General features: G+C 71.1%; 50 protein-coding genes, 2 pseudogenes and 1 riboswitch (2 of these 53 cut by a window edge). Of the genes and pseudogenes, 26 read left to right on the forward strand and 26 right to left on the reverse strand.

What is annotated here, in order from left to right:
* Together serS and ACIQUT_RS17480 are read left to right on the forward strand one after the other, a co-directional pair.
* Positions 1 to 134, forward strand: partial view of a serine--tRNA ligase gene (gene serS, locus ACIQUT_RS17475; RefSeq protein ID WP_403563780.1) — the end only. Its footprint begins 1,144 nt before the window's first position; the window shows 134 of its 1,278 coding nt (coding positions 1,145-1,278); the start codon falls outside the window, past its left edge; the stop codon is at positions 132 to 134.
* A complete protein-coding gene (locus ACIQUT_RS17480; RefSeq protein WP_403563781.1) occupies positions 131 to 943 on the forward strand; it encodes an HAD family hydrolase in 813 nt (270 codons plus the stop codon). The genes serS and ACIQUT_RS17480 overlap by 4 nt, the downstream gene beginning before the upstream one ends.
* A gap of 373 nt (positions 944 to 1,316) precedes the next feature.
* Here the strand turns inward: ACIQUT_RS17480 and ACIQUT_RS17485 are convergent, their stop codons facing one another.
* Genes ACIQUT_RS17485 through ACIQUT_RS17500 form a run of 4 tightly spaced genes read right to left on the reverse strand, consistent with a single transcriptional unit; the run spans position 1,317 to position 4,807 of the window.
* Positions 1,317 to 2,036 carry an ABC transporter permease gene (locus ACIQUT_RS17485; RefSeq protein ID WP_403563782.1) on the reverse strand — a complete coding sequence of 240 codons (720 nt, stop codon included), beginning with the start codon at positions 2,034 to 2,036 and terminating at the stop codon, positions 1,317 to 1,319.
* A gap of 14 nt (positions 2,037 to 2,050) precedes the next feature.
* Positions 2,051 to 2,962, reverse strand: a complete 912-nt coding sequence (locus ACIQUT_RS17490) for an ABC transporter ATP-binding protein (RefSeq protein WP_403563783.1) — start codon at positions 2,960 to 2,962, stop codon at positions 2,051 to 2,053.
* On the reverse strand, positions 2,959 to 3,846 hold the full coding sequence (locus ACIQUT_RS17495; protein WP_403563784.1) for an ABC transporter permease subunit: 888 nt from the start codon (positions 3,844 to 3,846) through the stop codon (positions 2,959 to 2,961). Before ACIQUT_RS17495 ends, ACIQUT_RS17490 begins: the two co-directional genes overlap by 4 nt.
* Complete coding sequence (locus tag ACIQUT_RS17500; RefSeq protein ID WP_403563785.1) at positions 3,836 to 4,807, reverse strand: ABC transporter ATP-binding protein; 972 nt, start codon at positions 4,805 to 4,807, stop codon at positions 3,836 to 3,838. Before ACIQUT_RS17500 ends, ACIQUT_RS17495 begins: the two co-directional genes overlap by 11 nt.
* 212 nt (positions 4,808 to 5,019) lie before the next feature.
* On the opposite strand from ACIQUT_RS17500, the gene ACIQUT_RS17505 reads away from it, so the two are divergent.
* The 3 genes from ACIQUT_RS17505 (at position 5,020) to ACIQUT_RS17515 (ending at position 8,786) form a co-directional block, all read left to right on the forward strand.
* Entirely contained in the window at positions 5,020 to 5,889 is an 870-nt protein-coding gene (locus tag ACIQUT_RS17505) for a M24 family metallopeptidase (protein WP_403563786.1), read from the forward strand.
* A gap of 68 nt (positions 5,890 to 5,957) precedes the next feature.
* Positions 5,958 to 7,739, forward strand: coding sequence for an SDR family oxidoreductase (locus ACIQUT_RS17510; protein WP_403563973.1), 1,782 nt, complete (start codon positions 5,958 to 5,960; stop codon positions 7,737 to 7,739).
* Positions 7,740 to 7,847: 108 nt separating this feature from the next.
* Positions 7,848 to 8,786, forward strand: coding sequence for a MerR family transcriptional regulator (locus ACIQUT_RS17515; protein WP_403563787.1), 939 nt, complete (start codon positions 7,848 to 7,850; stop codon positions 8,784 to 8,786).
* A 90-nt stretch (positions 8,787 to 8,876) separates the two neighbouring features.
* Here ACIQUT_RS17515 and ACIQUT_RS17520 read toward each other — a convergent pair.
* Positions 8,877 to 9,409, reverse strand: a pseudogene (locus ACIQUT_RS17520) (hypothetical protein); the annotation flags it as partial.
* 72 nt (positions 9,410 to 9,481) lie between these two features.
* On the opposite strand from ACIQUT_RS17520, the gene ACIQUT_RS17525 reads away from it, so the two are divergent.
* The 3 genes from ACIQUT_RS17525 to ACIQUT_RS17535 all read left to right on the forward strand — a co-directional run bounded on the left by ACIQUT_RS17525 (position 9,482) and on the right by ACIQUT_RS17535 (position 15,069).
* On the forward strand, positions 9,482 to 10,021 hold the full coding sequence (locus ACIQUT_RS17525; protein WP_403563788.1) for an RNA 2'-phosphotransferase: 540 nt from the start codon (positions 9,482 to 9,484) through the stop codon (positions 10,019 to 10,021).
* 123 nt (positions 10,022 to 10,144) lie between these two features.
* Positions 10,145 to 12,028: an HSP90 family protein gene (locus ACIQUT_RS17530; RefSeq protein ID WP_403563789.1), complete on the forward strand. Its 1,884-nt coding sequence runs from the start codon at positions 10,145 to 10,147 to the stop codon at positions 12,026 to 12,028.
* Positions 12,025 to 15,069, forward strand: a complete 3,045-nt coding sequence (locus ACIQUT_RS17535; RefSeq protein WP_403563790.1) for a tetratricopeptide repeat protein — start codon at positions 12,025 to 12,027, stop codon at positions 15,067 to 15,069. Before ACIQUT_RS17530 ends, ACIQUT_RS17535 begins: the two co-directional genes overlap by 4 nt.
* A gap of 102 nt (positions 15,070 to 15,171) precedes the next feature.
* On the opposite strand, the gene ACIQUT_RS17540 is transcribed toward ACIQUT_RS17535, so the two are convergent.
* Positions 15,172 to 16,077 carry an LLM class flavin-dependent oxidoreductase gene (locus tag ACIQUT_RS17540; RefSeq protein WP_403563791.1) on the reverse strand — a complete coding sequence of 302 codons (906 nt, stop codon included), beginning with the start codon at positions 16,075 to 16,077 and terminating at the stop codon, positions 15,172 to 15,174.
* Positions 16,078 to 16,228: 151 nt separating this feature from the next.
* On the opposite strand from ACIQUT_RS17540, the gene ACIQUT_RS17545 reads away from it, so the two are divergent.
* The gene (locus tag ACIQUT_RS17545) at positions 16,229 to 17,119 is read left to right on the forward strand and encodes a Cof-type HAD-IIB family hydrolase (RefSeq protein WP_403563792.1); all 891 of its coding nucleotides are present in this window, start codon (positions 16,229 to 16,231) and stop codon (positions 17,117 to 17,119) included.
* Positions 17,120 to 17,142: 23 nt separating this feature from the next.
* Here the strand turns inward: ACIQUT_RS17545 and ACIQUT_RS17550 are convergent, their stop codons facing one another.
* From ACIQUT_RS17550 to ACIQUT_RS17565, 4 genes are read right to left on the reverse strand one after another with little or no spacing between them, the layout of a single operon-like run.
* Entirely contained in the window at positions 17,143 to 18,879 is a 1,737-nt protein-coding gene (locus ACIQUT_RS17550) for a GAF domain-containing sensor histidine kinase (protein WP_403563793.1), read from the reverse strand.
* Positions 18,880 to 18,903: 24 nt separating this feature from the next.
* On the reverse strand, positions 18,904 to 22,509 hold the full coding sequence (cydD, locus tag ACIQUT_RS17555; RefSeq protein WP_403563794.1) for a thiol reductant ABC exporter subunit CydD: 3,606 nt from the start codon (positions 22,507 to 22,509) through the stop codon (positions 18,904 to 18,906).
* Positions 22,510 to 22,554: 45 nt separating this feature from the next.
* Entirely contained in the window at positions 22,555 to 23,556 is a 1,002-nt protein-coding gene (cydB, locus tag ACIQUT_RS17560; RefSeq protein ID WP_403563795.1) for a cytochrome d ubiquinol oxidase subunit II, read from the reverse strand.
* Between the two features lie 18 nt (positions 23,557 to 23,574).
* The gene (locus ACIQUT_RS17565) at positions 23,575 to 25,077 is read right to left on the reverse strand and encodes a cytochrome ubiquinol oxidase subunit I (RefSeq protein WP_403563796.1); all 1,503 of its coding nucleotides are present in this window, start codon (positions 25,075 to 25,077) and stop codon (positions 23,575 to 23,577) included.
* A 189-nt stretch (positions 25,078 to 25,266) separates the two neighbouring features.
* On the opposite strand from ACIQUT_RS17565, the pseudogene ACIQUT_RS17570 reads away from it, so the two are divergent.
* A pseudogene (locus tag ACIQUT_RS17570) lies at positions 25,267 to 25,524 on the forward strand (cyclophilin-like family protein); the annotation flags it as partial.
* Positions 25,525 to 25,568: 44 nt separating this feature from the next.
* Here the strand turns inward: ACIQUT_RS17570 and hisC are convergent.
* Positions 25,569 to 26,651, reverse strand: coding sequence for a histidinol-phosphate transaminase (gene hisC, locus ACIQUT_RS17575; protein WP_403563797.1), 1,083 nt, complete (start codon positions 26,649 to 26,651; stop codon positions 25,569 to 25,571).
* A gap of 361 nt (positions 26,652 to 27,012) precedes the next feature.
* On the opposite strand from hisC, the gene ACIQUT_RS17580 reads away from it, so the two are divergent.
* The 3 genes from ACIQUT_RS17580 (at position 27,013) to ACIQUT_RS17590 (ending at position 30,560) form a co-directional block, all read left to right on the forward strand.
* Complete coding sequence (locus tag ACIQUT_RS17580) at positions 27,013 to 28,128, forward strand: LacI family DNA-binding transcriptional regulator (protein WP_403563798.1); 1,116 nt, start codon at positions 27,013 to 27,015, stop codon at positions 28,126 to 28,128.
* 216 nt (positions 28,129 to 28,344) lie between these two features.
* Positions 28,345 to 29,592 (forward strand): metallophosphoesterase, encoded by a 1,248-nt coding sequence (locus ACIQUT_RS17585; protein WP_403563975.1) that lies wholly within the window; start codon positions 28,345 to 28,347, stop codon positions 29,590 to 29,592.
* Between the two features lie 149 nt (positions 29,593 to 29,741).
* Positions 29,742 to 30,560 (forward strand): hypothetical protein, encoded by an 819-nt coding sequence (locus tag ACIQUT_RS17590; protein WP_403563799.1) that lies wholly within the window; start codon positions 29,742 to 29,744, stop codon positions 30,558 to 30,560.
* A 25-nt stretch (positions 30,561 to 30,585) separates the two neighbouring features.
* Here ACIQUT_RS17590 and ACIQUT_RS17595 read toward each other — a convergent pair whose 3' ends face one another.
* Complete coding sequence (locus ACIQUT_RS17595) at positions 30,586 to 31,446, reverse strand: hypothetical protein (RefSeq protein WP_403563800.1); 861 nt, start codon at positions 31,444 to 31,446, stop codon at positions 30,586 to 30,588.
* A 344-nt stretch (positions 31,447 to 31,790) separates the two neighbouring features.
* Here ACIQUT_RS17595 and ACIQUT_RS17600 point away from each other — a divergent pair, with 344 nt between their 5' ends.
* Entirely contained in the window at positions 31,791 to 32,897 is a 1,107-nt protein-coding gene (locus ACIQUT_RS17600) for a glycosyltransferase (RefSeq protein WP_403563801.1), read from the forward strand.
* A 41-nt stretch (positions 32,898 to 32,938) separates the two neighbouring features.
* Here the strand turns inward: ACIQUT_RS17600 and ACIQUT_RS17605 are convergent, their stop codons facing one another.
* Together ACIQUT_RS17605 and thiC are read right to left on the reverse strand one after the other, a co-directional pair.
* The gene (locus ACIQUT_RS17605) at positions 32,939 to 33,988 is read right to left on the reverse strand and encodes an aldo/keto reductase (protein ID WP_403563976.1); all 1,050 of its coding nucleotides are present in this window, start codon (positions 33,986 to 33,988) and stop codon (positions 32,939 to 32,941) included.
* Positions 33,989 to 34,130: 142 nt separating this feature from the next.
* Positions 34,131 to 35,918 (reverse strand): phosphomethylpyrimidine synthase ThiC, encoded by a 1,788-nt coding sequence (gene thiC / locus ACIQUT_RS17610; RefSeq protein ID WP_403563802.1) that lies wholly within the window; start codon positions 35,916 to 35,918, stop codon positions 34,131 to 34,133.
* Positions 35,913 to 36,058: riboswitch (TPP riboswitch) on the reverse strand. (Overlaps the previous gene by 6 nt.)
* Before the next feature lie 72 nt (positions 36,059 to 36,130).
* On the opposite strand from thiC, the gene ACIQUT_RS17615 reads away from it, so the two are divergent.
* A complete protein-coding gene (locus ACIQUT_RS17615) occupies positions 36,131 to 37,519 on the forward strand; it encodes a YibE/F family protein (RefSeq protein WP_403563803.1) in 1,389 nt (462 codons plus the stop codon).
* Positions 37,520 to 37,528: 9 nt separating this feature from the next.
* Here the strand turns inward: ACIQUT_RS17615 and ACIQUT_RS17620 are convergent, their stop codons facing one another.
* From ACIQUT_RS17620 to ACIQUT_RS17635, 4 genes are all read right to left on the reverse strand, one after another.
* Positions 37,529 to 37,978 (reverse strand): SsgA family sporulation/cell division regulator, encoded by a 450-nt coding sequence (locus tag ACIQUT_RS17620; RefSeq protein WP_403563804.1) that lies wholly within the window; start codon positions 37,976 to 37,978, stop codon positions 37,529 to 37,531.
* Positions 37,979 to 38,075: 97 nt separating this feature from the next.
* Complete coding sequence (locus ACIQUT_RS17625) at positions 38,076 to 38,822, reverse strand: IclR family transcriptional regulator (RefSeq protein WP_403563805.1); 747 nt, start codon at positions 38,820 to 38,822, stop codon at positions 38,076 to 38,078.
* 284 nt (positions 38,823 to 39,106) lie between these two features.
* Positions 39,107 to 39,334, reverse strand: coding sequence for a DUF5326 family protein (locus ACIQUT_RS17630; RefSeq protein WP_403563806.1), 228 nt, complete (start codon positions 39,332 to 39,334; stop codon positions 39,107 to 39,109).
* A 160-nt stretch (positions 39,335 to 39,494) separates the two neighbouring features.
* On the reverse strand, positions 39,495 to 39,812 hold the full coding sequence (locus ACIQUT_RS17635) for a cupin domain-containing protein (protein WP_403563807.1): 318 nt from the start codon (positions 39,810 to 39,812) through the stop codon (positions 39,495 to 39,497).
* Between the two features lie 87 nt (positions 39,813 to 39,899).
* Here ACIQUT_RS17635 and ACIQUT_RS17640 point away from each other — a divergent pair, with 87 nt between their 5' ends.
* The 5 genes from ACIQUT_RS17640 (at position 39,900) to ACIQUT_RS17660 (ending at position 43,624) form a co-directional block, all read left to right on the forward strand.
* The gene (locus ACIQUT_RS17640) at positions 39,900 to 40,280 is read left to right on the forward strand and encodes a phage holin family protein (RefSeq protein ID WP_403563808.1); all 381 of its coding nucleotides are present in this window, start codon (positions 39,900 to 39,902) and stop codon (positions 40,278 to 40,280) included.
* A gap of 11 nt (positions 40,281 to 40,291) precedes the next feature.
* Positions 40,292 to 40,786 carry a low molecular weight protein-tyrosine-phosphatase gene (locus ACIQUT_RS17645; protein WP_403563809.1) on the forward strand — a complete coding sequence of 165 codons (495 nt, stop codon included), beginning with the start codon at positions 40,292 to 40,294 and terminating at the stop codon, positions 40,784 to 40,786.
* Entirely contained in the window at positions 40,783 to 41,991 is a 1,209-nt protein-coding gene (locus ACIQUT_RS17650; RefSeq protein WP_403563810.1) for a cystathionine gamma-lyase, read from the forward strand. The genes ACIQUT_RS17645 and ACIQUT_RS17650 overlap by 4 nt, the downstream gene beginning before the upstream one ends.
* A 184-nt stretch (positions 41,992 to 42,175) precedes the next feature.
* Positions 42,176 to 43,084: a LysR family transcriptional regulator gene (locus ACIQUT_RS17655; protein ID WP_403563811.1), complete on the forward strand. Its 909-nt coding sequence runs from the start codon at positions 42,176 to 42,178 to the stop codon at positions 43,082 to 43,084.
* 60 nt (positions 43,085 to 43,144) lie between these two features.
* Positions 43,145 to 43,624 (forward strand): NUDIX domain-containing protein, encoded by a 480-nt coding sequence (locus ACIQUT_RS17660; RefSeq protein WP_385423234.1) that lies wholly within the window; start codon positions 43,145 to 43,147, stop codon positions 43,622 to 43,624.
* A 33-nt stretch (positions 43,625 to 43,657) separates the two neighbouring features.
* On the opposite strand, the gene ACIQUT_RS17665 is transcribed toward ACIQUT_RS17660, so the two are convergent.
* Positions 43,658 to 44,839: a globin domain-containing protein gene (locus tag ACIQUT_RS17665; protein ID WP_403563812.1), complete on the reverse strand. Its 1,182-nt coding sequence runs from the start codon at positions 44,837 to 44,839 to the stop codon at positions 43,658 to 43,660.
* 141 nt (positions 44,840 to 44,980) lie between these two features.
* Complete coding sequence (locus tag ACIQUT_RS17670; RefSeq protein ID WP_403563813.1) at positions 44,981 to 45,631, reverse strand: HAD family hydrolase; 651 nt, start codon at positions 45,629 to 45,631, stop codon at positions 44,981 to 44,983.
* Between the two features lie 172 nt (positions 45,632 to 45,803).
* On the opposite strand from ACIQUT_RS17670, the gene ACIQUT_RS17675 reads away from it, so the two are divergent.
* Complete coding sequence (locus ACIQUT_RS17675) at positions 45,804 to 46,691, forward strand: GNAT family N-acetyltransferase (RefSeq protein WP_403563814.1); 888 nt, start codon at positions 45,804 to 45,806, stop codon at positions 46,689 to 46,691.
* 14 nt (positions 46,692 to 46,705) lie between these two features.
* The gene (locus ACIQUT_RS17680) at positions 46,706 to 47,167 is read left to right on the forward strand and encodes a GNAT family N-acetyltransferase (RefSeq protein WP_403563815.1); all 462 of its coding nucleotides are present in this window, start codon (positions 46,706 to 46,708) and stop codon (positions 47,165 to 47,167) included.
* A gap of 155 nt (positions 47,168 to 47,322) precedes the next feature.
* Here the strand turns inward: ACIQUT_RS17680 and ACIQUT_RS17685 are convergent, their stop codons facing one another.
* Together ACIQUT_RS17685 and dnaB are read right to left on the reverse strand one after the other, a co-directional pair.
* A complete protein-coding gene (locus ACIQUT_RS17685) occupies positions 47,323 to 48,708 on the reverse strand; it encodes a serine hydrolase domain-containing protein (RefSeq protein ID WP_403563816.1) in 1,386 nt (461 codons plus the stop codon).
* Between the two features lie 9 nt (positions 48,709 to 48,717).
* Complete coding sequence (gene dnaB, locus ACIQUT_RS17690; RefSeq protein ID WP_179171800.1) at positions 48,718 to 50,193, reverse strand: replicative DNA helicase; 1,476 nt, start codon at positions 50,191 to 50,193, stop codon at positions 48,718 to 48,720.
* A 434-nt stretch (positions 50,194 to 50,627) separates the two neighbouring features.
* Between dnaB and ACIQUT_RS17695 the strand changes: the two genes are divergently transcribed.
* On the forward strand, positions 50,628 to 51,965 hold the full coding sequence (locus tag ACIQUT_RS17695) for an MATE family efflux transporter (RefSeq protein ID WP_403563817.1): 1,338 nt from the start codon (positions 50,628 to 50,630) through the stop codon (positions 51,963 to 51,965).
* A gap of 112 nt (positions 51,966 to 52,077) precedes the next feature.
* Here the strand turns inward: ACIQUT_RS17695 and rplI are convergent, their stop codons facing one another.
* The 4 genes from rplI to rpsF form a co-directional block, all read right to left on the reverse strand.
* Complete coding sequence (gene rplI / locus ACIQUT_RS17700; RefSeq protein ID WP_360621210.1) at positions 52,078 to 52,524, reverse strand: 50S ribosomal protein L9; 447 nt, start codon at positions 52,522 to 52,524, stop codon at positions 52,078 to 52,080.
* An 18-nt stretch (positions 52,525 to 52,542) separates the two neighbouring features.
* Positions 52,543 to 52,779: a 30S ribosomal protein S18 gene (gene rpsR, locus ACIQUT_RS17705; protein ID WP_005315025.1), complete on the reverse strand. Its 237-nt coding sequence runs from the start codon at positions 52,777 to 52,779 to the stop codon at positions 52,543 to 52,545.
* A gap of 43 nt (positions 52,780 to 52,822) precedes the next feature.
* A complete protein-coding gene (locus tag ACIQUT_RS17710; protein WP_403563818.1) occupies positions 52,823 to 53,401 on the reverse strand; it encodes a single-stranded DNA-binding protein in 579 nt (192 codons plus the stop codon).
* A 72-nt stretch (positions 53,402 to 53,473) separates the two neighbouring features.
* A complete protein-coding gene (gene rpsF, locus ACIQUT_RS17715) occupies positions 53,474 to 53,764 on the reverse strand; it encodes a 30S ribosomal protein S6 (protein WP_100827172.1) in 291 nt (96 codons plus the stop codon).
* Between the two features lie 246 nt (positions 53,765 to 54,010).
* Between rpsF and ACIQUT_RS17720 the strand changes: the two genes are divergently transcribed.
* The 3 genes from ACIQUT_RS17720 to ACIQUT_RS17730 form a co-directional block, all read left to right on the forward strand.
* Positions 54,011 to 54,325 carry a hypothetical protein gene (locus ACIQUT_RS17720; RefSeq protein ID WP_179171804.1) on the forward strand — a complete coding sequence of 105 codons (315 nt, stop codon included), beginning with the start codon at positions 54,011 to 54,013 and terminating at the stop codon, positions 54,323 to 54,325.
* A gap of 132 nt (positions 54,326 to 54,457) precedes the next feature.
* Entirely contained in the window at positions 54,458 to 55,576 is a 1,119-nt protein-coding gene (locus tag ACIQUT_RS17725; protein ID WP_403563819.1) for a lipid II:glycine glycyltransferase FemX, read from the forward strand.
* Positions 55,577 to 55,641: 65 nt separating this feature from the next.
* Positions 55,642 to 56,253 carry the 5' portion of an alanine racemase gene (locus tag ACIQUT_RS17730; protein ID WP_403563820.1) on the forward strand. The gene runs 420 nt beyond the window's last position, so the window shows 612 of its 1,032 coding nt (coding positions 1-612); the start codon lies at positions 55,642 to 55,644; its stop codon lies off the right edge, out of view.

Genomic DNA, 56,253 nt, shown 5'->3' on the forward strand with positions numbered 1-56,253 from the left:
CGCTGTGCGCCGTGCCGCGCACGATCGTCGCGATCCTGGAGAACCACCAGCAGGCCGACGGCTCGGTCCGGGTCCCCGCCGTGCTCCGCCCCTACCTGGGCGGCCGCGAGGTCCTGGAGCCGGTCGCCAAGTGAGCCCGGTCCCGTTCCCGTACAAGCTCGTCGCGACCGATCTCGACGGCACGCTCCTGCGCGGCGACCACACCATCTCCGAACGCACCCGGGAAGCGCTCACCGCGGCCACCGCGGCGGGCGCCGTCCACATCATCGTCACCGGCCGGGGCGTGCCCTGGACCCGGCGCGTGCTGGACGACCTCGGCTACCGGGGGATAGCGGTCTGCGGCCAGGGCTCGCAGGTCTACGACGCAGGAGCACACCGGCTGCTGACCTCGGTCACGCTGGACCGGCAGCTGGCCGGCCTGGCCCTGTCGAAGCTGGAGGCCGAGGTGGGTCCGCTCGCGCTGGCCGCCAGCCGTGACGGAGTGGACGGCGACGTGCTGATCGGTCCCGGCTACCGGGAGCAGGGGAACCTGCCGGCCGTGTACCTGGACGACACGGCCGCGATGTGGTCGGCTCCGCTGAACAAGCTGTACATCCAGCACCCGGAGCTCGACGACGACGCCCTGGCCATGGTGGCGCGGCAGACGGTCGGCACGCTGGTCGACATCGTCGTGTCCGGTCCGGGGATAGTGGAGATCCTGCCGCTCGGCCTGACCAAGGCCACCGGGCTCTCCCTGGCCGCGCGCCGGCTGCGGGTGAAGGCCGCCGAGACGATCGCCTTCGGTGACATGCCCAACGACATCCCGATGTTCGGCTGGGCGGCACACGGCGTGGCCATGGCCAACGCCCATCCGGAGCTCAAGGCGGTGGCCGACGAGGTCACGACCTCCAACGAGGAGGACGGCATCGCCGTCGTGCTGGAGCGCCTGCTGGGCGCCGCGTAAGGCGCCACCACGCGCGGACGGCGCGTACGTGCAGATGTGAGGGTCCGGGGCAGCCCGCGCCGAACGGCGCGCTCGAAGTGGCTGCCCCGGACCTTTTGTTCTCCCCGCACCACCCACTCTGCCCGGGGCGGAAGCCCCTTACCAGTGATTTTCGGCGCCGCGCGCCTCGGCCGCCGGCGCGGGCCCGGAGCCGGGGGCGCCCTCGTCATGTTTCACGTGAAACATGGTCAGGAGGACGGCAGGGGCGCTGGTTTCGGGTTCTGAGCCGGTGCTCCACGGGAGCACGGCTGTGCCCCGCCTGGCCGGGTGGGCCGGGCGGGGCACAGGGGTTCCGGGATCGTTCCGGGCTCGTGCGGCTGAAGCCGGGGTCGTCCTACTCCTCGCCTGCGAGGGTGAGGCGGCGCAGCTTCTGCCCTGCGTACAGGGTGGCGCCGACGGTGACCACCGTCAGGAGGGTGACCGCGGTGGGCAGGGCGACGGTGGCGTCGACGTAGCCCTCGCCGGCGACCTTCTCGGCCAATGCCAGGGCCCACTGCTGGACGCTGAGGGTCTTGGCGCCGGAGACCAGGCTGCCGAAGAGGGACTCCCAGATCAGGGCGTAGACGAGGCCGAAGACCACCGCGTGCCGGCTGACCGTGCCCAGCAGCAGGAACAGGGCGCTGTAGGCGATGGAGGCGACCAGCGTGGCGACGGTGTAGGCGACGGCGATCTGCTGGCCGTTGTTGTTGAGGATGAAGCCGGCGATCAGGGTCGGGAGGGCGGAGAAGGCCATCGTGACGGCGATCGCGACGATCAGCTTGGTCATGATGATCGTCGGCCGCTTCACCGGCTTGGAGAGCAGGTAGACGATCGAGCCGTCGTCGATCTCCGGCCCGATGGCGCCGGTGCCGGCGATGACACCGATCAGCGGAACCATCGTCGCGAGCGCGAAGCCGCCCAGCAGGTCGGCGGCGATCTTGTCGTCCAGGCCTGTGAAGACGCGGACGGCTGCGGAGATGACGATCAGCATGGCCGGCAGCGCGAAGAGGATCAGCGCGCGGCGGCGGCCGAGCAGGGCGCGGTAGGTGAGCCGGGCCACGGTGGGGTTGTACATGGGTGCCAGCTCCTTCAGGCCGCGACGAGGTAGGAGAAAACCGACTCGAGGGACTCGTCGGAGGGCGAGACCGTGAACAGCCGGATGCCGTGGGCACGGGCGACCTGCGGCAGCAGCTCGGTGAAGCGCCCGAAGTCGACCGCCTGGATGCGCAGGGCACCCTCCTTGACGTCGACCTCGATCCCGGCCGTGGACGGATCGGCGATCAGGGCGGCGGCGAGGGCCCGGTCGTCGGAGGAGCGGACCAGGTAGCGGTGCGGGCGGTCCGTCATCAGGCGGCGGATCTTGCGGAAGTCGCCGGAGGCGGCGTGCCGGCCGGCGACGACCACCTCGATGTGGGAGGCGAGCTGCTCGACCTCCTCCAGGATGTGGGAGGAGAACAGGACGGTGCGCCCCTCCTCGCCCATGCGCCGCAGCAGGTCCATGAGCTGCATGCGCTGGCGCGGGTCCATGCCGTTGAACGGCTCGTCGAGGAGGAGCACCGACGGGTCGTGGACCAGTGCGGAGGCCATCTTCACGCGCTGGCGCATGCCCTTGGAGTAGGTGGCGATCTTGCGGTCCTGGGCGTACTCCATCTCGACGGTGGCCAGGGCGCGCTGCGCGGCGGCGTCGTCGAGGCCGTGGAGTTCGGCGTTGGCGACGACGAACTCCCGGCCGGTGAGGAAGTCGTACATGGCCTCGCGCTCGGGCACGACGCCGATCTGCCGGTAGGCCTGCTCGTTGCCCCAGATGGCGGCGCCGTCGAGGGTGACGGTGCCCGTGGAGGGGGCCAGGAAGCCGCCCATCATGTTGATGAGCGTGGACTTGCCGGCGCCGTTGGGCCCGAGCAGTCCGGTGACCCCGGGGCCGATGCACATCGTCACGTCGTTGACGGCGACGACGTTCCCGAACCAGCGGGAGGTGTGGTCGATGTCGATGGTGGTCACAGCCCGGCCTTCCGGTAGCGCGCCATCAGGGCGGCGTACGAGCCGACGATGAGGGCGAGGATGACGAGCAGGTAGACGAAGCCGACCCCGGCCGAGGGGCCCTCGCCGCCGGGGAAGGCGGAGGTGGCGCCGAGGAACGCCGTCTGCATGCCGTCGATCAGGGTGATCGGGGAGAACAGGCCCATCCACTCGATCGGGGCGGTCTCCCCGGCGCTGTAGGCGACGCCCTGCACCGCGGTGACCGCGCCGTAGGGGATCAGCAGCAGGGCGATGATGCCGGCGACGCCGAACCCGCGGCGGGGGGTGAGCGCGGCCACGACCAGGCCGAGGCCGGCGAACAGAACCGAGAGCAGCAGCACGGAGACCAGCCCCTGCGCGAACCCCTTGGTCTGGTCCGCGAAGTCGAATTTGGCCAGCAGCGAGCCGATCCACATGATCAGCAGCGGTGTGGCGGTGAGGACGAACAGGGCCGAGGCCATCGCCGCGTACTTGGCGAGGACGTAGTCGACCCGCTCGATCGGCCGCGAGAAGTACAGCGGCACGGTCTTGAACCGCAGGTCTCGGGAGACCGATTGCGGTGCCTGCGAGGCAAGGTAGAGGCCGATGACCATCTGGGTGGTCAGGGCGTACGTCGTGTACTTGATCGGCAGGTCGGTCGACCCGGGCACCGCGATGGCGATGGCGACGATGATCAGCGCGGGGATGCACATCACCGCGAAGAGGATCATCGGGAGGACCTTGGACTTGGCCGAGCGGCCGAGTCCGTACGCGCCACGCAGGGACTGCGAGTACAGCGAGGTGCGCGCGTAGGAGCGGCCGAGCCGGGCGCCTTCGTAGGACCGGTAGCCGATGTTGTGGATCCGGGTGGAGGTCTCAGGCGCCATCGGTACCGGGTCCCTTCCGCTGGTCGTTGTCGCGGAAGACCTCCGCGATGTGGTGGCGTCGCTGTTCCATGCGGACCAGGCCGAGGCCGAGGCCGGCGACGGTGTCGACGATGGTGTCGTAGGTGCTCTCGCCGGTGGCCTCGACGAGCAGGATGTGGCCCGCGCCGGGCAGGCCCTGCTCCTCGCCCGGGTGCAGGACGACGCCCGCCGCGGTGAGCGCGGCGCGCAGGGCGGCGGTGCCGTCCGGGTGCGCGTCCGAGTCGGTGACCTCGACGGCGACCGTTGCGGTGCTCTGCATGAAGTCGCTGGTGGAGCTGGAGCGCAGCAGCTTGCCTCCGTCGACGACCACGACGTGGTCGCAGGTCCGCTCCAGCTCGCCGAGGAGGTGGGAGGTGACCAGCACCGAGATGCCGAAGTCGGTGTACACGCGGCGGATCAGGCCGAGCATCTCGTCGCGGCCGACCGGGTCGAGGCCGTTGGTGGGCTCGTCGAGGAGGACCAGCTGGGGGTCGTGGACGAGCGCCTGGGCGAGCTTGACGCGCTGCTTCATGCCGGTGGAGTAGCCGCCGATGGGGCGGTAGCGCTCCTCGTACAGCCCGACGTGACGCAGGGTGTCGGCGGTCCGCTCGCGGGCGGCGGTCGGCGGGAGCCCGGACATGCGCGCCATGTGCACGACGAACTCGGTGGCCGAGACGTCGGGCGGCAGGCAGTCGTGCTCGGGCATGTAGCCGACCCACTCCCGGATGGCGCTGCCGTGCGTCGCGACGTCGAGGCCGAGCACGGAAGCGCGCCCCTCGGTGGCGGGGGACAGGCCCAGCAGAATCTTGATCAGCGTGGACTTGCCGGCCCCGTTGGCGCCCACCAGGCCGGTCACTCCCGGGCCGATGTCCAGGGAGAGCCGGTCGATGGCGGTCACTCGGGGGTACCGCTTGGTCAGGCCTTCGGCCGCGATGACAGTCACGGCTTCGACGGTAGTGGCGCGTCCACCGCCGGTCGTCAGACTTGGAGCGCGATCCGGTATCAGCCTTCAGGACTACGAACCCTGACGCACGGCTGATGTGCACCGGACAACTTTGTCCACAGGTCCACGCACGGCCCTTGACGCGACCTCCGGCCATTGTCACATTCATCAGTGTCAAGTTACGGGCGGTACGGCTCTACGGACGGACGGCTATGGGTGGGGACACGAGGCAGCGCACCACACGGCTCACCGGTCGGCTCGCCGCCGACCTCCGCGGTTTCAGAGAGGTGCAGCGCCTCGCGTACGAGTGCGCCGAGGCCGTGGCGGCACAGCTGCGGCCGGGCGTGACCGAGCGCGAGGCCGCGCGGATGCAGCGGGAGTGGCTGCGCGAGCGCGGTGTGCGGGACTGGTTCCACCTGCCGTTCGCCTGGTTCGGGGACCGCACCGCCTTCGCGGACTTCAGGATCCCCCTGCAGTTCTTCCCGACCAACCGGAAGCTGGAGCCGGGGATGCCGTTCATCCTCGACATGGCACCGGTCCACCGGGGGTACGCGGCCGACATCGGGTACTCGGGCAGCCTCGGGCTGAACCCGGTGCAGGACCGGCTGATGTCCGACCTGCGCGCCCACCGGGAGCTGATCCTCGAACAGGTCCGCGAGCGCCGCTCGCTGCGCGAGATATACGAGAACGTCGACCGGCTGATGGTCCGGCAGGGGTACGCGAACCGGCACCGCGCCTACCCCTTCGGCGTGATCGCTCACAAGATCGACCGGGTGCGGGAGCGGCGCTGGTCCCCGACCGCGTTCGGGTTCGGGGTGCAGTCCCTCAAGGGGCTGGCCTCCGATGCGCTGCACGGACACCGGGAGGGCTGGTCCCCGCTGTGGAGCCCGTACCGCTTCTCCGACCACTCCCCGCAGCCGGGGATGTGGGCGGTGGAGCCGCACCTGGGGTTCCGGGGCACCGGCGCGAAGTTCGAGGAGATCCTGGTCGTCACGGACTCCCGGGATCCCGAGGAGAGCGCGTTCTGGCTGGACGACGATCTGCCGCACGTGCGGCGCTGGGCCGAGGAGGGAGCAGCATGAGCGGCGTGGAGCGCAAGGGCGGGGTGACGGGTGTGAACGGGGTGAACGGGGTGGACGGCGTGGACGGGATGGACGGGGCGCGCGGGACGGGGCTGGCGGGAGCGCGCGAGCGTCGGGTGAGCACCGGCGGGATCGACCTGTGCGTGGTCGAGCTCGGGGACACGGCCCGGCCGACCGTGGTGCTGGTGCACGGGTACCCCGACAGCAAGGAGGTCTGGGCGGAGGTCGCCGAGCGGCTCGCGGCCCGCTTCCATGTGGTGCTCTACGACGTACGCGGCCACGGGCGCTCCACCGCGCCCGTGCCGCTGCGCGGCGGGTTCACGCTGGAGAAGCTGACCGACGACTTCCTGGCGGTGGCGGACGCGGTCAGCCCGGAACGCCCGGTGCACCTAGTCGGCCACGACTGGGGCTCCGTACAGGGCTGGGAGTTCGCGACCGTCGCCCGTACCGAGGGCCGGATCGCCTCCTTCACCTCCGTGTCGGGCCCCTCCCTCGACCACTTCGGGCACTGGATCAAGAAGCGGATGAGCCGGCCCACCCCGCGCCGGGCCGCCCAACTGCTGGGCCAGGGAGTCAAGTCCTGGTACGTCTACATGCTGCACACCCCCGTCCTGCCGGAGCTCGCCTGGCGCGGGCCGCTCGGCAAGCGGTGGCCCGGCATCCTGCAGCGCGTCGAGAAGGTGCCGGCCGGCTCGTACCCGACGCCCTCGCTGCCCTCGGACGCGGCGCACGGGGCCTGGCTCTACCGCGACAACGTGCGGTCCCGGCTGAGCCGCCCCCGCGACGACGCGTACGCCCACGCGCCGGTTCAACTGATCACGCCGACCGGCGACGCCTTCCTCTCCGAGAAGCTCTACGACGATCTGGAGCGGTGGGCCCCCGACCTGGTGCGGCGCACCCTGTCGGCCAAGCACTGGGTGCCCCGGACCCGCCCCGACCAGCTGGCCGCGTGGATCACCGAGTTCGTCACCGCCCGCGAGGAGCCCGCCGCACGGGCCCCGGAGGACAAGGCCCCGGGGAAGTACGCCGACTGGTTCGGGGGCCGCCTGGTCCTGGTCACCGGCGCTGCCAGCGGCATCGGTCGGGCCACCGCCTTCGCGTTCGCCGAGGCCGGGGCCAGGGTGGTGTGCGTGGACCGGGACCCGGAGGGCGCGGCGCGCACGGCCGACATGGCGCGGCTCATCGGGGCCTCCGAGGCCTGGGGCGAATGCGTGGACGTCAGCGACGAGCAGGCGATGGAGAAGCTCGCGGCGAAGACCGCTGCCGAGTACGGCGTGGTGGACGTCCTGGTCAACAACGCCGGGATAGGGCTGTCGGGCCCGTTCCTCCAGACCACGGCGGAGGACTGGAAGAAGGTCCTCGACGTCAACCTGTGGGGCGTCATCCACGGCTGCCGGATCTTCGGCAAGCAGATGGCCGAGCGCGGCCAGGGCGGACACATCGTCAACACCGCGTCGGCCGCCGCCTACCTGCCGTCCCGGACCCTGCCCGCGTACAGCACGTCGAAAGCGGCGGTGCTGATGCTCTCGGAGTGCCTGCGCGCCGAACTCGCCTCGCAGTCGATCGGCGTCTCGGCGATCTGCCCGGGCATCGTGAACACCGGCATCACCGCCACGTCCCGGTTCGCCGGGGTGGACGCGGCCGAGGAGAAGCGCCGCCAAGAGCGCGCCTCACGGCTGTACGGACTGCGCAACTTCCCGCCGGAGAAGGTCGCCGACGCGATCCTGCGGGCGGTCGTGCGCAACGAGGCGGTGGTCCCGGTGACACCGGAGTCCAGGGGCGCCCTGTGGATGTCCCGCTTCGCGCCGCGCGCCCTGCGGCGGCTGGCCCGGATGGAACCCCGGCTGTGAACGGGGGCCGCGCGGCCGTGTACCCCTCATTCCGGCGGTCGTACCATCCCTCGCAGGAGGGCTCGCTGCCCAGGCGGGGCCGGGCCGCCATGTCGTAGGGAGCCGGGATTGTCCGATCAGGCAGCAGCCGAGTACCGGATCGAGGATCTGGCGCACCACAGCGGGGCCACGGTGCGCACGATCCGGGCGTACCAGGACCGTGGCCTGCTGCCGAAGCCGGAGCGGCGCGGCCGTTCGAACGTCTACCGCGACACGCATCTGGCACGGCTGCGCCAGATCGCCGACCTCCTGGACCGCGGCTACACCCTGGCCTCCATCAAGGAGCTGCTGGAGGCCTGGGACGCGGGGCGGGGTCTCGGCGGCGTCCTGGGGCTCGTCGCCGAGGTGAACGGACCGTGGACCGACGAGGAGGCGGCCCGGGTCAGCCGGGCCGAGCTGGACGAGCGCTTCGGCGGCACGTCCGACGACGCCGCCGTGAACGAGGCCTGTGAGCTGGGTGTGCTGGAGCGCATCCCGGGCCGTCCGGAGGAGTTCCTCGTCCCGTCGCCGCAGGAGCTGGCGGTGGCAGCCGAGCTGTACGCGGCCGGGGTGCCGCTGCCCGCGATCACCGGGCACCTGCGGGAGCTGCGCGGGCAGGTGGAGCACATAGCCTCCCGGTTCCTGGAGTTCACCACCGAGCACGTCTTCGCGCGCTACCTGGGGCAGGTGCCGCCGACGGATGCGGACGCAGCGGAAGCGGCGGCGCTGGTCCGCCGGCTGCGCCCGCTGGCGCAGCAGACGGTGGATGCCGAGCTGGCCCGGGCCATGCGGCTGTTCGCGACCCGGCACCTGCAGCGGCACCTGGGCGCGGACGGCGTACCCCAGGCATCGGGGCCGGCGGCGGTGGCCCTGCCGGCCGGGACGGTGCGGGCGGTGCAGGAGCTGGTCGGCGCCGAGCACGTGGGGGAGTTCGTCCGGGCGGCGACGGAACGGGAGCTGCAGGCCCGCACGATGAACGACCTGGCACAGCGGGGCGCCCACCGGGGCCCTGCCGACAGCGGCCGGTAGTCCACAGGGCGGATCACTCGTTTACCGCCAAAACCCACCCAACCGGCTGTGGACAAGTCGGGTATTCCTGTGGACAACCCTGTGGACGACTCAACTGACGGCCTCGTACGCAGGTCTGGCGGCGGGGGCTTCCGACATGCCGTCCTCGGCCTCCCGGCCTGCATCCCGGCCCGCGCGGCGGGCCGCGCCGCGCCCCGTACTGCCGTAGAGGAAACCGGCGAGGGCCAGGCCCGCGGCCCCGCCGGCCAGCTGCGCCGCGACGAAGCCCGGCAGCGACTGCGGGGCGATACACGCGAAGGAGTCGCTGAAGGCGCGCCCGACCGTGCCGGCCGGGTTCGCGAAGGAGCCCGAGGAGGTGAACCAGATCGCGCACCCGATGTACGCCGCCACCGCGGCCGGGATGAGCTTCGCGCGCCCGATGCGCTCCAGGCCCTGGATGACGAGGACGAGCCCGGCGGTGGCGACGATCTCCCCGATGAGGAGGTGGCCGCCGCGGACCCGGGTGGAGAAGACACCGGGGGTGCGGCCCACCAGGAGGTGAGGGTGACCACGGGGTTGAGGTGGGCCCCGGACAGCGGGCCGAACAGGGTGATGATCAGACCGAGGCCGACGGCCGATGCGAGTGGGTGTTCGCGGCCGGGCGGCATGGCGGAAAATCGCTGCGGCAGCCGCGGCCGGACCGGCAAGCTGGGCTCATGGACGACAGACGCACCGTGAAGGTGTCCAAATACGTCTCGAAACACCTGCGGCACCAGCCGGAACGCATCGGACTCGTACTCGACCCGAACGGCTGGGTGGAGATCGACGCCCTCCTCCGCGCGGCAGCGGCCCACGGTTTCCCCATCACCCGTGCCGAGCTCGACCACGTCGTCGCCGCCAACGACAAGCAGCGCTTCGCCGTCGACGGCACCCGTATCCGCGCCAACCAGGGCCACACCGTCCCCGTCGACCTCGATCTCCCGGAGGCGGAGCCGCCCGCGTACCTCTACCACGGCACGGTCGGCGCCGCGCTGGACTCGATCCGCGCCGAGGGCCTGCGGCCCATGGCCCGCCACCACGTCCACCTGTCCCCCGACCGCGAGACCGCGACCCGCGTCGGCGCGCGGCGCGGCCGGCCGATCGTGCTCAGCGTGGACGCGGGCGCGATGCACGCCGCCGGGCATGTCTTCCGGGTCAGCGCCAACGGGGTGTGGCTGGTGGACGCCGTCCCTCCGCAGTTCCTGCGCCTGCCGTGACCGCCCCGAATTTCCCAAGAGATTGTCAGCTAGTGCCCCTAACCTGTTCTTCACTCCAAGATCCGTGAGGGGGGCACCTCGCGATCGCCGAACCTTCCCCGTACGCACGCGAGGTGACACCCCATGACGTCCGCATCCGCATCCGCATCCGCATCCGGGCCCGAGGCCCGCACCGACGAGCCGTCGGCCGCCAACTTCCAGGTTGACCTGCGCGGTCTGGTCGACCTGCTCTCCCACCACCTCTACTCCAGCCCGCGCGTCTACGTCCGCGAACTCCTGCAGAACGCGGTGGACGCGGTCACCGCCCGCCACGCGCTCGACCCGGAGGCGGAGATCCGCATCCGCCTGTCGGCGTCCGCGGACCGGGTCACCATCGAGGACAGCGGCATCGGCCTGACCGCCGCCGAAGCCCACTCGCTCCTCGCCACCATCGGCCGCAGCTCCAAGCGCGGCGGCGAGCACGGCCTGGAGACCACCCGCCGGGAATTCCTCGGCCAGTTCGGCATCGGCCTGCTCGCCTGCTTCGTCGTCGCCCGCCAGATCCGCGTCGTCACCCGCTCCGCGCGCGACCCGCAGGCCGCGCCGGTCGAATGGCTGGCGACCGACGACGGCTCGTACACCGTCCGCGAACTGCCCGACGACGCCCGCCCGGAGCCCGGCACCACCGTCGTCCTCCAGGCCCGTCCGGGAGCCCAGGAGTGGCTGGTCCCCGCCAAGGTCGAGCAGCTGGCCCGCGACTACGGCTCCCTCCTCCCGTACGACATCACCTTCGACGACGGCGAAGGCGGCGAGCCGCGTCCCGTCACCGACCGGCCGGCCGTCTGGGACCGCGCGTTCCCCACGCCCACCGCCCGCCGCGTCGCGCTCGCCGGGCACTGCGCGCAGCTCTTCGGCTTCACCCCGCTCGACACCATCGACCTCGACCTGCCCGTCGCCGGGGTCCGCGGCGTCGCCTACGTCCTGCCCGAGCCGACCAGCCCCGCCCACCGGGCCGGACACCGGGTCCACCTCAAGGGCATGCTGCTCACCGAACGGGCCGACAACCTGCTGCCGGACTGGGCGTTCTTCGTCCGCGCCGTCCTCGACACCGACACGCTGCGGCCCACCGCCTCCCGCGAGAACCTCTACGACGACGAGACCCTGTCCGCCGTACGGGAGGCCCTCGGCGCCCGCATCCGCGCCTGGCTGGCCGAGCTCGCCGCCAGCGAACCGGAGCGGCTGGCCGCGTTCCTGAACGTCCACCACCTCGGCGTGAAGTCCCTGGCCCGGCACGACGCCGAACTGCTCGGCCTGATGCTTCCCTGGCTGCCGTTCGAGACCAGCGACGGCTCGATGAGCCTGCAGGAGTTCGCGACCGCCCACACCGAGATCCACTTCACCCGCACCGTCGAGGAGTTCCGCCAGATCGCCCCGATCGCGGCGGCCCACGGCCTCGGCATCATCAACGCCGGCTACACCTACGACGCCGACCTGCTCGCCCTGCTGCCGACCGTACGGCCGGACCTGAAGGTCACCGAGCTGGACGCCGGAGCCGTCACCGAGCGCCTCGACCCCGTCCCGACCTCCGCCGAACTGGCCCTCGCGTCGTTCCTGTCCACCGCCCGCACCCGCCTGGAGCCGCAGGGCTGCGACGTGGTGCTGCGCGCCTTCCAGCCCGTCTCCGTCCCTGCGCTCTACCTCGACGACCGGCAGGCCCGCCAGGAGCGCGACCGAACCGCCGCGCTGGACAGCGCCGACTCCCTGTGGACGGGCATCCTCGGCGCCCTGCGCGGCTCCGCGCCCCGCGCCCGCCTGGTCCTCAACCACCACAACCCGCTCATCCGCCGGATCGCGGCCCTGTCCGACGAGGCGCTGGCCGGCACCGCCGTCGAGTCGCTGTACGGGCAGGCCCTGCTGATGTCCCAGCGGCCGCTGCGGCCGGCCGACTCCACCCTGCTCAACCGGGCCTTCCTCGGGCTCCTGGAATGGGCGACCCACTCCGCCGACGCCCAGGAGGGGCAGCAGTGACGATGATGACGCACGCGGAGATCCAGCGGGGGCTGGCGGAGAACCACAACGCCCCGAACGGGACCGCCCGCAACGCCCATGCCGAGGCGCTGGTCGGTGCGGCGGAGGCCCTCGGCGACGCGGCCCTGTTCCGCGACACGCTGGACAACCTGATCCGCGCCTACCTCTGGAGCTCCGAGTCCTCCAAGATGCTGGTGCCCTTCGCCCGGCTGCTCCAGGAGTACGACAAGGACCCCGGCTCCTTCACCACGTCGGACACCCGTTCCCTGTTCTGGAAGTTCAAGTGGGTGGCGTCGGCCATCTCCGACTCGCCGGAGATCCCGCTGGAGTCGGCCTGGGGCTGGATTGCGGAGATGGAGCGCCGCTACCGGATCGCCGGCTACGGCGAGCGGCCGGTGCGCAAGGCCGAGATGTGGCTCGCCCACAGCACCGGGGACGACGAGCGGGCCGACCGGGCGCACCGGGCCTGGCTGGCGGCGGACCGCGACAGCATGAGCGACTGCCGTGCCTGCGAGCTCAACAGCCAGGGCAACTACACCGCCTGGCGGGGGGACGACGCACAAGCCCTGGAGCACTGGAAGCCGGTGCTGGCGGGCGACCGGACCTGCGCCGAGGAGCCGCACCGGGTGCTGTCCGGCTCGCTGCTGCCGCTGCTGCGCCTCGGCCGCCTCGACGAGGCCCGCGCCCACCACCTGCGCGGCTACCGCATGGCCCGCGGCAACGAGAGCCTGCTGCCGGCGGTCGCCCGGCACATCGAGTTCTGCGCGCTGAGCGGCAACGAGTCGCGCGGTCTGGAGATCCTCGCCGAGCACGCCGCCCACCTGGGCCCGCTCGCCAACGTCGACGACCAGCTGGCGTTCCACGGCGGCATCCTCGTCCTGCTGCGCCGGCTGAAGGAACTCGGACACGGCGACAGCCCGGCCGCCTCCTACGAGGGCGTCCCGCGCACGGTCTCCGAGCTGTACGAGCTGATGTACGCGGGTTCGCTCGCCATCGCCCGCCGCTTCGACTCCCGCAACGGCACGACCCGGACCTCGGACCGGTTCCTCGCCCGGATCGGGGCGCAGCCGCTGGTCGGTGTACTGCCGCTCGGCGTCCGCAGCGCACAGCTGCCGCAGACCGAGGGCACTGCAGCAGCGGTGGGGCCCGTGGCCGCGGTGCCGACGGCGGCGGCCGCGGCCACCCCGGAGGCCGCCTTCACCGATCTGGTGGAGCGGGCCCGGCAGGCGCGTGACCAGGGGCGCCCGGCCGCCGACGGACTCTGGGCGGAGGTGGCCGTACGGATGGACGCCCTCCCGGAGGAGGGCGTGGATCCGCTGGTCGCCGCCGACGTGGCGGACAGCCGGGCGCTGGCCGCCGCACGTGCCGGGGCCCCGGAGGCGGCCGAGCTGCTGGAGGCGGTCCGCGACCGCTACCGGGCCCTCGGACAGGACGAGCGGGCCGCGCTGGCAGAGCTGCGGCTGGCCAGCGTGGCGGGCCAGTGCGGAGCCGAGCCCGACCGGGTCCGCGAGCTGCTGGCCGCGGCTGCGTGGGCTGCCGAGGCGCTGGACCCGGGCGAGCCGCTGCGGGCCCGCCGGATCGCCTCGGCGGAACTGGCCTCGCTCCGGATCGAGCCGTACCTGCGCTCGCGCGAGACCGGCCACGAGCACGCGGATGGGCACGCGCACGGCCATGGGCACGATCATGCGCACGGCCACGACCCGGAGCACGACCGCGGGCAGCGGGAGCTGGCCGCCTTCGCCGAAGCCCACGCGCAGACGCTGCCCGATCTGGCCGCCGACGCCGAGGAGCTGCTGGCCCGGGTCGCCCTCTCCCAGGGCGACCCCGAGCGGGCCGTGGTCCTGCTGGGCTCCGCCGCGCGGCGCGTGGCCGAGGCGGGCCGGCCGTGGCAGGCCGTGGACCCGCTGGTGCTGCGGGCCGGGCTGCTGATGTCGCTCGGACTGCCCGAAGAGGCTGAGGAAGCGGCCCGCTCCGCGGTGGAGTTCACCGTGGAGATCACCGACGCCGAGACGCAGGCGGCCGCACGGCTCACCCTGGCGGACGCCCTGCTGCGGAGGGCCGACGCCGCGGCCGAGGCGGCCGAGCACGCGCTGACGGCGGCGCACTGGTTCGACCAGGCCGGACTGGCGGCCCTCGGCGGGGCGCAGGCACGGTTCGCGCTGGCCACGGCGTACGCCCGGGACGGTCGCGTCCCCGATGCCGCGGAGGTGCTGCAGTCGGCACTGCCCGACCTGCTGGAGCACGGCGATTCCCAGGCCGTGTCCGCCCGGGAGTTCCTCGGCGACCTGCTGCGGCGGCTGAACGAGCCGCGGGCCGCGGCGGAGCAGTTCCTGCTGGCGGCGGAGGTGGCCAAGGACTGGGACGATCCCCGGCCGCAGGCGGACCTGGCCCACTCGGCCGCGGACCAGCTCGCCGCGGCGCAGCTGCCCGAGGAGGCGGCCGCCGCGTACGAGCGGGCCGTGGAGCTGCACCGGATGAACGGCGGCGCGCCGGTCGCGGAGGTGCGGATCCTGCGTTCCCTGGCCTGGCTGGCCCTGCGCGAGGGCGCCTTCGGTGCGAGCGTGGCGCGGGCCCGGTTCCTCATGGACGAGGCGGCCGGGGTGCTGGAGGCCGCGTTGTCCTCCGACCCGGAGGACCCCCGGCTGCGGGCCGAGCTCGCCCAGACCTGGCACCAGTTGGCGCAGGTACTCGACCGGCAGGTGACCGCCGCCGAGCACGTCGACGACGAGTACGGGGAGGACGAGGACGCGCGGCCCGCCGAGAGGCTGGACGCATCGGAGACCTGGGCTCTGCGGCTGGAGGAGATCGGCCTGTGCGAGCAGGCCGCCGCCGTCTATGCGGAGCTGGGCCCGGACCATCTGGAAGACCGGCTGCAGTGCGTGCAGTACGCCGCCTGGACCGAACAGGAGCTGGGGCGCGACGAGAAGGGGATCGCCCGGATGTCGGCCCTGGTGGACGAGCTGCGCGAGCTCCCCGAAGGCACGGCGGACGGCCTGCTGGAGCGTGCCGAGTACACGCTCGAACGGCTGTCGGCCTCCTGAGCCGAGACACCCGGCCGGTACCCCCACGTGGCGGGGGCACCGGCCGGGCATCCGCGGTGGCGGAAACCGGTCAACCGCTCAGCCGGTCACACGCCCAGCTGGTCAGGCACCCAGCTGGGCCAACCCCTCGGTGGCGATCTTCTCGAAGGCGCCCTGGTCGGCGGCGAAGTCGGAGTCCGGGATCGGCGCGTGGATCACGAGCTCGGTGAAGCCGAGTTCCTGATGGCGCCCCGCGAAGTCGACGAAGGCGTCCACGGACGACAGCAGGGTGTTGCGCTCCGGGGTGAACCCGGTCAGCAGGATCTTCTCCATCGGCTCGACATCGCGGCCGATCTCCGCGAAGGCCTTCTCCAGCCGGGTCAGCTGTCCGCGCAGTGCCTCCAGCGACTGCTCGGGGGTGCCGCCCTCGTACAGCTTCGGGTCGCCTGTGGTCACCCATGCCTGGCCGTGGGCCGCCGCGAGCTTCAGTCCGCGCGGTCCGGTCGCCGCGACCGCGAACGGCAGGCGGGGCCGCTGCACACAGCCGGGGATGTTGCGGACCTCGTCCGCGGAGTAGAAGCTGCCTCGCGAGCTCACCGCGGACTCCGTCAGAAGCCGGTCCAGCAGGGGCACGAACTCGGCGAAGCGGTCGGCGCGCTCACGCGGGGTCCAGGGGTCCTGTCCGAGGGCGGTCGCATCGAATCCGTTGCCGCCCGCCCCGATGCCGAGGGTGATCCGCCCGCCGGAGATGTCGTCCAGCGTCATGAGCTCCTTGGCCAGGGTCACCGGGTGCCGGAAGTTCGGCGAGGTGACGAGGGTGCCCAGGCGCATGCGCTCGGTGGCCGCAGCCGCCGCCGTCAGAGTCGGGATCGCGCCAAACCACGGGAGGTCCCGGAAGGACCGCCAGGACAGGTGGTCATAGCTGTAGGCGGTGTGAAAGCCCAGCTCCTCGGCCCGTACCCACTGGTCGCGGCCGCCCTCACGCCACGGTCGTACCGGGAGAATCACAGTGCTCAGACGCAAACTCATGCGTTCGAGACTACGGTGCTGCTACATGTTTCACGTGAAACACAGCCCACGTGACACACAGCTCACGTGACACACAGCCGCCGATGTTTCACGTGAAACATCGCCACCGGGCGACCGGGCGCACCGGGTCCCGGTCCTCCACTGCAGGACCATGGGTGAAGATGGACCGGTGACCTCGGCTCCCCAGCGCCCGGACGGGCCCACCCCGACTCCCCGGCTCATCGCCACCGATCTCGACGGCACCCTGCTGCGCGACGACAAATCCGTCTCGCCGCGCACGGTGGCCGCGCTCGCCTCCGCCGAAGCGGCCGGGATCGAGGTCTTCTTCGTCACCGGCCGACCGGCCCGCTGGATGGACGTGGTCAGCGATCACGTGCACGGCCACGGCCTGGCGATCTGCGCGAACGGCGCGGCGGTCGTCGACCTCCACGCCGGCCGGGACTTCGTACGGGTCCGGTCGCTGCCCCGGGCGACGGCGCTGACGGTGGTGGACACCCTGCGCCTCGCCGCCCCCGGCACGTCCTTCGCGGTGGAGACCACCTCGGGCATCAACTACGAGCCGCTGTACCCGCCTTTCTTCCAGGATCCGGGTGCTCATGTCGCCACCGCGGAGAAGCTGCTGCGCGTGGAGGCGGACGACGTCTCCGCCCCGGTCTTGAAGCTGCTCGCGCACCACCCCGAGCTGGCCCCCGACGAGTTCCTGGCGCTCGCACGATCCGCGGCTGGCGACCACGCCTCGATCACCCGGTCCAGCCCGACCGCCCTGCTGGAGATCAGCGGCTTGGGCGTCTCCAAGGCGAGCACCCTGGCACTGTGCTGCGAGGAGCGCGGGATCTCCCCGTCCGAGGTGGTCGCCTTCGGTGACATGCCCAACGACGTGGAAATGCTCAGCTGGGCGGGCACCTCGTACGCCATGGGCAACGCGCATCCGGACGTGATCTCGGCCGCCTCCGGCCGCACCGTGGCCAACAACGAGGACGGGGTCGCCGTCGTCATCGAGCAGATCCTGGCCGGCCTCGGTCGGCCGCAGCAGCTGCTCTAGACGTCGGAGCAGCCGAGCGGGACTCAGAGCGGGGCCTCCCACACGAGGGTGGTCCCGCCGCCGTGCTCGCCGATCCCGGGGCCGTACGAGCTCGACCCGCCCAGCGACTCGGCCCGTCGGCGCAGGTTGCGCAGCCCGCTGCGGCGCCCGTTCTCGCTGATGCCGATCCCGTCGTCGGCGACCTCCAACCGCACCCCGGGCCGCCCATCGGGCAGCGTGACGGTGGCGTCCACCACCACCTCGATCCGGGACGCCGCCGCGTGCCGGAACGCATTGGACAGGGCCTCGCGCAGCGCGGCGATCAGGTTCTTGCCCACCAGCTCGCCGACGGCCGTGTCCAGCGTGCCGAGGAAGCGGTGCGCGGGCTTGAAGCCGAGCGGCACGGCCGCCATGTTGATCTCCCGCAGGACACGCGTCCGCAGCCCCGAGGGAGCCTCCGCCGGCCCCTGCTGGAGCGCGAAGATCGCGGTGCGGATCTCCTGGATCGTCACGTCGAGCTCGTCCACGGCCTTGCCGACCCCGTCGCGCACCTCCGGGACGTCGGAGCGCCGCCGCGCGCTCTCCAGCATCATCCCGGTGGCGAACAGCCGCTGGATCACCAGGTCGTGCAGGTCCCGGGCGATCCGGTCGCGGTCCTCGAACACCGCGAGCCGCTCCCGGTCGCGCTGCGCCTCGGCCATCATCAGCGCGAGCGCCGCCTGGGAGGCGAACTGCGTGGCCAGGGTCCGCTCGGCCTCGCTGAACGGACGCTCGCCACGGGCCCGCGGGGTGACCAGGGCGCCCAGCACCCGCCCGCCGCTGTGCAGGGGCAGCATCATGCAGGGCCCGTACGGGCTGGTCAACGGGCCGGCCACGCGGGGGTCGGTCGCGGCGTCGTCCACGAAGACCGGCTCTCCCCGCAGCAGCCTGGCCACGATCGGGCTCTCCGCAGGGACGACCAGGCCGAGCGAGGTGGCCGGGGCGTCGGCGGAGACGGCGACGATCTCCATCCCGCCGTCCTCGGTCGGGAGCATCACGATCCCGGCGGAGGAGCCGGCGAGCCGTCGGGCCTGTTCGGCCACCACGGAGAGGGCGTCATCTGCGTCCCCGCCCGACAGCAGGGCCGTGGTGACGGCCACCGAGCCGTCGATCCACCGCTCCCGCTGGGTGGCGGCCTCGTACAGCCGGGCATTGCCGATGGCGATGCCCGCCTCGGTGGCCAGCACCCGGACCATGTGGACGTCGTAGTCGCTGAACTCGCCGCCGCCGTTCTTCTCGGCGAGGTACAGATTCCCGAAGATCTCCCCCTGCACGCGGATGGGGACACCCAGGAAGGTCTTCATCGGAGGGTGGTGCGGCGGAAAGCCCGCCGAGCGGGAGTCCTTCGTCAGATCGGCGAGCCGCACGGTGCCGGCGTGCGAGATCAGCGCTCCGAGCAGTCCCCGCTTGCCGTCCGGGCGGTGCCCGATCCGCTCCGCCACCTCGGCGTCGATGCCGAAGGTGACGAAGTCCGACAGGCCGCCGCCCTCGGTGCCCACGACGCCGATCGCCGCGTACCGGGCATCCGCGAGCTTGGCAGCGGTCTCGCAGATGCGGTCCAGCGTGGAGTGCAGCTCAAGGCCGGTGCCGACCGATCGCATGGCCTCCAGCAGCTGCGGCACCCGGGCGGTGAGCTCGGTGGACAAGCCCTGCAGACTTCGGGTGGCCAGGGTGGCGGCCTCCAGCGGGTCCGAAGCCCGAGGGGCTGGATCCGGCACTTCCGGCGACTGCTGCAACGACATGCTCGTGACCCTAGTTAGTCCGTTTTATCGGGGAAAGTCGGCCAGGGTGCCGTCGGCCGCCGCCTCTCGCTCCAGCATGCGGCGCAGCGGGCCCTCGGCCAGGGAAAGCTCGGCGAAGGCTCCGCGCTGGACGACGGCTCCGCCGTCCAGGACGAGGACCTCGTCCACCGCTTCCAGACCGGCCAGCCGGTGCGTGATCAGCACGGTGGTGCGGCCCTCGGTAGCGGCCAGCAGGTCCGCGGTCAGGGCGTCGGCGGTCGCGAGGTCCAGGTGCTCGGCGGGCTCGTCCAGGACGAGGACGGGGAAGTCCGCGAGGAGTGCACGGGCCAGGGCCAGGCGCTGGCGCTGACCGCCGGAGATCCGCTCACCGTGTTCCCCGACCAGGGTGTCGAGGCCGTCCGGCAGCCCGTCCGCCCACTCCAGCAGCCGAGCCGCGGCCAGGGCCCCGCGCAGCTCCTCCTCGCCCGCCGCGGGACGGGCCAGCCTCAGGTTCTCCCTGACCGAACTGTCGAAGATGTGGGCGTCCTGGGCGCACAGGCCGACGATCCGGCGGACCTCGTCGCCGTCGAGCAGGCGCGCGTCCGTCCCGCCCAGGGTGTACGAGCCCGCGCGCGGGTCCAGAAACCGGAGCAGGACCTGGGCCAGGGTGGACTTGCCCGCGCCGGAGACACCGACGACGGCGGTACGCCGCCCTGCCTCCAGGGTGAGGTCGAGGCCGTGCAGGGCATCGCCCTCCTGGCCGGGGTGCCGGACGGTCAGCCCCGCCAGGCGCAGCGGGAACGGCGAGGCGGGCACCGGAGCGGGCCGCTCCGGCTCAGCCACCGGAGCCGGGGCGTCGATGACCTCGTAGACCCGCTCGGCGCTGCGCCTCACCCGCTGCCGGAACTGCACGGCCTGCGGCAGCCCGGTCACCGCCTCGAAGGCGGCCAGCGGGGTCAGTACCGCCACCGCCATGGCCACCCCCGACAGCCGCCCGTCCTGCACGGCACCGGCGGCGAAGGCCGCGGCAGCCACGACGGTCAGCCCGGACACGAGGACCGACAGTCCGCTGCCGAGCCCGGTGGCGGCCGCGCCCCGCGCGGCGATGGCGGTCAGGGTCCGGTCGCTCTCCCGCACGGCGTCCATGCGCCGTCCGAGGGCGCCGGCGACGGTCAGTTCGGCGGTTCCGGTCAGCAGGTCGGCCGTGCGGGTGGCGAGTTCGCCCCGGGCGGGTGCCAGCCGACGCTCCGCACGGCGGGAGCAGGCCCCGCTGACCAGCGGCACCCCGATTCCCGCGGCCAGCAGCCCGACGGCGAGGGCAGCCCCGGCCTCGGGCAGCAGCCAGGCCGTGAACGCGACCGACCCGCCGCCGACGAGGACTGCGGTGCCCACCGGCAGCAGCCAGCGCAGCCAGTAGTCCTGCAGGGCGTCGGCGTCCGCCACCAGGCGGGCCAGCAGGTCGCCACGCCGCTGCGCGGGCAGGCCGGCGGGCGCGATGCGCTCCAACCGCCGGAAGACGGACACCCGGAGGTCGGACAGCATCCGCAGGACGGCATCGTGGGACACCAGCCGCTCCGCGTACCGGAACACCGCCCGCCCGATCCCGAACGTGCGGGTGGCTGTGACGGCCACCATCAGATAGAGCACGGGGGGCTGCTGGGAGGCCCGGGAGATCAGCCATCCCGAGACGGCCATCAATCCGACGCTGCACCCGACGGCCAGCGCCCCCAGCAGCAGTCCGAGCCTGAACCGGCCCTGCCAGGCCTTGGCCACGCCCCTGACCCGGCGCAGCGGATCCCGCCCGGCGGATTCGCCCCAGCCGGCGCCGGCCGACGTCTTCTGCGGGGCGGTATCCGCGGACTCCGGGGTCCGCGACTCCGGCACCCGGCTCTCCGGAACCCGCCCGTCAAGGATCCGATCCTCCGAAACCCGACCTTCCGAAACCCGGCCTTCCGGCATCGGGTGCGCCGTGGCCGCGGGTGCGCCCTCCGGTCCGGTGCCGACCTCCACCACCCGGTCTGCGAGGGCGAGGAGCGCCGGCCGGTGCACGACCAGCAGCACGGTCCGCCCCACCGCAAGGCGTCGCACCGCCTCGACCACCCCGGCCTCGGTCTCGCCGTCCAGCGCTGCCGTCGGCTCGTCCAGCAGCAGCACGGGCCGGTCCGACAGGAAGGCGCGCGCCAGCGCGATCCGCTGGCGCTGCCCGGCGGACAGCCCGGCTCCACCCTCGCCGAGCACCGTCTCGATGCCGCGCGGCAGTGCCTCCACGAACTCCCCCGCCCCGGCGTCGTCCAAAGCCGCCGCCACGGCGTCGTCGGAGGCGTCCGGCCGGGCCAGGCGCACGTTCTCCGCGAGCGTTCCCGCGAACAGGTGCGGCCGCTGCGGCACCCACGCGATCCGCTCCCTCCACTGCTCCGGCGCGAGCCCGGCCAGGTCCGCGCCGCCTATCCGCACCCGGCCCGCGGTCGGTGCCGTGAACCCCAGCAACACGTGGAGCAGGGTGGACTTGCCGGCCCCGCTGGGGCCGGTGAGAGCCACGCACTCGCCGGGCCCGACGGTGAACGAGACCGGCCCGGGCGAGTCCTCGCCCCGCCCGGGGTGCCGTACGGACACCCCGTCGACCTCGATCCGCAGTCCGGCGGGTTCCGCGCCGGGCACGCCGACACCGGAGGTGCCGACCGCCGCGGCCGGCGTCTGAAGGACCTCGAAGACCTCCTCCGCCGCCGCCAGCCCCTCCGCGGCCGCGTGGTACTGGGCCCCGACCTGCCGCAGCGGCAGATACGCCTCGGGCGCCAGGATCAGGACGACCAGGCCGGTGTAGAGGTCGAGTTCCCCGTGGACCAGCCGCATGCCGATGGTCACGGCGACCAGCGCCACCGACAGTGTCGCCAGCAGCTCCAGCGCGAAGGACGACAGGAACGCGATGCGCAGGGTGCGCATCGTCGCCCGCCGGTAGTCCTCGGTGATCCTGCGGATGGACTCGGCCTGCGCCTTGGCCCGGCCGAAGACCTTCAGCGTCGGCAGGCCCGCCACGACGTCGAGGAAGTGCCCCGACAGCCGGGACAGCAGCCGCCACTGGCGGTTCATCCGCGTCTGGGTGGCCATACCGATCAACACCATGAACAGGGGGATGAGCGGCAGCGTGACCACGATGATGGCCGCCGACACCCAGTCCTCGGTGACGATCCGGGCGAGGACCGCGACCGGCACGGCCACGGCCAGCCCCAACTGGGGCAGGTAGCGGGCGAAGTAGTCGTCGAGGGCGTCCACGCCCCGGGTGGCGAGCGCCACCAGCGACCCCGTCCGCTGCCCGCTCAGCCAGCCCGGCCCGAGACCGGTGGCCCGGTGCAGGAGCCGGGCCCGCAGTTCCGACTTGACCGACGCGGCCGCCCGGTGGGCGGCGAGCTCGGTGAGCCACGCGAGCAGGCCGCGCCCCACCGCCACGGCCGCCAGGAGCAGCAGCGGCGTACGCAGCTGCCCGCTGTCGAGCCCCTCCTCGAAGGTGCCGACCACGATCTCGGCGATGAGCATCGCCTGACCGATGACCAGCCCCGCCCCGGCACATCCGAGGGCCACCACCGCCGCCAGGAAGAGGCGGGTGGAGCGGGCGTACCGCAGCAGGCGCGGGTCGATCGGTTTCACGTGAAACATCCCCCGGATCAGGGTCGGTACAGATCAGGGTCGGTACAGGTCAGGTCAGTGCGCGTCGGCGATGTGCTGCGTGCCGATCCGCTTGCGGAACACCCAGTACGTCCAGCCCTGGTAGAGCAGGACAACCGGGGTGGCCACGGCCGCGCACCAGGTCATGATCTTCAGGGTGTACGGGCTGGACGAGGCGTTGGTGACCGTGAGGCTCCAGGCGTCGTTCAGCGAGGACGGCATGACGTTCGGGAACAGCGTGAGGAACAGCATCGCGACGACAGCCGCGATGGTGACCCCGGACAGGGCGAACGACCAGCCCTCACGGCCTGCGAGGTTGCAGCCGAGGGCGCCGGTCAGGGCCGTCACCGCGACGATCAGCGCGACCAGGCTCCAGCTGTCGCCGCGCGAGAGCTGGGTCCATCCCAGGAACACGACGGCGAGTACGGCGGTGACCACACCCAGCCGGGTTGCCAGTGCCCGTGCACGGTCCCGGATCTCACCGACCGTCTTGAGGGCGGTGAACACCGCGCCGTGGAAGGTGAACAGGGTGAGGGTGACGAGGCCGCCGAGGATCGCGTGGACGTTGAACAGGTCGAAGAGGGTGCCGACGTACTCCTTGTTCTCGTCGATCTTCACGCCCCGGGCGATGTTGGCGAACGCCACGCCCCACAGGAACGCGGGAATCAGCGAGGTCCAGAAGATCGCGTGTTCCCAGTTGGTCTGCCACCGGTCCTCGTCCCGCTTGTGCCGGTACTCGAAGGCGACGCCTCGGATGATCAGGCAGACCAGGATGAGCAGCAGCGGCAGGTAGAAACCGGAGAACAGGGTGGCGTACCAGTCGGGGAAAGCGGCGAAGGTCGCACCGCCCGCGGTGAGCAGCCAGACCTCGTTGCCGTCCCACACGGGCCCGATCGTATTGATCAGGACCCGCTTCTCCTTGCGGTCGCGGGCGAGCAGCTTGGTCAGGACGCCGACCCCGAAGTCGAAGCCCTCCAGGAAGAAGTAGCCGGTCCACAGGACGGCGATGAGCACGAACCAGACGTCGTGGAGTTGCATGGTGTGGTCCCCTCAGCCTCAGTACGAGAAGGCCATCGGCCGGTCGGAGGAGTCGTGTCCGCCGATCTTGGTCGGCGGGTTGAGGTCAGCCTCGGTGAGCTCGGGCGGGCCGGCCTTGACGTACTTGACCAGCAGCTTGACCTCGATCACGGCGAGTACGGCGTACAGGGCGGTGAAGACGAGCATCGAGGTGAGGACCTCGGCCTGGGAGACTCCGGGCGAGACCGCGTCCCTGGTCCGCAGGACTCCGTAGACGACCCACGGCTGGCGGCCCATCTCGGTGAAGATCCAGCCCCAGGAGTTGGCGATCAGCGGGAAGCCGAGCGTCCAGACGGCGGCCAGCCAGTACAGCCGGGTCAGACGCGGGCTGAGGGCCTTGGTGAACAGGACCAGGTGCGGCCGTTCGTCCTCACCGGTCCGCAGGGCCGGCGGCAGCAGGAACTTCCTCCGGGTCAGCCACAGGCCGACGGCACCGATGCCGAGCGAGGCCATGCCGAAGCCGATCATCCAGCGGAAGCCCCAGTACGCGACGGGGATGTTGGGCCGGTAGTCGCCGGGACCGTACTTCTCCTGCTCGGACTTGTTGACGTCGTTGATGCCGGGCACGAACGAGTCGAAGTTGTTGTCGGCCAGGAAGGACAGCAGGCCGGGCACCTCGATCGCGACCTTGTTGTGGCCCTTGTCGACGTCGCCGTAGGCGAAGACGGAGAACGGGGCGCTCTCCTCGCCGTCCCACAGCGCCTCGGCGGCGGCCATCTTCATCGGCTGCTGCTTGAACATGACCTTGGCGAGGGTGTCGCCGCTGACCGCGACGAGCGCGCCGCCGACGACGACGGCGACCAGGCCGAGCCTCAGCGAGGTGCGCATCACCGGGATGTGCTTCTTGCGCAGCAGGTGGAAGGCGGCGATGCCCACCATGAAGGCCCCGCCCGTCAGGAGCGCCGCGGTCAGGGTGTGGAAGACCTGCGCCAGGGTGGTGTTCTGCGTCAGGACGAGCCAGAAGTCGGTCAGCTCGGCGCGACCGGCCTCCTTGTTGATGCGGTAGCCCACCGGGTGCTGCATCCACGAGTTCGCCGCGAGGATGAAGTACGCGGACAGCACGGTGCCGAGGGACACCATCCATATGCAGGCGAGGTGGATCTTCTTCGGCAGCTTGTCCCAGCCGAAGATCCACAGGCCGATGAAGGTGGATTCGAAGAAGAAGGCGATGAGCGCCTCGAAGGCCAGCGGGGCACCGAAGACGTCGCCGACGAACCGCGAGTAGTCGGACCAGTTCATGCCGAACTGGAACTCCTGGACGATGCCGGTGACGACGCCCATCGCAATATTGATCAGGAAGAGCTTGCCCCAGAACTTCGTGGCCTTGAGGTACTTCTCCTTTTCGGTGCGCACCCACGCGGTCTGCAAGATCGCGACCAGTGCGGCGAGGGAGATCGTGAGGGGGACGAAGAGGAAGTGGTAGACGGTCGTGATGCCGAACTGCCAGCGCGCCAGTGTTTCCGGCGCCAAAGCTACGTCCACGTCGTCATCTCCTTCGGGTCGCCGTGGTCATGGCCGAAGTCAGCCCGCCGCGTTCCGCCCATGACGGGCGAAAACAGGCGCGCTTGTGAACGCGTTCACATTCACAAGCATTATTGCGCACCACTTCTGACGACTTTCAGCCGGGGTCCCCCATGGTCAAAACTTTCAACAAATTGTTGAATGACGCCCATGGAGATTCGCGTCTCCTGGCCCGCGGGCCACCTCACCGCGACCCTCGACGAGACCCCGCCCGGCACGGCGCCGGCCGAGGCCCTCCCGATCTCCGCCTCCGCCCACACCTGGGGCGAGGAGGTCTACTTCGACACCGGCGTGTCCGTGGCCCTGGAGCCCGACGCCCGCCAGGTCGTCGATCCGGGCACGGTCGCGTTCCGGACCGAGGGCGGCGCCTTCGCGCTCCGCGACGGCGAACCGGTCCGGGTGGAACGGGTGTGGCGCTCGCGCGAGCGCCACACCCCTCCCGGCACTGAGCACTACATCTCCTTGAGGAACGCCTCCGCCGTGTGCAGGAAGATGTCGTTCGCCTCGCACTCACCGATCGTGATCCGCAGGCCCTCGCCCGGGAAGGGCCGGACCACCACACCGGCCTTCTCGCAGGCCGCGGCGAACTCGAGGGTCCGCTCGCCCAGCCGCATCCACACGAAGTTCGCCTGCGTGTCCGGCACGACCGTCCAGCCCTGGCCGAGCAGCCCCTCGTGGACCCGGGTGCGCTCGGCGACCAGCGAGCCGACGCGGCCCATCAGCTCGTCCTCGGCGCGCAGCGAGGCGACCGCCGCATCCTGGGCCAGCTGGCTCACACCGAAGGGCACCGCCGTCTTGCGCAGCGCCGCGGCAACCGGCTCGTGTGCCACCGCAAAGCCGATGCGCAGACCGGCCAGGCCGTAGGCCTTGGAGAAGGTGCGCAGCACGCAGACGTTCGGACGGTCGCGGTAGAGCTCGATGCCGTCCGGCACCTCGGGGTCGCGGACGAACTCGCGGTACGCCTCGTCGAGGACCACCAGGATGTCCGAGGGCACGCGCTCCAGGAAGCGCTCCAGCTCGGCGCGGCGCACCGCGGTCCCGGTGGGGTTGTTGGGGTTGCAGACGAAGATCAGACGGGTCCGGTCGGTGATCGCGTCGTACATCGCATCGAGGTCGTGCACGTCGCCCGGGGTCAGCGGGACCTGTACGGACTTCGCCCCCGCAATCTGCGTGATGATCGGGTAGGCCTCGAAGGAGCGCCAGGCGTAGATCACCTCGTCGCCGGCGCCCGCCGTCGACTGGACCAGCTGCTGGGCCACGCCCACCGAGCCCGTGCCGGTGGCGATGTGGTCGGCCGGGACGCCGTACCGCTCCGCGAGCTCGTTCACGAGGTCGGTGCAGGCCAGGTCCGGGTAGCGGTTGAACCGGCCGGCGGCCGCCACCGCGGTCTCGAGCACGCCGGGCAGCGGCGGGTACGGGTTCTCGTTCGAGGACAGCTTGTACGCGACGGAACCGCCCGCGGCGGCGGGCTTGCCCGGCTTGTAGACGGGGATGCCGTCCAGCTCGGCGCGCAGCTTAGGGGTCTTCTCGCTCACCGCAGGTCCTCCTAGACCATCCCGTCGGACGTCGCCGTCGACTCAATACTGCTCACCTTAAGAGGATTCCGCCCCGGCGAAAATGGCAGCGCCTGGATTGCGGGGGAGCGCACGCATATATGCGCGCGCCGGTGGCCCGCGCCCTGGCGCGCATCCCTCGTACAGGTGAGTTGGGAACGCCCCAGGACCGTGTCGTTTTGGCATGCTCGTACCCGACGACAAAGGGCCCATTCACTCCCGACCCTCAAATGCCTTCATTTCCAAGGTCATTGGGGGTGGCGAACCATGCAGAAACGTGCCTGTCAACGCGTGCATATGCACCCAGGTCGCCCTCCCCACCGAGCCCTACTATCGGCTCGCCATGACAGCAGCAGGGAAGCATCAGGTGAGCCGGACCGAGACCACCCGGCGGGCCGCCGGCCGGCAGGGCCGGGCCGGCATCAGGGACGTGGCCGCCGCGGCGGGCGTCTCGATCACGACAGTCTCCGACGCGCTCAACGGCAAGGGGCGACTGCCCGATGCCACCCGCCGCCACGTCCGCGAGGTCGCCGACCGGCTGGGGTACCGCCCCTCCGCCGCAGCCCGCACCCTCCGTACCGGCAAATCGGGCCTCATCGGGCTGACCGTGACCACGTACGGGGATGAACCTTTCACCTTCACCGAGTTCGCGTACTTCGCCGAGATGGCGAGAGCCGCCACCTCGGCCGCGCTCGCCCGCGGCTACGCCCTCGTCATCCTCCCGGCCACCTCCCGGCACGACGTGTGGTCCAACGTCGCACTCGACGGCACCGTCGTGATCGACCCCTCCGACCACGACCCCGTCGTCACCGAGCTGGTCCGCCAGGGCCTGCCCGTGGTCTCCGACGGACGCCCCGCCGGCTCCCTCCCGGTCACCGCCTGGGTCGACAACGACCACGAGGCGGCCGTGCTCAACCTGCTGGACCACCTCGCCGCCGCCGGAGCCCGCCGCATCGGGCTGCTGACCGGCACGACCACGGACACGTACACCCACCTGTCCACCACCGCGTACCTCGACTGGTGCAAGCGCGTCGGCCAGGACCCCGTCTACGAGTCCTACCCGGCCCACGACCCGTGCGCGGGTGCGGTCGCCGCCGACCGCCTCCTCGCCCGGCCCGACCGGCCGGACGCCGTCTACGGGCTGTTCGACCCGAACGGCACCGACCTGCTCGCCGCGGCGCGCCGCTACGGCCTGCGCGTTCCCGAGGACCTGCTGCTCGTCTGCTGCAGCGAGTCCACCGTGTACGCCAACACCGAGCCGCCGATCACCACGCTCTCCCTCAAACCGCGCCGCATCGGCACCGCCGTCGTGCAGTTGCTCATCGACGCCATCGAGGGGGTCGACACCGGGCGCACCGTCGAACAGGTCGTCCCGACCGAGCTGATCGTCCGGACTTCCTCGCAGCGCAGGAGGCCCCGTACGACGATCAGCCCGCCGCGGTCACCGGCGCAGGACTGACCGTTACACCGCCGTACCGGCGGGGCCGGTGGTCCCGCCGGAAAGATCGGCAACGCCTATTTCGGGATAAAGCGGCAGGAACGATTGGTTCCGCACAGGATTCACCACCCCTGGTGCGTCACACAGCGCGAGCCGCATTCCTATGATGGGCGCACGACATCACGGATCCTCCGAGCCGGAGGGCGGGAGGATCCGCAGGTGTACGGCAGCGCGACGGTGGTGGAGGGGTCGATGACTCAGGGGGCCGGTCAGGGACCCGCGATGCGGACGGAGACGCTGCGGGACTTCCGGGTGCCGGTCACCGAACCCCATCCGTACGGCGGGCCCGCGCGATTTCCCGAAGAGGCCCCGGTCTACGGCGAGTACCCCGCGTACTACGGCGAGCCCGCGCCCGCCCCCGGAGCGGTTCCGCCGCCCCCCGGGCCGGTACCTCCGGTCCCGCCCGCGCCGCCGGTCCCGCACGTCCCGCCGGTCCCGCACGTCCCGCCGCAGCCGGGCGGGGGCATGCCGCCCGCGGACGACGGCATGGACGGCTACACCCCGACCCAGCGCGACCTCCCGGTCATCCGCCCCGGCGATCTCGGCGGCCCCGGTGACACTGTCCAGGTGCACTACGTCCCCCAGCAGGCGCCGAGCGGCCCCGGCCCGCTCTACGTCGTCGGCGACGTGCACGGCTACCTCGACGAGCTCGTCGCGGAGCTCCAGGCCCAGGGCATCATCGACGCCGACCTGCGCTGGTCCGCGGGGAACGCCCGCATCTGGTTCCTCGGCGACTTCACCGACCGGGGCCCCGACGGCATCGGCGTGATCGACCTCGTCATGCGGCTGTCCGCCGAGGCAGCCGCCGCCGGCGGCTACTGCAAGGCCCTCATGGGCAACCACGAGCTGCTGCTCATCGGCGCCAAGCGGTTCGGCGACACACCCGTCCAGTCGGGCGCAGGCACTGCCACCTTCCAGGCGGCCTGGCTGCTCAACGGCGGCCAGCGCACCGACATGGAGCGGCTGGAGGACGTACACCTGCAGTGGATGTCGCGCCTGGACGCGGCCGTGCTGGAGGACGGGCACCTGCTGCTGCACTCCGACACCACTGCCTACCTCGACTACGGCGACTCCATCGAGGACGTCAACGACACCATCCACGAGTTGCTCAACCGCAACGACGCGGACATCACCTGGGACCTGTTCCGCAAGTTCACCAAGCGGTTCGCCTTCCGCGACGAGGAGACCGGCCCGCAGGCCGTGCGCGAACTCCTCGACACCTACGGCGGCAGCCGCGTCGTGCACGGCCACAGCCCCATCCCGTACCTGCTCGGCGAGGTGGGCACCGAGGACGGCGACGGCACCGGCGGCCCGGAGCTCGTCGACGGGCCCCACGTGTACGCGGGCGGCCTCGCCATCGCGATGGACGGCGGCGTGACGATGGCGGGCAAGCTGCTGGTCGTGCAACTCCCCCTGAACGGCTGATGCTTGTCAGAAGGGGGGTATTTCGGGAAAGCCCCTGTCACGGCGCGGCATGAGCCATCTACCATCGCTCTATCCGTAGCAGGCTCTCCTCCGTTTGTGCCGGTGCCCGGGTCTACGCGGGCAAACCGGCCCCCACGGAGCATCGGGGGATGCACATGAACAGCGCTCCGCACCTGCTGACCGAAGACCGGCCGGAGTTCGACCGACTCCTCGACGAGGCGCTGCGCACCGCACGCGAACGGCCCGGACTCGACGGGCTTGGCGAACGGCTGAACGCCGAACAACTGCGCATCATGGCCGTCGGGGCCAGCGCACTGCTGACCGCCGCGGCCGCGGCCGAGTACGACCACTACGTGAAGGTGCGCGGCGCGCAGCGCGAGGAGATCCGCTCCACCCCGCGGGCGGACTACCGGGACGGCGGACGGGAGGAGAGCGACGGGGCGGGCATCACCGCCATGGTCGCGGTCCTCGCCCCGGTCCTGGCGGCCACCGCCATGGTGATCTTCCTGCTGGTGGGCTACATCCTGAAGGCCGTCGAGCCCGAGCCCTCCTTCGCCGACACGATGCTGACGGCGGGCTGGCTGTTCGGCGCCCTGACCGCCGTCACGCTCTTCGGCGCGGTGGTCGCGCTGCTGGTGACGGCCGTGCGCAACCGGGCGACCGAGGTGGTGGCCGGGGACGAGTCCGAGGCCGGACCCGACGAGGTCGCGCTCGCGCGCGAGGCGTGGCGGAGCGCCCTGCTGGAGCAGGGCATCCTGCCGTTCCTGCGCGAGGCCCTGGCGGACCCGGCCGCGGAAGCGGCGCAACCGGCCCCGCACACGCCGAAGGCCGGGCGCATCCCCAACCTGGGATACACCCGGCCCGACTTCACCAGTCCCGGACCCCATTCACAGGGGACCCGGCCCGGCTACACGCCACCGGACTTCACCGGACCCGACTTCGGCAGCCCGGGGCACGGATCGCACTGACGCCGGTCGGCAGCGGCTCCGCGTGCTACTTGATTTCCTCGGGCTTGAGGTTCATGTCGTCCTGGGACAGCGCCCGGTGGGTGAACCGCGCCAGGCCGTTGGCGCCTCCTGCCGGCTGGGGATTCGCCGGCGCCCACACCTCGGTGCAGGTGAGGGAGTCGGGCGTGCCCGGGTTGATCCTGCAGGCGGTTTCGTAGATGTCACCCCCTGTGGTGAGCACCTCGATGTTGACGATGTTGGCCTGCGTGGAGATCGACACGGCACAGGCGTCGGTCGGGTAGGTGTCCCCGGTGTCGGTCAGGTCGTACCAGCGCCAGGGGGTCGGGGCCGGGGTCAGGTCGCGGATTCCCGCGAAGGTGATGGTGTCCGAGAGGACGGCCTTGACCTCGCGGGAGGCGGCGGGCCGGACAGCGTCGACGTCGAAGCACTGGCCGCTGGCACCCTGCGGGCCGGTGGGTCCCGTCGAGCCGGTGGCACCGGTCGGACCGGTCGGGCCGGTCAGACCAGTGGCGCCCGTCGGACCGGTCGGGCCCGTCAGACCAGTGGCACCGGTCGGACCAGTCGGGCCCGTCAGACCAGTGGCGCCCGTCGGACCGGTCGGGCCCGTCAGACCAGTGGCGCCCGTCGGACCGGTCGGGCCCGTCTTGCCCGTCTTCCCCTTCGGACCGGTGGGCCCCGTCTTCCCCTTCGGGCCCCTCGGACCGGTCGGCCCCCTCTCGCCCTTGCACTTGTCGCTGCCCGCCGGCTGCGCCGCCTCCGCCGGGTCCATCGCCTTCTTCGCGGTGCTCGTACAGCGGTCGCCGCTGTCCGGAACCACCACGGACTTTCCGGACTGCGGCGCACCCGCGGCCGCCGGGGCCGCCATGCCGGCCAGCACCAGTGCCACGGAGGCGAACGTGCCTCCGACCAGCCAGCCTGCCCGGCGGGGCAGCGGGCCCAAGGAAGATCTGGGCCTGTCCTCAGAACTCATGTACCGCTCCTCGTGCACACGGGATCGAATGTTTCCCCGAAGCCCGCATGCCCGCACGGACTCCGCGATCAGTCATCCTGAAGAGCAGTTCCCCCCGCGCCGGTCCGGCTCGCCCATTCGTCAGACGAAAGGACCAGCGCACAGGGCCACATGGCCCTGCGCACGCCAGCCACCCGGGGCCGCGGACCGGCGTGCCGCACGCGGCCCGAGCGACCCCGTCCCTAGGGTCGGCGGCCGTGAAGCCGACCATTTGCCTCTGCATGATCGTGAAGAACGAGTCCGCCGTCATCGAGCGCTGCCTGGACTCGGTACGGGACCTCATCGACACCTGGGTCATCTCCGACACCGGATCCACCGACGGCACCCAGCAGCTGATCCGCAACGCCCTGCACGGCATCCCGGGCGAGCTCCACGAGGAGCCCTGGAAGGACTTCGGGCACAACCGCAGCCTCAACATCGCGCACGCCCGTGGCAAGGCCGACTACCTGCTCCTCCTCGACGCCGACCTGGTCCTGTGCCGCACCGGCCCGCTGCCGCCGCTCACCGCGCAGTCGTACATGCTGCGGCACGAGGGTGAAACCGAGTACCGGATCAAGCGCCTGGTCCGCGGTGACCTCCCCTGGCGGTACGAGGGCGTCACGCACGAGTACCTGACCTGCGACCGCCCCGACGAGTACGACCAGCGCCCCGGCAGGCAGGAGAACCTCGACGCACTCGTCATCGAGGACCACGCCGACGGCGGCTCCCGGCACGACAAGTTCGAACGCGACGCGCGCCTGCTCAGCGCCGAACTCGAACGGGACCCCGCGAACCACCGGACGGTTTTCTACCTCGCGCAGACCATGCGGGACATGGGGAACGCCGCGGAGGCGATCCGGCTCTACGAGCGCCGCGCAGCCATGGGCGGCTGGGAGGAGGAGGTCTACTACGCGCTCCTCCAGGCCGGTGTCCTGAACGCCGATGCGGGCGACTGGCCTGCCGCGATGGACGCGCTCACGCGTGCCTGGGAGTTCCGGCCCGCGCGCCTGGAGGCCTGCTACGAACTCGCCTCACGGCTGAGGCTGCTGGGCCGGTACCACGCCGCGCACGCCATCACCTTGGCCGTCCTGGACCGGTCGGCCCCGGCGGACATCCTCTTCGTCCACCCGTGGGTCTACCGGTGGGGGCTGCTCTTCGAGCACTCCATCACCGCCTACTGGGTGGGGGACATGCACGCCTCGCTGCGCGCCTGCGACCGGCTGCTGACCCTGCCCGACCTCCCCGAGAACTACCGGCGTCAGACCGAGACCAACCGCGGCTACGCCCTGGACCGCGGCGGCTCGTCCATCCCCGTTTCACGTGAAACATCGCCCGCTGCGACGGTGTGACACCGCAGACCCCGGCCGGGGTGTCGCCCCCGGCCGGAGGGTCACCCAGCGGCGCGGTCGCCCGGCGGGCGGCGCCGCAGCGCGGCATCCGCCAGTGCCGGCGGTTGCCAGACCCCGTCCGGGTGGTAGAGGTTCGTCCCGGGAGGCACGATCTCGTCGATGCGGTCGAGCACGGCGTCGTCGAGCACCAGCGAAGCGCCCCCGAGCAGCGATTCCAGCTGGTCCATGGTCCGCGGCCCGATGATCACGGACGTGACGGCGGGGTGCGCGAGGGGGAAGGCGACGGCCAGTTCGGGCAGGGTGCAGCCGATGCCGTCGGCGAGCTCGATGAGCTTCTCCACGGCCTCGAGCTTCGCGAGGTTGCCGGGGATCGCCGGGTCGAAGCGCGCCGGCGTGCGTGCGGCCCGTCCCGAGGTCAGGTCGACGGGCTCGCCGAGGCGGTACCTGCCCGTCAGGAAGCCCGAGGCGAGCGGGCTCCAGGTGAGCACGCCCATCCCGTACCGCTGGGCGACCGGCAGGACGTCGGCCTCGATGCCGCGCGCGAGGACGGAATAGGGCGGCTGTTCCGTCCGGAACTTCGGCAGCCCCCGCCGCTCGGCGGTGTGGTGCGCCTCGACGAGTTCCTCGGCGGGGAACGTCGAACAGCCGAAGGCCCTGATCTTCCCCGCGCGCACCAGATCGCCGAGGACCGACAGGGTCTCCTCGACGTCTGTCGTGTGGTCCGGCCGGTGCACCTGGTAGAGGTCGATCCATTCGGTGTCCAGCCGGCGCAGGCTGTCCTCGACGGCGCGCACGATCCAGCGCCGCGAGTTCCCGCTGCGGTTGCGGCCCTCACCCATCTGGAAGTGGACCTTCGTCGCGAGCACGACGTCGTCGCGGCGGCCGCGGAGGGCTTTGCCCACGATCTCCTCAGACTCGCCGGCGGAGTACATGTCCGCGGTGTCGACGAAGTTGATGCCCCGGTCGAGCGCGGCATGGACGATCCGCACGCACGCGTCGTGGTCCGGGTTCCCCACCGCCCCGAACATCATGGTCCCGAGGCAGTGGGCACTGACCTCCATGCCGGTGCGGCCCAGACTGCGATATCTCATGGTCATGGGGCGGCACTCTAGGAGTTGGAGCGCGCTCCAGCGCAAGCCCCGCACGGCCGGGGCTGCCGGTCGGCCGGGCCCCGGGCCGGGCCCGCGACTCCCCCCATACGGGTCGCGGGTCCGGCCCGGCGGGCCCGGCAGGTCAGTCCGCGATCGGCAGGTAGACCCGGTTGCCGGTCGCCGCGAACTCGGCGGACTTCGCCGCCATGCCCGCCTCGATCTCACCCGCCTTCAGGTCGCCGCCGTGCTCGCGGCGGATGTCCTGGGAGATCTTCATCGAGCAGAACTTCGGGCCGCACATGGAGCAGAAGTGCGCCGTCTTCGCCGGCTCGGCCGGGAGCGTCTCGTCGTGGAACTCGCGGGCCGTGTCCGGGTCGAGGGCCAGGTTGAACTGGTCCTCCCAGCGGAATTCGAAGCGCGCGTCCGACAGGGCGTCGTCCCACTCCTGGGCGCCCGGGTGCCCCTTGGCCAGGTCCGCCGCGTGCGCGGCGATCTTGTACGTGATGACGCCGGTCTTGACGTCGTCGCGGTTGGGCAGGCCCAGGTGCTCCTTGGGCGTGACGTAGCAGAGCATCGCCGTGCCCCACCAGGCGATCATCGCGGCGCCGATGCCCGAGGTGATGTGGTCGTACGCCGGGGCGACGTCCGTGGTCAGCGGGCCGAGCGTGTAGAACGGCGCCTCCTCGCAGATCTCCTGCTGGAGGTCGATGTTCTCCTTGATCTTGTGCATCGGGACGTGCCCCGGGCCCTCGATCATCGTCTGCACGTTGTGGCTCTTGGCGATCTTGTTCAGTTCGCCCAGCGTCTTCAGCTCGGCGAACTGCGCCGCGTCGTTGGCGTCCGCGATCGAGCCGGGGCGCAGGCCGTCACCCAGCGAGTACGTCACGTCGTACGCCGCGAGGATCTCGCAGAGCTCCTCGAAGTTCGTGTAGAGGAAGTTCTCCTTGTGGTGCGCCAGGCACCACGCGGCCATGATCGAGCCTCCGCGGGAGACGATGCCGGTCTTGCGGCGGGCGGTCAGCGGCACGTACGGCAGCAGCACGCCGGCGTGGACCGTCATGTAGTCGACGCCCTGCTCGGCCTGCTCGATGACGGTGTCCTTGTAGATCTCCCAGGTCAGCTCCTCGGCCTTGCCGTCGACCTTCTCCAGGGCCTGGTAGAGCGGCACGGTGCCGATCGGCACGGGGGAGTTGCGCAGCACCCACTCGCGGGTGGTGTGGATGTTGCGGCCGGTGGAGAGGTCCATGACCGTGTCGGCACCCCAGCGGGTGGCCCAGGTCATCTTCTCGACCTCCTCCTCGATGGAGGAGGTGACCGCGGAGTTGCCGATGTTGGCGTTGACCTTCACCAGGAACCTCTTGCCGATGATCATCGGCTCGATCTCCGGGTGGTTCACGTTCGCGGGCAGCACGGCGCGACCTGCGGCGATCTCCTCGCGCACGACCTCGGGGGAGACGTTCTCGCGGATCGCGACGTACTCCATCTCGGGGGTGACCTCACCGCGGCGGGCGTACGCGAGCTGCGTGACGGCCTGGCCGCCCCGGCCGCGGCGCGGCAGGCGCGGACGGCCGGGGAAGACCGCGTCGAGGTTCTTGAGGCCGCCGCGCGGCGAGGTGTGCTTGATGCCGTCGTCCTCGGGGCGCACGGGACGGCCCGCGTATTCCTCGGTGTCGCCGCGGCCGATGATCCAGTTCTCGCGCAGCGGCGCCAGACCCCGCCGGACATCGGTCTCGATCTGCGGGTCGGTGTACGGACCGGACGTGTCGTAGAGCGTCACGTCCTTGCCGTTGGTGAGGTGGACCTGGCGAACCGGCACCCGGATGTCGGGGCGGGAGCCCGCCACGTAGCCCTTGTGCCAGCCCGGCTGGCGCTCGGTCCCGCCGTCGGCGTCCTGGCCGACGGCAGGCGTGCGTGCGTCCTGAATGGTCATGAGACCTGATCTCCCTACGCCGGCATTACCCGGTAACAGGTTCGGCGGTCGGCGCAGCCTCTTCCCGTACGCATGTCGTGCCTGCGTACGGTGATCAGCGCCCTCTCAGCCCGGTGCTCCGAGCTCCCGCGTTGTGCAAAGGTGCCACCACGCTAGCGTCATCTGTGGCGTGCTGAACAGTGGGCCCCCTCAACTCTTGCGATGATCAGCCAGTGACGTCCTCGACACAGCCCCCCGACGAGCCCGCCGAGCCCACGGGCCACACCGGCCACGGAGATGCCGACCACGGCCACGGTCACGCGCATGGCCATTCCCACGGCCACGGGCCTGCGGCTCCCGTCTCGAAGCACCTGCGCAAGGTCATCGCAGCCGTGCTGATCCCCTTCGCCACGGCCGTGTTCGTCGGCATGGCAGTGCTCTGGCCGGGCGGCGCCCCCGCACACGAGCGCTCCGGCGTGGGCTTCGACCGCCAGACCGAGCAGGGCCGGGTCGTTCGGCTCGAACAGGTCGACTGCAAATCCGTGAACGCCTCGCAGGTGCCGCCGACGGCCAACCCCTCGACACCGGAGGGCCGTGAGGCACAGGCCGCGCAGACCGGCCAGTGCAAGAAGGCCACCGTCGAGGTCGGCACCGGCCGCGACAAGGGCCGCACCTTCATCGAAATCGTCCAACCGGGGGCTCCCCGGCAGCTGGCGGACGGTCAGGAGGTGGTCGTGGCCTACGCCCCCGACGCCCCTCGGGACCTGCAGTACTCCGTGATCGACGTGAACCGCAAGATCCCGCTGGCGGTACTGGCGGGCATCTTCGCCCTGGTGGTGGTCCTGGTGGGGCGGATGCGCGGCCTGTTCGCGCTGATCGCCCTCGTCATCAGCTTCGCCGTGCTGACCCTGTTCATCCTGCCGGCGATCCTGCAGGGCTCGAATCCGCTGGTCGTCGCGATCATCGGGGCGAGTGCCATCATGCTGATCGCGCTCTACCTGTGCCACGGGCTGACCGCCCGCACCTCCGTCGCGGTCCTCGGCACGCTCGTCTCGCTGCTGCTGATCGGACTGCTGGGCTCGGTGTTCATCGACTGGGCGTTCCTCACCGGCAACACCGACGACAACACCGGGCTGATCCACGGGCTGTACCCGGACATCGACATGAGCGGTCTGCTGCTCGCGAGCATCATCATCGGATCGCTCGGCGTGCTCGACGACGTGACGGTCACCCAGACCTCGGCGGTCTGGGAACTCCACCACGCGGACCCGGCGATGGGGCCGCGGTCCCTGTACCGCGCGGCCATCCGCATCGGCCGCGACCACATCGCGTCGGTGGTCAACACCCTCGTGCTGGCCTACGCGGGCGCGGCCCTGCCCCTGCTGCTGCTGTTCTCGATCGCGAACAGCAGCGTGGGCGCGGTGGCCAACAGCGAGCTCGTCGCGGTGGAGATCGTACGGACCCTCGTGGGCTCGATCGGCCTGGTGGCCTCGGTCCCGGTCACGACGGCGCTCGCAGCGCTCGTGGTGTCCGCCGACCGGCCGGCGGGCGCGACCGCTACGACGGCGGCCCCGGGTACCGGGCGCGGGAACCGGGGCCGGGGCCGGCGGCGCAAGCGCTGAGTCCGGCTGTCAGCCGGCGTTCTGCTCGTTCTGCCGGGACTCGGCGAGGATCTTGTCGAGCGCCTCGTCGAGGCTCATCTCGAAGTCGCCGAGGCTGCGCTCCTGACCGAGTGGAACCAGCCGGTCGGTGCGGTCGAGGAAGGCGACCAGGGGTGCCGCACCGGCCCGGAAGAGGGCGCGGTCGCTGCCGACCTGGAGCCGGATGTGGACGTCGGACAGTTCCTCGGACGAGGCTGGGGCGATGTGGACGTCGCCTTCCCCGCACGGCTTGTTGATGCCGTCGAGCAGCAGCTCCCGCCCGAACGCCCAGGTCACCGGCGCGTCTCCGGGAAGGTGGAAGGTAAGCCGTACTGCGTACGGGTCGCCGGCGTCGTACCGGAGCTCCACCGGGATCCGGAACGAGAGCTCCTCGGAAACGAGGAAGCTCATCATGACCTCTGCCTGTACCGACTCGCGCATTGCCTACCCCGCTGTTGTGGAAGTGGCCAGGAATGACCCCCCGGAACCCCCTTGACAAGATTGGTGGAAGCGCTAGCGGATCACAAGGAGTGAGTTTTCAGATACTGATAGAGAAGGAGAGGGAGCTCAACAGCGCGCCTACTTCACTCCGTAGCCGATCGACCACCCATGGCAGTCTTTCCTGCTGATGGAAAGGGAGAGAAATGGCCATCGTCGCGGCAGCGTCGCCGGCGGTGATCGGGATGGCGGCGCACACCGTGCCCAGCGCGTACTCCTGACGCTCGGTCACGGGCTCCATGCGCCCCAGGGAACGGATCTTCTGCTCCAGGACACGCTGGTCCCGCACGGTGTAGGGGGTGATGGCTTCGACGGGATGGCGGTCGTAGTAGTCCCGGCGCGTCTCCTCGTCGAGCTGGGCCAGCAGGCACTGCCCGATCGCGTGCGCGTGGCCGGTCGCCCGGAAGTCGGCCCACTCTTCGACGGCCGGATCGGCCAGGGTGTCCGACACGCCCACGACCTCGATTTCACCCTCGCGGAAGACCGCGAAGTAGACGGGGGCCCCGACCGCGTCGCGGAAGTGCGCGAGCGAATCGAGGATCATGGTGCGACGTTTCTGCTGCAACCCGCCGGCCGCCAGCCGTCCGGCCGCGGCCCCGAGAACGAAAACGCCGCCCTCGCGGCGCAGATATCCCTCGTGCGTGAGCGTCCGCAGCAGGTGGTACGCGGTGGGGAGTGGGAGCCCGGCCTCACGCGCCAGCTGTTTCGCCGGGGCTCCCCCGGTATGGGACCCGGCTGCTTCGAGCAGCCTCAGCGCCCGCTGCACCGAGCCGATCAGTGTCGGCACACCGGCGTTGTGAACCGGAGACAAGGACTCACCCCCAGGCGTGGCGGCGGGCTGTGGAGCCCACCCGGCGGGGGCCGCCCCCGCGCATGCCGCGGTCCTGGGGCCGTGCTCGTTCCTGCGTGGCACGACCGCAGGTCGGAGCGGTCGTACCGGCGTTCGCACCCAGGGGGACGCGCAGACTGCACTCTAGCGACCGTGTCCCGCCCGGTGAGCGGCCCGAAGCCCCGTGTTAGGCCACCCGGGTTAACGCCCGGGCGGCCCGAACCGGGGCCCGTGAATCCCCGCTACCACTCGCGGGACGACGACTTCGCGCTGCTACCACCGAACTTCTTCACCAGGAAGACCAGGCCGGCGACCAGACCGACGAAGAGCAGCAGCTTGAAGGCGAACCCGATCAGGGCACCGAGAATGCTCGTGATGACGCCGCCGAAGACGAAGAGCACCAGAAGCGGGATCGCGACCCACTTCACCCACCAGGGCAGGCCTGCCAATGTCTCCCGGATGCCGTCCATGTCCTCGCCTCTTCCTCTTCCGCGTCCCCGTCGGTGACGTCCGTTTTCCTGCCTCCGATGCTAGGAGCACGCGCATGCGGACGGGGGCCCGCGAGCCCCCGGACTCCCCTGATCCTGCCCCTAGGGGGATCAGGGGTCCGACCCTCACCCGCGGCGCGGGTCACGCCTCCGGCGGGGAGAACACCACCAGCACCTTCAGGTCCTCGGAGATGTGGTGGAACTTGTGCGGCACGCCGGCCGGCACGTAGACGACGCTGCCGCGGGCCACTGTCGTCGTCTCCTCCCCGACCGTGATCGAGGCGCGGCCACTGACCACGAAGTACACCTCGTCCTGGCGGTGCGGCTGCTGCGGGTCGCTCTGGCCGGCGTCGAGTGCGTACAGCCCGACCGACATGTTCCGCTCGTGCAGGAACTGCAGGTAGGCGCCGTCGTTGGCGAGCCGCTCCGCTTCGAGCTCGTCCAGCCGGAAGGCCTTCATCGTCGTTGTGCCTCTCGTGTTCTCGCGGTCCGGAATCGGCGGATCCGCCGATATACCACCTGGATCTTCTCTGCCACGATCAGACACATGACGAATTTCGTAGTCAAGACGCTGGCGAACGCGGCCGCCCTCGCCGTCGCCATCTGGCTGGTGTCGGGCATCACGCTCGACGACGGAAGCCCCCTGGGGCGCCGAACGCTGACGCTGGTCCTTGTCGCCCTGGTCTTCGGCCTGGTCAACCTCATTGTCAAGCCGGTGGTGAAGCTCTTCTCGCTGCCGCTGTTCGTCCTCACCCTCGGACTGTTCACCCTCGTCGTGAACGCGCTGATGCTGCTCCTGACGTCGTGGCTCGCCCAGCTGTTCAACCTCAGCTTCCATGTCGACAACTTCTGGAGCGCGCTGCTCGGCGGCGTGATCATCTCCATCGTGTCCTGGGCCGTGAACCTGGCCCTGCCCGAGAAGAACTGAACGGAGCGACCGTGTACCGCGTGTGCTTCGTCTGCACGGGCAACATATGCCGCTCGCCCATGGCCGAGTCCGTGTTCCGCGCCCGTGTCACCGAGGCCGGACTCGACGGCTTGGTCGAGGTGGACAGTGCCGGAACCGACGGCTGGCACGAGGGGGACGCCGCGGACCCGCGCACCGTCACCGTCCTCGAGGCCGCCGGGTACGGGCAGAACCACCGGGCCCGGCAAATCCGCCCCTCGTGGTTCGCCGCCCTGGACCTCGTCATCGCGCTGGACGAGGGGCACCTGCGCACACTGCGGGCGCTGGCCCCCACCGCCGAGGACGCGGCAAAGGTCCGGCTGCTGCGGTCCTACGACCCGGCCGCGCCGGCCGAGGCCGACGTACCGGATCCCTACTACGGCTCCCTCGACGGATTCGAGGAGTGCCTGCGGCTCGTCGAGGCGGCGTGCCCGGGCCTGCTGGAGGCCGTGGAGGAGGCCCTGAACCCGAAGGAGCACGTCGCGTGACCGACCGCGCGAACGACCACGTCCCGGAAACAGTCCGGGAGACGGGCCCGGCGACAGCAGCGGCGGCGGAAGCCGGGACGGGCGACGGCACCCGGGCCGTGCGCGCCGGGCTGCCCGCGCCGGTGAAGAACGAACCGCCCCTGCCCGGCCCCGTCTTCGCCGCCCACTTCCACCTCCCCGGCGACGTCGCCGGCCCGTACACCTACGGCAGGGACACCAACCCGACCTGGACCCTGCTGGAGCGGGCCATCGGGGAGCTGGAGGCACCCGGCCGGGAGGGAGTGGACACCGTCGTCTTCGCCTCCGGCATGGCCGCCGTCTCCGCCGTCCTCTTCTCGCAGACCCGCGCCGGCGACACCGTCGTCCTTCCCGACGACGGATACCAGGCGCTGCCGCTGGTCCGGGAGCAGCTGGAGGCGTACGGGATCCGCGTCCGGACCGCCCCGACCGGCGGTGACGGCCAGCTCGCCGTCCTCGACGGAGCCAGGCTGCTGTGGATCGAGACGCCGTCCAACCCAGGGCTCGACGTGTGCGACGTACGGCGCCTGGCCGACTCGGCTCACGCGGGCGGCACCCTGGTCGCCGTCGACAACACCCTCGCCACCCCGCTCGGGCAGCGGCCGCTGGAGCTCGGGGCCGACTTCTCCGTGGCCAGCGGCACCAAGGGGCTCACCGGCCACGGCGACCTCCTCCTCGGCTACGTCGTCTGCCGCGATGCGGAGCTCGCCGCCGGAATCCGCCGCTGGCGCAAGATCATCGGAGCGATCCCGGGGCCCATGGAGGCCTGGCTCGCCCACCGCTCCCTGGCCACCATCCAGCTGCGCGCCCAGCGCCAGTGGGCCAACGCCCTGGCCGTCGCGGAGGCCTTGGCGGGCCGTTCCGAGGTGGCCGGGCTGCGCTACCCGGGACTGGCCTCGGACCCGTCCCACGCCACAGCCTCCCGACAGATGCGCGGATTCGGCTCGGTCGTCTCCTTCACTCTGCCCGACCGCGCCTTCGCCGAGCGGTTCCTGGCCGCGCTGCACCTCGTCGAGGACGCCACCAGCTTCGGCGGTGTGCGCTCCACGGCCGAGCGGCGGGGACGTTGGGGCGGCGACCCGGTCCCGGAGGGCTTCATCCGCTTCTCCGCCGGCGCCGAGGACACGGAGGACCTGGTCACGGACGTGCTGCGGGCCCTTGACGCCGCGGGGCCGGACCGGGGCTGAGCCGCCCTGCCGCCCGCGCGAAAGGCGGTCCGAGCCTCCCCCCTCCTGGCTCGGACCGCCCCGGGTTCCCGCGCGAAGAACCATGGCCTCAAGGCTAGTTGACCCAGCGTCAGAGTCCAATCACGGTAACGACAGGGGCCTATCGACATATTTATAGTTGAAGGCCCACCGAGAGGGGCCTCTCATGGACCTGGCCCTGCTGCGCACCTTCGTCGCCGTACACCGGGCCGGCTCGTTCACCCGTGCCGCCGCACTCCTCGGGCTGTCCCAGCCCGCCGTCACCTCCCAGATCCGCACCCTCGAACGCCAGCTGGGCCGGCCCCTGTTCCACCGGCGGGCGCGCGGGGTCACCCCCACCGCCGTCGGGGACGAACTCGCCCACAAGGCCGCTCCGCACCTCGACGCCCTCCTGCAGATCACCGAGGCCGAACGGGAGGTTGCCGGAGCCGCGCGCACGCTGCACCTGGCCGGCCCCCCGGAGTTCCTGTGCCTGCGCGTCCTGCCCGCCCTCGCGCCCCTCGTCGGCCAGGGCCACACCCTGCGGACCACCCTGCGGACCGGAGCCGAGGAGACCCTCGACGAACTCGCCGCCGGCCACCACGACCTCGTCGCCACCACCGCCCGCCCGCGGGGCGAACTCTTCACCGCCACCGCCCTGTGCGACGAGGAGCACGTACTGGTCGCCGCGCCCTACTGGGCCGCCCTGGTGGACCCGGACCGGCTCCGCGACAGCGGCCCCGCCACCCTCGACGGCATTCCGCTCGTCGAGGTCCACGAGAGCCTTCCGCTCGTCACCCGCTACTGGGCGGCCGTCTTCGAGACCCGGCCCGACACCGGGCAGCCCGATGCCGCCACCGTCGTCGTGCCCGACCTGCGGGCCGTACTCGAATGCGTCCGGGCCGGCGCCGGACTCGCCGTCCTGCCCCGCTACCTGTGCCAGAGCGCCCTCGACAGCGGGCAGATCATCGCCCTGCTGGAGCCCCCCGTGCCTCCCCTGCGGACCTGGTTCCTCGTCGTACGCACCGGGAGCCTCTCCCTGGCCCACCTCTCCCGCGCCCACGAGCGGCTGCTGCGCGCCGCCGCACAGTGGTAAGCATTCCGGTTCCGGCCCGTGGCGCGTTTCAGAGGCGCGGTCCTGGGCCACTCTTCTCCCATGACCGAACGTCCCGTGGTCAAACGCACCGCCCGCGCGATCCTGCTCGACGGTGACGACCTGATCCTCATCAAACGCACCAAGCCCGGCGTCGACCCCTATTGGCTGACCCCCGGCGGGGGAGTCGAGCCCTCGGACGAGACCGTCGTGGACGCCCTCCATCGGGAGGTCCACGAGGAGCTCGGCGCCAAGATCACCGATGTGGTGCCCTGCTTCGTCGACACCGTCGAGCACATCGCCGACGGGGGAGTGACCGGCGTGAAGGTGCAGCACTTCTTCGTCTGCCGACTCGCCTCGATGGACCCGGCCGAGCGGCACGGCCCCGAGGTGGACCAGCCGGAGGGGACGTACGAGATCGTGCGGGTGCCGTTCAGCCGGGTCGGCATCGCCGCCGTCCACCTCGTGCCGCTGTCCCTGCGCCACTACCTGGACGGCAACATCGAGGGTGTGCGCGCCATGCACGCTCCCGACCTGGGCTGATCCGGGCCTCCGGAAGACGGGCGGCCGCCGGTGTCAGCCGGCGCCCGCCAGCTCCTCGACCGCGTCATAGCGGATCCGCTCGCGGGGGATGCCGATCCGCTCAAGCTCGCCCACACCGCAGCGGATCATCGCCGGCGGCCCCGAGACGAAAGCGTCGTACGAGCTCCACGGGCCGTGCCGGCCGACCGCGTGCGGCAGCTGCCCCTCCAGCCCCCCGCCGACCACCGGGCGCACCGACAGCCACGGGTGCGAGCGCTGGAGCCCCAGCAGCGTGTCCTTGTCGTACAGGTCCCCGTCCGTGCGCGCCCCGAAGAAGACCTCCACCGGGCGCCGTTCGCCGTGCACCGCCACATCCTCGATCAGCGCCTTGATCGGGGCGATGCCGGTTCCGCCGGCCAGGCACAGCATCCCGTTGTCAGTGCTGTGGTCCACCACCATCGATCCGGCCGGCGGCCCGAGCCGCAGCACGTCGCCGGGGCGGGCGTGGCGTACGAGGGCGTTGGAGACCCAGCCGGCCGGGACAGCCTTGACGTGGAAGGACAGCAGGCCGTCGGGGCGGGGGGCCGAGGCGAACGAGTAGTGCCTCCAGACCCGCGGCCACCACGGGGTCTCCAGGCTCGTGTACTGACCGGCCAGGAAGGTGTACGGCAGGTCGGGGCGGACGGTCAGCACCGCGATGTCGGGCGTGCGCAGTTCGTGCGAGACCACCTCGGCGTGCCACCACGCCGGGGACTTCCGCTCGTCCTCGGCAGCAGCATCGATCATGATCTGGGAGATGGCGGTGTAGGCCCGCACCCACGCGGCCTGCGCCTGCGGCCCCCAGGTGTTCTGGGCGTACCGGGACAACGCCCCGATGAGGGCCTCGCCCACCACCGGATAGTGGCCCGCAAGCGTGCCGTACTTGCGGTGCCCGGTGCCCAGGCGCTGCAGGTAGGGCGTGAGGACCGCGGGGTTGTCGATGTGCTCGGCTGCGGTGAGGAGCGCCTTCAGCAGCCTGTCGCGCTGGGCGTCCATCGCGGCAGGGAACATGCCCCGTACCTCCGGGTGCCCGGCGAACACCAGGGCGTAGAAGTACGAGGTCACCCGGTCGGCAATGGGCGCGATCTCCTCCAGGGTCCGGCGGATGAGTACCGCGTCCGGGGAGGGCTCGGCCTGAATGCCCCCGGACGGTATCCGGACCGTCCCTCTGGCCGATCTGGTGGGCGGAGCGTCCATGCGGTGCCTCGCTTCGAACATCTCGGTCGGTAAAGCACGCCACGGCCTTTGAATCCGTGGTTCCGGGGCTCACAGACTGCCAGCCGACCCAGATACTCGCGGGGGAATGAAGAAATCCCCCGTTTCGAACCCACTTTCCTCTTAAGATGCCTCAACTCCCGGGCGCGCCGCGGCAACGAGCTGGTATGCGTCGCGCAGATCCCGCCCTTCGTAGACATGCGTGGCACGCTCGGCCAGAGCCGGCCGGGCGTTGACCGCCACCGATACCTGCACCGCGTCGAAGAGCACCGCGTCGGTCGCGGAGTCTCCGTACGCCACGCAGTCCGCCCGGTCGAGCCCGAACCGGGAGCACAGCCGGTCGGCCACGGTGACCTTGTCTTTCGGCGTCAGGATCCCGGTCACGTCCACGGGCCGGGTGAAGGGAACCTTGGGGAACACCGAGCCGTGGGCGGCGTGCGCACCCCACTCCAGCAGCAGCTCCACGAAGAACGACGGCGACAGCGAGATCACCGCGCAGTAGTCGCCCCGCTCCCGGATCTCCTGCCACACCTCCCGGATCCCGGCCAGCCAGGGCGCGCCGTCGAACGCCGCCCGGACATGCGCGGGCGTCAGCTCGGCCCACAGGGCGTGGGCTGCCACCGAGAACTCCTGGGGGCCGATCTCACGGGCTCCGAACGCGCGCTCCAACTCGGCGATCTCCGCGCCCAGGCCGAGCTGGCGGGAAAGCTCCACCGGCGCTGCCGAGCCGTACATCAGAGTGCCGTCGAGGTCAAAGAGGTGCAACAGCGTCATGAAAGTGCAGGCTAGCCGCTGGTTTCACGTGGAACGGTCTGTTTCACGTGAAACCGCGGTTTGGTTTCACGTGAAACATCGTGCGGTTTCACGTGAAACATCAGACCGATCGGCGCCGAACATCGCCCGAATTCCCCTGGACGCGTCCCCGTCGGTGATCCAATCTGGGCCCGTGACACCACCACACCTCACCGACCTGCCGATCCGTGCGCTGACGGTGGATGATCTCCACCGCTGCGCCGACCTCTCCGAAGACCGCGGGTGGCCGCGCGAGGACCACAAATGGGGCCTGCTCCTCGCCGCGGGCAACGGCTACGGGGTCGACGCCCCCGACGGGCGGGGACTCGCCGCCGCCTGTGTCGTCACCTCCTACGGGCACACGTCCGACAAGCCGGAACTGGCCGCCATCGGTATGGTCCTCGTGGCCGACCGCTACGCCCGCCGGGGCCTGGGCCGCCGCCTGATGACACACCTCTGCGACGACGTCCTCAAGGACATCCCGCTCACCCTCCACGCCACCCCGTACGGTCGCCCCCTCTACGAGGAGCTCGGCTTCACCGCCACGGGCCGGGCCGAGATGCTCCGGGGTACCTTCCGCCCCGACCCCGCGGCCCCGCGGCCGGCCAGCACCACGGTCAGGCCCGCAGCTGCCGAGGACATCTCACGGATCATCCGCCTGGACGCCGAGGTGTTCGGCGCCGACCGGACCCACCTCATCACGCGTCTCCCGGCCTTCTCGGACCGGCTCATGGTCGCCGAGGACAGCGCGGGCCACCTCACCGGCTACGCGGCGATCTGGCCCAATATGGAGACGCACGTGATCGGCCCGTTGATCGCCCGCGACACGGCCTGCGCCCAGGCTCTCGTCGCCGGCCTCGCCGCCACCACCAACAGGCCCCTGCGCACGGATGTCGACGTCCGCCATGAGGAGCTCGTCGGCTGGCTCAAGGAACGCGGGCTGGCCTCCGTCGCCTTCAACGCGGTCATGACCCGTGACATCCCCGGACTCCCCGGCGACTGGACCCGGCGCTGGGCCCCGCTCACCGTGGCCGCCGGCTGAGCAAGGAGCGCCTCATGTACGACACCACCGAACTCACCATCCGGCCGGCGACCGAGGAGGACCTGCCGGCCATCGTCGCGATGCTGGCCGACGATCCCCTCGGTGCCACGCGCGAATCCCCGGACGATCTCACGCCGTACCTTTCGGCGTACCGGCACTTGGCCGCGGACCCCCACCAGCATGTGGTCGTGGCGGTCCGCGACGGGCGGGTCGTGGGCACCCTCCAGCTCACCATCGTCCGGGGCCTGTCCCGCAAGGGGGCCACCCGTTCCATCATCGAAGGCGTTCGCGTCCACGCCGACGAACGCGGCAGCGGCTTGGGCACCCGTTTCATCGAATGGGCGATCGAGCAGTCCCGCCGGGAGGACTGCCACATGGTCCAGCTCACCTCCGACGTGACCCGCACCGACGCGCACCGCTTCTACGAGCGGCTCGGCTTCACGCCGTCCCACGTCGGTTTCAAGCTCGCTCTCTGATCGCTCACTGCGTCGATCGGGGCAAGAAGCCGGCCCGGCGGTGCGGCGGAACGGCGAGGCCGTCGGCGGCCGGGCACGGGGGGCGGACGGGGCATCGCCTGGCGGATGCCCGGCTCCCCCGGCCTGGCCGCGGAAGCGGCGGTGACGGCCTGGGGTCAGCCGATCCCCCGCCAGCCCTTCGGGTCCACCCCGCCGGGTACCGGGGCCTCGGGGTCGTACGGCTGCCGGGTGAACATGAACGACCCCAGGTCGAGGTGGCTCAGCGAGCCGTCGGCCCGCCGGACCACCCGCAGCGTCTCCCCCGCGTAATAGCCGTTCAGGCCCCGCCAGCTGCCGTCCGGCTCCGCCCGGAACCTGGCGGCCCGGCCCATCGCGCCCGCAGGGCCCAGTTCCAGCTCGCCGTTCGACCTCAGCCGGACCACGTGCGCCGCGGGACCCCAGTACCAGGGCCCGCACAGCTCCAGTGCCACCGGATCCGCCTCCTCGAACGGCTTCCACGGCTCCGGGAAGCGCGGTTCGGCGTCCGCGACGAGGGTCAGCAGCTCCGCGGCCACGGTCCCGACCGGCAGCCCCGACGTGCAGTTCGCCAGCACCACGGCCACCACGTCCTCGGCCTGGTTCAGCCACAGGCCGGCGACGAAGCCCGGAAGCGAGCCGCAGTGCCCCGCGAGCCGGCGCCCGCCGCTCTCCGTCAGCTGCACCCCCAGCCCGTACCCGAACTCGGCGATTCCCGGCTCGGGGGGCGCCGCGGCGACGGCCATCTCCCGGACGCTCGCGGCACCGAGCACCTGCTCGTCCCCGTGCAGAAGGAACTGCCCGAACCGCGCCAAGTCCCGCGTGGTGGACCACAGCTGACCCGCCGGGGCCATCAGGCCCAGGTCCTCCGGCGGCTCGGGCATCAGCACATCGGCCCACGGATGGACGGCCCAGCCGTCCGCGTACGGTGCCTGCGGCTGCACGGTCGTCCGGTCCAGACCCAGCGGCTCCAGCACCTCGGCGCGCAGCACCTCTTCCCACGGCTTGCCGCGCACCGCCTCGACGAGCGAACCCAGCAGTGTGTAGCCGGGGTTGGAGTAGTGGTGGCGCCAACCGGGCTCGAAGAGGAACGGCTCCGTCCCCAGGACGTCGGAGAGCTCCGGGCGCAGCGAGGCGGAGCTCCGCTCCCACCACTCGCCGGGCGTCTCCGCGGCCAACCCGCCCGCATGGGCGAGCAGCTGTCGGACGGTCACCTCTCCGGCTCCGGTCCCGGGCAGGTGCTTCTCCAGAGGGTCGCCGAGCGCCAGCAGACCCTCGTCGCGCAGCCGCATCACCAGGACGGCGGTGAAGGTCTTGGTGATCGACCCGATCCGGTACTGCACGTTCCCGTCCGGGCCGTGCCCGTCGGCCGGGCTCCGGGACCCCTCCCAGACCAGGGCGCCTCCCCGCGCCACGGCGGCGACCACCGAGGGCGCCCGGCCCTCGTTCTGGGCGACGGCGATCCGGTGCCCGAGGGCACGCCGGGTGGAGGGAAGCAGGTCCAGGTCTTCAGGCAGGGCGTCCATGCCCGGATGCTACGTGTTGGCCATGTCCACGAACCGCGAATAATGGCCCTGGAAGGCGACCGTGATCGTCGCCGTGGGACCGTTTCGGTGCTTGGCCACGATCAGGTCGGCCTCGCCCGCACGCGGCGACTCCTTCTCGTACGCGTCCTCGCGGTGCAGCAGGATCACCATGTCGGCGTCCTGCTCGATCGAGCCCGACTCACGCAGGTCGGAGACCATCGGCTTCTTGTCGGTGCGCTGCTCGGGACCACGGTTCAGCTGGGACAGCGCGATCACGGGCACCTCGAGCTCCTTGGCCAGCAGCTTGAGGTTTCGGGACATGTCCGAGACTTCCTGCTGGCGGCTCTCGGGCCGGCGGGAGCCGCCCGACTGCATCAGCTGGAGGTAGTCGATGACCACCAGGGCGAGGTTGTTGCGCTGCTTCAGGCGCCGACACTTCGCCCGGATCTCCATCATCGACAGGTTGGGGGAGTCGTCGATGTACAGCGGGGCGGCGGAGACGTCCGGCATACGGCGGGCCAGCCGGGTCCAGTCGTCGTCCGTCATCGTCCCGGAGCGCATGTGGTGCAGGGCGACGCGGGCCTCTGCGGACAGCAGGCGCATCGCGATCTCGTTGCGTCCCATTTCGAGGGAGAAGATCACGCTCGGCAGGTTGCTCTTGATGGAGCAGGCACGGGCGAAGTCCAGCGCGAGCGTCGACTTGCCCATGGCGGGGCGGGCCGCGATGACGATCATCTGGCCCGGGTGCAGGCCGTTGGTGAGCGAGTCGAGGTCTGTGAACCCGGTCGGGACGCCGGACATCTGGCCGCTGCGCGAGCCGATGGCCTCGATCTCGTCGAGCGCGCCCTCCATGATGTCGCCGAGGGGCAGGTAGTCCTCGGAGGTCCGCTGCTCGGTGACGGCGTAGATCTCGGCCTGGGCGCTGTTGACGATCTCGTCGACGTCGCCGTCCGCCGCGTATCCCATCTGCGTGATCTTTGTACCGGCGGCGACGAGGCGACGCAGGACCGCGCGCTCGTGGACGATCTCCGCGTAGTACGAGGCGTTGGCCGCCGTGGGCACCGACTGGACCAACGTGTGCAGGTACGAGACGCCGCCGACCTTGCCGATCTCGCCGCGCCGGGTCAGCTCGGCGCCGACCGTGATCGGGTCGGCGGGCTCGCCCTTGGCGTAGAGGTCGAGGATGGCCTGGTAGATGGTCTCGTGCGAGGGCCGGTAGAAGTCGTGGCCCTTGATGATCTCGACGACGTCCGCGATGGCGTCCTTGGACAGCAGCATGCCGCCGAGCACCGACTGCTCGGCGTCGAGGTCCTGCGGCGGAACGCGCTCGAAGCCGCCGCCGTCCCAGGAGCCGCCTTCGCGTCCCCGCTCGTGCTGCTCGTCCCCACGGCCGCGGCTGTCGGCGCCGCGGCGCGAGCGGGTGGGCAGACGGTCGCCCGGACCGCTGTCGGCCCAGGGGTCGTCCATGGGCTCGGGCATACTCACCGGCCCGCCTCCTCACGTCCGCAGTGCGGACCTCACCATGCCATTCTCGCCGGGGCACGGCTCTGACATTTGGGACACCCGGGACGGCAGTCGGCCGGTCGGGCAACGCACAACGGTAGGGCCGGGAGCGGCGTCAGCCAATCTTGTTATCCACAGGCTGTGTGGATGAGATGTGGATGACGGACCCAATGCTGTGGGTAACTCGCCTGAAGCTGTGCACGGACCGGGGGACGACGCTGTGGACAAAATCACCTGACCCACCCAACCACCAGCCCTGACCTGCACATCCTCCCTCCATTGCCTGTGGGGGAGAAATTTCTTGGCCGCAGTCCCGAGATCGCCTCCGACAGGGTGCCGAGAGCACTGGAACCGACCGTTCAGTAAGGATCACAACCCGATTGCGTCTGTTACCTGTGGAAGATTAGATTGAGCACATGACACAGGCCCTGGACACCCCGAAGGCTCCACCGGGCCGGCACGACCGAGAGATCCTGTCTCTGGCCGTGCCGGCCTTCGGCGCGCTTGTCGCAGAACCCCTCTTCGTGCTGGCCGACAGCGCCATCGTCGGGCACCTCGGCACCTCCCAGCTGGCCGGACTCGGCGTCGCCGCCGCCCTCCTGACGACCGCCGTCAGCGTGTTCGTCTTCCTCGCCTACGCCACCACCGCGGCCGTCTCCCGCCGCGTCGGCTCGGGCGACCTGGGAGCCGCCCTCCGGCAGGGCATGGACGGCATCTGGCTCGCCCTCCTCCTGGGCGCGGCCGTCGTCGCCCTCGCGCTCCCCACAGCACCCTGGCTGGTCTCGGCCTTCGGCGCCTCCGACACCATCGCCCCCTACGCGATCACCTATCTGCGGATTTCGGCGTTCGGCATCCCGGCCATGCTCGTGGTCCTGGCAGCCACGGGCGTGCTCCGCGGCCTCCAGGACACCCGGACCCCGCTGTACGTGGCCGTGGCTGGCTTCGCCCTCAACGCCGTTCTCAATGTCGCTCTGGTCTATGGAGCCGGCCTCGGCATCGCGGGCTCCGCCTGGGGTACGGTCATCGCCCAGTGCGCCATGGCCGCCGCCTACCTCTACGTGGTGATCCGCGGGGCCCGGAAGCACGGAGCCTCACTGCGTCCCGACGCGGCGGGCATCCGCGCCTGCGCCCAGGCCGGCGTACCGCTGCTGATCCGTACCCTGTCCCTGCGAGCCGTCCTGATGATCGCGACCGCCGTGGCCGCCCGGCTCGGCGACGCGGACATCGCCGCCCACCAGATCATCCTCGCCCTGTGGAGCCTGCTCGCCTTCGCTCTGGACGCGATCGCCATTGCCGGGCAGGCGATCATCGGCCGCTACCTGGGAGCCGGCGACGTCGGGGGCGCCAAAGCCGTCTGCCGCCGCATGGTGCAGTGGGGGATCGTCTCCGGTGCCGTCCTCGGCGCGCTGGTGGCTGTGGCCCGCCCCCTGATCGTGCCGTTGTTCACCACCGACCCGGTGGTGGAGGAGGCCCTGCTGCCCGCTCTGCTGGTCGTGGCCGTGTCCCAGCCCGTCGCAGGGGTGGTCTTCGTCCTCGACGGGGTCCTGATGGGCGCGGGCGATGGACGCTATCTGGCCTGGGCCATGCTGACGACGCTCGCCGTGTTCGCCCCGGCCGCCCTGCTCGTGCCGGCCGTCGGCGGCGGGCTCACGGCACTGTGGTGGGCCATGACCCTGATGATGCTGGTCCGGATGGTGACCCTCCAGCTGCGCGCCCGCTCCGGCCGATGGGCGGTCGCCGGCGCGACCCGCTGAGTCCCGGACCGATGTTTCACGTGAAACACGGCTCCGTCCGACGCCCCGCCCGCTGACGGCAGCAATGACGAAGGGCCGCACCCGGCGGGGTGCGGCCCTTCATGCGCAGCACTTAGGCGGCGACGACCTCGACGCCCACGTTCGCGGCGACCTCGGCGTGCAGACGCACGGAGACCTGGTACGAACCGAGGGTCTTGATCGGGGCAGCCAGCTCAACGCGGCGCTTGTCGACCTTCGGACCACCGGAAGCCTCGATCGCCGTGGCGATGTCGGCCGGGGTCACGGAGCCGAAGAGGCGGCCGGCGTCACCCGAGCGGGTGGCCAGACGGACCTTCGTGCTCTCGAGCTGGGCCTTGACCTCGTTGGCCTGCTCGATGGTCGCGATCTCGTGGATCTTGCGGGCGCGGCGGATCTGCGCCACGTCCTTCTCGCCACCCTTGGTCCAGCGGATCGCGAAACCACGCGGGACCAGGTAGTTGCGAGCGTAGCCGTCCTTGACGTCAACGACGTCGCCGGCGGCACCGAGGCCCGAGACCTCCTGGGTCAGGATGATCTTCATTAGTCGGTCACCCTTTCCTTATCGCGCGGTGGACGTGTAGGGCAGCAGCGCCATCTCACGGCTGTTCTTCACGGCCGTGGCGACGTCACGCTGGTGCTGCGTGCAGTTGCCGGTGACGCGGCGGGCACGGATCTTGCCGCGGTCGGAAATGAACTTCCGCAGCATGTTCGTGTCCTTGTAGTCCACGTACGCGGTCTTGTCCTTGCAGAATGCGCAGACCTTCTTCTTCGGCTTGCGCACAGGCGGCTTCGCCATGGTGTCTCTCCTGTGTGATCAAGAAGTGGGGGTGCGAGCTTCCCTAGAAGGGAGGCTCGTCCGAGTAGCCGCCGCCGGAGTTTCCACCCCAGCCACCGCCGCCACCCTGCTGGCCGCCGGCCGGCGCGCTGGACGCCCACGGGTCGTCGGAGGGACCTCCGCCGCCCTGCGGACCGCCGCTGGGGGCTCCGCCCCAGCCGCCGCCACCGCCGCCACCGCCCTGCTGGCCGCCGCCGTACCCACCCTGGCCACCGCGGCCGGTGGTCTTGGTGACCTTGGCCGTGGCGTTCTTCAGGCTGGGACCGACTTCCTCGACGTCCAGCTCGAAGACCGTGCGCTTGACACCCTCACGATCCTCGTACGACCGCTGCCTCAGTCGGCCCTGCACGACAACGCGCATGCCTCGCTGAAGGGACTCGGCGACGTTCTCCGCCGCCTGCCGCCACACCGAGCAGGTCAGGAACAGGCTCTCGCCGTCCTTCCACTCGTTCGTCTGACGGTCGAAGGTGCGGGGGGTGGACGCGACACGGAACTTCGCGACCGCCGCACCCGAGGGGGTGAAGCGCAGCTCGGGGTCGTCGACGAGATTGCCGACGACCGTGATGACGGTCTCGCCTGCCATGGATGAACCTCTCGGCGGGGATTTGCTGCTGGCTGCTGTGCTACTCGAACCCGATTACCGCTGAACCGAGGTTCAGTGGGTCTCGGGGCGGAGGACCTTGGTCCGGAGAACCGACTCGTTCAGGTTCATCTGGCGGTCGAGCTCCTTGACGACCGCAGGCTCGGCCTGCAGGTCGATGACCGAGTAGATGCCCTCGGGCTTCTTCTTGATCTCGTAAGCGAGACGACGACGGCCCCAGGTGTCGACCTTCTCGACCTTTCCGTTGCCCTCGCGGACGACGGAGAGGAAGTTCTCGATCAGGGGGGCGACAGAGCGCTCCTCGAGATCGGGGTCGAGGATGACCATCACTTCGTAGTGACGCATGTGGAACCCACCTCCTTTGGACTCAGCGGCCACGGTCGTTCCGTGGCAGGAGGGTCGTGATGCGTGCCGCACGGCGTCTGAGAGCAGACACCGCGCAGACCGTACAGACTACCCCGCCGCCTCCTTCCGGTTGAAATCCGGCGCAGGGGGGCCACAATTTGTAGGCATCGGGTGTGCTCGGTGCTATGCCCCGGCCCGGAGGCAGGCCCGCAGCACCGGTCCGCTTCAGCCAGGAGGTGCCTTCCGATGGCACAGGCAATGCGCTCGCAGCCCTCCATCTCGCTCCTCGCGACCGACGGCAAGCCCCATCCGCTGCAGGACACGCTGATGGCGATCACGCTCGTCTGCGGCGCCGTGGCATGCATCACAGCGTTCTTCGACAATCTGCACCTGCTCACCTCGTGGTCCGGACTGGTCGGGATCCTGACCGGCGCATACGGACAGTTCATCTCGGAAACGACACGCGAGCGCTTCGCGCTGATCATCGGCCTTGGCGCATCAGGGCTCGGCTTCTATCTCGGCATGGCCCACGGCGGGCTCTTCGGGGGACTGCTGGGCTGACCGGGGAACCTCCGCGACAGGGCGCCGGCCCCCCGACCGGCCCGGATACGGCCCGTCCCCCAGAAGGGTGGCGCCCTTGTCGCAGTAGGCTTCGCGCCATAGCCAGCGAAGCCGCCGGAGGAGACGCCCCGCATGAGCCTGTCCCTGAGGACCATCAGCCGAGAGCAGCATCTGGGTTATCTCCAGAGCCTGCCCTCGGCTAGTCATTGCCAGGTCCCGGCGTGGGCCGACGTGAAGAACGAGTGGCGGTCGGAGAACCTCGGATGGTTCAACGAGCACGACGAACTCGTCGGTGCCGCGCTCGTGTTGTACCGCCAGCTGCCCAAGGTGAAGCGGTACCTCGCGTACCTGCCCGAGGGCCCCGTCATCAACTGGTTCGCCCCGAATCTGGAGGAGTGGCTCCAGCCGATGCTGGCGCACCTCAAGCGCCAGGGTGCCTTCACCGTGAAGATGGGCCCGCCCGTCGTCATCCGCCGCTGGAACTCCGCCGCCATCAAGGCCGGCATCCAGGACCCGAACGTCAAGCGCCTGCGTGACGTGGAGGCCTCGCACATCGAGCCCCGCGCCTTCGAGGTGTCCGACAAGCTGCGCCGCATGGGCTGGCAGCAGGGCGAGGACGGTGGCGCCGGCTTCGGCGACGTCCAGCCCCGCTACGTCTTCCAGGTGCCGCTCGCCAACCGCTCGCTGGACGACGTCCTCAAGGGCTTCAACCAGCTGTGGCGCCGCAACATCAAGAAGGCCGAGAAGGCCGGCGTCGAGGTCGTCCAGGGCAGTTACGAGGACCTGGAGACCTGGCAGCACCTGTACGAGATCACGGCCGTGCGCGACAAGTTCCGCCCGCGCCCGCTCAGCTACTTCCAGCGCCAGTGGACGGCCCTCAACTCCGAGGACCCCAACCGCATGCGGCTGTACCTCGCCAAACACGAGGGCGAGGCGCTGGCCGCGGCCACGATGATCACCGTCGGCCAGCACGTCTGGTACTCGTACGGCGCGTCGGCCAACCACAAGCGCGAGGTGCGGCCCTCGAACGCGATGCAGTGGCGCATGCTGCGCGACGCGTACGCGCTGGGCGCGAGCGTCTATGACCTGCGCGGTATCAGTGACACGCTGGACGAGAACGACCACCTCTTCGGCCTGATCCAGTTCAAGGTCGGTACGGGCGGCGAGGCCGTCGAGTACGTCGGCGAGTGGGACTTCCCGCTCAACAAGATGCTGCACAAGGCGCTCGACATCTACATGTCGCGTCGCTGACCGGCTGCACCCCCACCACCGCACTGCTGCTTCACGCAGCCATTCCAGAGAGGCTCCGGACGGGCATGGCGCTCACGCTCTACGTCGACACCGCACGCTGGCGTGCGCACCACAAGCAGATCCAGGACCGGTTCCCCGGTCTGATCCCGGTCTGCAAGGGCAACGGCTACGGCTTCGGCCACGAGCGGCTGTCCGAAGAGGCGACCCGGCTGGGCGCGGACATCCTCGCCGTCGGCACGACGTACGAGGCCGCCAGCATCAAGGACCTCTTCAGCGGCGACCTGCTCGTCCTCACCCCGTTCCGGCGGGGTGAGGACCCGGTCCCGCTGCCGGACCGGGTGATCCGCTCCGTGGCCTCGCTGGACGGGGTCCGCGGCCTGGTCGGCGCCCGTGTGGTCATCGAGTGCATGAGCTCGATGCGCCGCCACGGCATCTCCGAGCAGGACCTGGGCCAGCTGCAGGCGGCGATCGAGGACGTGCGGCTGGAGGGCTTCGCCCTGCACCTCCCGCTGGACCGCCCGGACGGCTCGGACCCGGTCGAGGAGGTCATCGGCTGGATGGACCGGCTGCGCGCGGCCCGTCTGCCGCTGCACACCATGTTCGTCAGCCACCTGAAGGCCGAGGACCTGGCCCGGCTGCAGCAGCAGTTCCCGCAGACCCGCTTCCGGGCCCGTATC

Source organism: Streptomyces sp. NPDC090445 (genome assembly GCF_044769385.1).
In the GTDB taxonomy this organism is placed as follows: domain Bacteria; phylum Actinomycetota; class Actinomycetes; order Streptomycetales; family Streptomycetaceae; genus Streptomyces.

Coding starts and splice junctions, on each gene's coding strand:
- ACIQUT_RS17485 (WP_403563782.1), bottom strand. CDS start 2,036: ATGTACAACCCCACCGTGGCCCGGCTCACCTACCGCGCCCTGCTCGGC.
- ACIQUT_RS17495 (WP_403563784.1), bottom strand. CDS start 3,846: ATGGCGCCTGAGACCTCCACCCGGATCCACAACATCGGCTACCGGTCC.
- ACIQUT_RS17505 (WP_403563786.1), top strand. CDS start 5,020: ATGGGTGGGGACACGAGGCAGCGCACCACACGGCTCACCGGTCGGCTC.
- ACIQUT_RS17510 (WP_403563973.1), top strand. CDS start 5,958: ATGGACGGGGCGCGCGGGACGGGGCTGGCGGGAGCGCGCGAGCGTCGG.
- ACIQUT_RS17525 (WP_403563788.1), top strand. CDS start 9,482: ATGGACGACAGACGCACCGTGAAGGTGTCCAAATACGTCTCGAAACAC.
- ACIQUT_RS17530 (WP_403563789.1), top strand. CDS start 10,145: ATGACGTCCGCATCCGCATCCGCATCCGCATCCGGGCCCGAGGCCCGC.
- ACIQUT_RS17540 (WP_403563791.1), bottom strand. CDS start 16,077: ATGAGTTTGCGTCTGAGCACTGTGATTCTCCCGGTACGACCGTGGCGT.
- ACIQUT_RS17545 (WP_403563792.1), top strand. CDS start 16,229: ATGGGTGAAGATGGACCGGTGACCTCGGCTCCCCAGCGCCCGGACGGG.
- ACIQUT_RS17550 (WP_403563793.1), bottom strand. CDS start 18,879: ATGTCGTTGCAGCAGTCGCCGGAAGTGCCGGATCCAGCCCCTCGGGCT.
- cydD (WP_403563794.1), bottom strand. CDS start 22,509: ATGTTTCACGTGAAACCGATCGACCCGCGCCTGCTGCGGTACGCCCGC.
- cydB (WP_403563795.1), bottom strand. CDS start 23,556: ATGCAACTCCACGACGTCTGGTTCGTGCTCATCGCCGTCCTGTGGACC.
- ACIQUT_RS17580 (WP_403563798.1), top strand. CDS start 27,013: ATGACAGCAGCAGGGAAGCATCAGGTGAGCCGGACCGAGACCACCCGG.
- ACIQUT_RS17590 (WP_403563799.1), top strand. CDS start 29,742: ATGCACATGAACAGCGCTCCGCACCTGCTGACCGAAGACCGGCCGGAG.
- ACIQUT_RS17600 (WP_403563801.1), top strand. CDS start 31,791: ATGATCGTGAAGAACGAGTCCGCCGTCATCGAGCGCTGCCTGGACTCG.
- ACIQUT_RS17605 (WP_403563976.1), bottom strand. CDS start 33,988: ATGAGATATCGCAGTCTGGGCCGCACCGGCATGGAGGTCAGTGCCCAC.
- thiC (WP_403563802.1), bottom strand. CDS start 35,918: ATGACCATTCAGGACGCACGCACGCCTGCCGTCGGCCAGGACGCCGAC.
- ACIQUT_RS17620 (WP_403563804.1), bottom strand. CDS start 37,978: ATGCGCGAGTCGGTACAGGCAGAGGTCATGATGAGCTTCCTCGTTTCC.
- ACIQUT_RS17630 (WP_403563806.1), bottom strand. CDS start 39,334: ATGGACGGCATCCGGGAGACATTGGCAGGCCTGCCCTGGTGGGTGAAG.
- ACIQUT_RS17635 (WP_403563807.1), bottom strand. CDS start 39,812: ATGAAGGCCTTCCGGCTGGACGAGCTCGAAGCGGAGCGGCTCGCCAAC.
- ACIQUT_RS17640 (WP_403563808.1), top strand. CDS start 39,900: ATGACGAATTTCGTAGTCAAGACGCTGGCGAACGCGGCCGCCCTCGCC.
- ACIQUT_RS17655 (WP_403563811.1), top strand. CDS start 42,176: ATGGACCTGGCCCTGCTGCGCACCTTCGTCGCCGTACACCGGGCCGGC.
- ACIQUT_RS17660 (WP_385423234.1), top strand. CDS start 43,145: ATGACCGAACGTCCCGTGGTCAAACGCACCGCCCGCGCGATCCTGCTC.
- ACIQUT_RS17665 (WP_403563812.1), bottom strand. CDS start 44,839: ATGGACGCTCCGCCCACCAGATCGGCCAGAGGGACGGTCCGGATACCG.
- ACIQUT_RS17670 (WP_403563813.1), bottom strand. CDS start 45,631: ATGACGCTGTTGCACCTCTTTGACCTCGACGGCACTCTGATGTACGGC.
- ACIQUT_RS17680 (WP_403563815.1), top strand. CDS start 46,706: ATGTACGACACCACCGAACTCACCATCCGGCCGGCGACCGAGGAGGAC.
- ACIQUT_RS17685 (WP_403563816.1), bottom strand. CDS start 48,708: ATGGACGCCCTGCCTGAAGACCTGGACCTGCTTCCCTCCACCCGGCGT.
- ACIQUT_RS17695 (WP_403563817.1), top strand. CDS start 50,628: ATGACACAGGCCCTGGACACCCCGAAGGCTCCACCGGGCCGGCACGAC.
- rplI (WP_360621210.1), bottom strand. CDS start 52,524: ATGAAGATCATCCTGACCCAGGAGGTCTCGGGCCTCGGTGCCGCCGGC.
- rpsR (WP_005315025.1), bottom strand. CDS start 52,779: ATGGCGAAGCCGCCTGTGCGCAAGCCGAAGAAGAAGGTCTGCGCATTC.
- ACIQUT_RS17710 (WP_403563818.1), bottom strand. CDS start 53,401: ATGGCAGGCGAGACCGTCATCACGGTCGTCGGCAATCTCGTCGACGAC.
- rpsF (WP_100827172.1), bottom strand. CDS start 53,764: ATGCGTCACTACGAAGTGATGGTCATCCTCGACCCCGATCTCGAGGAG.
- ACIQUT_RS17720 (WP_179171804.1), top strand. CDS start 54,011: ATGGCACAGGCAATGCGCTCGCAGCCCTCCATCTCGCTCCTCGCGACC.
- ACIQUT_RS17725 (WP_403563819.1), top strand. CDS start 54,458: ATGAGCCTGTCCCTGAGGACCATCAGCCGAGAGCAGCATCTGGGTTAT.